Here is a 57,059-nt window from a genome sequence, read left to right on the forward strand (position 1 = left end):
ACCCTGCGCGGCATCGACGAACGCCTCGAGGACGCCGCCGCCAGCATGGGCGCCGGCCGGCTCACCATCGCCCGGAAGATCACCTTCCCCCTCGCGGCACCCGGCATGATCGCGGCGGCGATCTTCTCCTTCATCACCAGCTTCGACGAGTTCTACATCTCCCAGTTCCTGTCCTCCGTCGACACCGTCACCCTCCCGGTGCAGGTCTACAACTCCCTCACCTTCGAGATCGACCCCAGCGTCACCGCCGTCAGCGCCATCCTCATCGCCTTCGCCATCCTCGCCCTCGGCCTCGTCGCCCTGGTCCGCTGGCTCGGCTCCGGACGACAGGACTCCCTCCTCTCCGTCGAGAACACCGTCGGCGTCGCCAACCCCGGAGGCGAAGCCGTATGACCACCCACCGATCGTGCTCCCTCAACCACACCACCCTGCGATCAGCGAAAGGGCCACGCGCATGACTGACACGCTCACCGCGCCCTCATGGCAGTCGGCAGTCCTCGAATCCGTCCCCCGTGGCTTCCTCGCCCACGACTGGCAACCCGCCACCGGAGGTCGCACCTTCGAGGTGCGCAACCCCGCGACCGAGGACGTCATCGCCACCGTCGCCGACTGCGGCCCACAGGACGCGTTGAAAGCACTGGACGCGGCGGCCGCGGCCGCCGACCAGTGGGCCCTCACCAGCCCACGGGACCGCGCGGCCGTCCTGCACCGGCTCACCGACGCCCTGATCGAACACCGTGAGCGGCTGGCCCGGATCATCACCCTGGAGATCGGCAAGACGATCAGAGAAGCCCGGGGCGAGGTCGACTACGCCGCGGCCTACTTTCGCTGGTACGCCGAGGAGGCGGTCCGTCCGCCCGGGCGCAGCACCCCCTCCCCGGACGGGAGGAGTCACATCGTCACCGTCGCCGAACCGGTCGGCCCCTGCCTGCTGATCACCCCGTGGAACGTGCCGCTGGCCATGGCCGCCCGCAAGGCCGCCGCCGCCCTCGCCGCAGGCTGCACCGCCGTACTCAAACCGGCCGCGCTCACCCCACTGTCCTCCCTGCTCCTGGGCGAGCTGGCACGCGAGGCCGGCGCACCCGCGGGTGTCCTGACCGTGATCACCAGCAGCGACGCGGCAGCGGTCACCACGGCGCTGCTGGCCGACCCCCGGCTGCGCAAGCTGTCCTTCACCGGCTCCACCCCGGTCGGCAGGCTGCTGCTCCAGCAGAGCGGTGCGCGGGTACTGCGCACCTCGATGGAGCTGGGCGGCAACGCGCCGTTCCTGGTCTTCGACGACGCCGACCTCGACCTCGCGGTCCGCGAAGCGATGATCGCGAAGATGCGGCTGGGCGGCCAGTCCTGTGTCGGCGCCAACCGGTTCCTGGTCCAGGAGTCGATCGCCGACGCGTTCGCCGCAGCGCTGGGCGAACGGATCGCCGCCATCCGGGTGGGTGCCCCGGACCGGGAGGACACCGAGCTCGGCCCGCTGGCCGACCACCGTGCGGTGGACAAGGTCCGTCACCTCGTCGAGGACGCCCTGGCCCGCGGTGCCGTCGTCGTCGGCCAGGCGGACATCCCCGACGGGCCGGGCCACTACGCGGCCCCCACCGTGCTGGACCACGTTCCCGCCGATGCCGCGATCATGAGTGAGGAGATCTTCGGTCCCGTCGTGGCCATCCACCGCTTCTCCACCGAGGCCGAGGCCATCGCGGTGGCCAACGACACCGAACACGGCCTCGCGTCGTATGTGATGACGTCCCACATCGACCGCGCCCGCCGGGTCGCCGCCCGTCTGCAGGCCGGCATGGTCGGCATCAACCGCGGCCTGGTCTCCGAGGTCGCGGCACCCTTCGGCGGGGTCAAGCAGTCCGGCCTCGGCCGCGAAGGCGGACCCGAGGGCCTCCACGAGTACCAGCAGCTCAAGTACCTGTCCCTGCCCGGCTTCCACAGCTGAGCAGGTCCACGGGCGGCTGAGAGGTCGTGTCGTGGAACTCAGGCAGCGCACAAAGTCGCGGCGGGGCGCCGACCCGCGGTGAACGCGGCCGGTGGGACACCCATGAAGTGGCGGAACTCGGCCGTCATGTGGGACTGGTCGTAGTAGCCGGCCGTCGCAGCGATGTCTGCCCATCGGCCCGCATCGGCCGCGAGCACGGTGCGAACGCGGTCGATACGTGCGAAGTGATTGGGGGACAAGCCGATGGCGTCGGTGAACAGGGCGTGCAGGCGGCGCTCACTGATGTGCAATCGGGCCGCGGTCGCGGTGACAGTGGTGCCGACCAGTAGACGCGCCGCCTCTTCGAGCCGCTCCGACGGCTCCGGGCGGTCGGTCAATGCCTTGTCGAGAGCGGTGACCGGGTCGGCGGCGAGCTGGTCGACGTCCAGACCCGGTAGTCCGCGGAGCGGCAGGGCGCCGTCGGCGAGACCGTTCAGCGAACGTCCGAGCAGGGCTTGGGCACGACCCGGCCGCATACGAACCCGCACGCACGAGTGGCCGGGCGCGGCGCCGTGATAGGCAGCCCGGGTGCGGGGGCCCATGACGACCAACTCGCGCTTGTCAGTGCGCAGGAGAAGCGTGGTGGCGTGATCGGGCACATCGACCGCCGCCGAAGCACCCGCCGTTCGTAGCGTACGCGCCCGCATCTCGCAGGCGAAGGTGCGACGAGTCCAGTGGTCACACCGGTTCGGAATCGTTTTCGAGCGAGCTCGTCCTGGCCCGCAGCCATGCCGTCAGCCGGCGGACGCGTCCGTCCTGCTCGGGTGATTGACGGCCGAGGAGGTAGTAGCTGGTGCCGTCCGGGACGAAACCGAAGGGTGCGACGAGTTGCCCTCGCTCCAGATCGTCGCGGGCGACGGCATACGGGGCGATGGCGACCCCGACGCCGGCCGCGGCGGCCTGGAGGGTCAGGTAGAAGTGCTCCAGGCTCTGCTGGGAGGCGGGCTCTGCCTTCATGCCGGCGATACGTCGCCAGTCGTCCCACGCCTGCGGTCGCGTGGCGGTGTGCAGAAGAGTCACCTGCGATACGCCGTCGGCGCCGGTCAGGAGGGCCGCGAGATCAGGCCGGCAGACGGGGCCGATCCGCTCCGCGAACAGGCGGGTCCGGCTCGCCTCTTCGGGGAACGGGAAGTCGTCTCGGCGGATCGCGAGGTCGATGTCGTCCCGCTCGAAGAAGACGGGGCCGCCGCCTGCGGACAGGTGGACGGCGACGTCCGGCACGTTCAGGGCCAGATCGGGGAGCCGGGGGATGAGCCATCGCATCAGGAGTGTGGGCTCACACGAGAGGGTGAGCGGTCCCGCCGATGTCCGGTGTGAGATCTGCCGGGCTGCTGCATCGATCTGATCGAGCGCGTCCCGCACGACGGCCGCCAGTTGGCGAGCCTGCGGGGTCGGGCGCAGGGCGCGTGTCCCTCGCTCGAACAGTGGTCTTCCGAGGGACCGTTCCAGGTTCTGGATCTGTCGGCTCACCGCGCCGTGCGTGACATGCAGTTCCTGTGCCGCCGCCGTCATGCTCGCGTACCGGACGGTCGCCTCGAAGGGCAGCAGCGTATTCAGGGGAGGAAGGTCCGGCCAGCGCATGTGTGAATTCTACTCACAGGTCCTGTGAGAATGAGTCGTTTGTCCTGCTCGTTTTCCTGAAGGACTATTGATCTGTTCACAGAAAAGGGTGGCTGAACGGAGAGATGGGTCATGAGATTCCGCGACGACGTGCGGCACGCTATCGCCATCCTTGCGGATGACCTCACCAGCGCAGGGGACGGTGCCGCGCCGTTCCGACAGGCAGGTCACGACGCCCGGATCCTGTTCACCACCCCAGCCAGTGGGCCGCCACACGCCGCGTGCGTGAGCGCGGTCGACCTGGGGAGCCGGGTGCTGGACGAGGAGGCCGCCGCTTTGTCTGCCTGGCGGGCGGCCCGCCTGTTCGCCGGCTCCGAGTTGCTCTTCAAGACGGTGGATTCCACCCTGCGCGGTCATGTCGCGGCAGAGGTCCGGTCCGCATGGGCGGGATCGGGGAGGCGGGCGGTCGTCATCGCCTCGGCCTTCCCCGCGGAGGGCAGGGTGACGGTGGATGGGGTCCAGTACGTGCGGGGCGTACCGGTCCACGAGAGCGACTATGCCCGCGATCCGGTACACCCCGTGCGGTGCTCGGACCTCGCCGTGCTGTTCCCGGAGGCCGTGTCTGTGCAGCCGGACCGGGCAGCCGAGCTGCCCGAACTGATCGGGAACGGTGACCTGATCGTCTGCTCCGCCACCGTAGACGGTGACCTCGACCGTCTGGTGGCAGCGGTGCCGCGGCTCGACGAAGTGCTGTGGGTCGGCTCCCCGGGTCTGGCGGCCGCCCTGGCCCGAAGATGTGCACGCGGCACAAGCAGCGCTGTACCACTGTTCGCCCCGGCCCGACGTCCACTGATCGTGGTCGGCAGCACCAACCCGGCGACCCGACGGCAGTTGGTCAAGCTCCATGGAAGTGCGGACGTCCAGGGTGTCACCGTCGACGTCGATCCGGCGCCGGCCGTTCAGGTGCTGCGCGGCCTGACGGCTCCCGTCCTCACCCTGCAGACACCCGATGAACGCCACACGCCACAGACCGCACGAGTACTCGCCCGCTCTCAGGCGGCAGTCGTCCAGGCGCTGACCGAAGACCGCACGGTCGACGCGCTCGTCATCACCGGGGGAGAGACGGCCACCACCGTGCTCCAGCCCCTCGGCGCCACCGGCATCGACCTACTCGACGAACCCGAACGGGGCGTCGTCCGCGGATCTCTGATCGGCCGACTCCCCCTTCCCGTGCTGATCAAGGCAGGCGGCTTCGGCGACGACGCCATGCTCCTGCGCCTGTGCCACCTCATCCGACAGCGCCCCGACTCAGGAGAGAGCGCATGACCCCGATCGCCATCACCATGGGCGACCCCTGCGGAATCGGCCCCGAGATCACCCTCAAGGCGTGCGCCGATTCCCGGCGCACCATCCCCGTCGTCGTCATCGGCGACATCGACGTCCTCGACCGCGCCGACAAGATCGCCGACACCCACCTCGCACTCCGCTCCATCGCATCGGTCGACCAGGCGAAGTTCGCACCCGGCACGGTGGACGTCCTCGCGGAGAACAGCCTTCCGGCCGACCTGCCCTGGGGCACCCTCGACGAGCGAGCCGGCGCGGCGTCCTTCCGGTACGTCCGCCGCGGCATCGAGCTCGCGATGGCCCACGAGGTACGGGCGCTGGTGACCGCGCCGATCAACAAGGAAGCCCTGCGCCTGTCCGGCGTCCCCTATCCCGGGCACACCGAGATCCTCGCCGACCTGTCCGGCACCACCGACTACGCGATGATGATGGCCACCGACGAGCTGCGGATCGTCCTGGTCACCGTGCACGAGTCACTCCGCACCGCGATCGACGCGATCACCACCCCGCGCGTACTCGACATCATCCGCCTCACCCAGCGCACACTTCAGCGCGGCGGCCTGCCCACCCCCCGCATCGCCGTCGCCGGCCTCAACCCCCACGCAGGGGAGAACGGCCTGTTCGGTCGTGAGGACCTGGACATCATCGCCCCCGCCATCCGGTCCGCGCAGAGCGAAGGCATCCGGGCCAGCGGGCCCTGGCCCGCCGACACCGTCTTCATGCGAGCCCGCGCCGGAGCCTTCGACGCCGTGGTCGCCCAGTACCACGACCAGGGCCTCATCCCCGTCAAGTACCTCGGGATCGAACACGGCGTCAACATCACCATCGGCCTGCCCTTCGTCCGCACCAGCGTCGACCACGGCACCGCCTTCGACATCGCCGGTCTTGGCACGGCCGACCACACCAGCCTGCTCGCCGCCCTGACCCACGCCGACCGCCTGTCCTCAGGGGCGCCGGACCGGCCCTGACCCGACGGCCCCGCGTACGCCCCGGAACAGAGAACCGAAGGACACCAATGGACTTCATTTTCATGCTCACCCGCGACGACCGCACCGTCACCGACTGCCTGGAGGTCCTCGACACCATCGAGGACCTCGGCATCACCCACATCGGATTCAAGGACATCGGGGTTGACCCCGACACCCTCGCCAAGCTCCACACCCGCATCAAGAACATGGGCGCCACCACCTACCTCGAGGTCGTCAGCACCCATCGGGACCAAGCACTTGCCTCGGTACGGACGGCCACCGAACTCGGCGTCGACTGGCTGATGGGCGGCACCTGGATCGAGGAGACCCTCCACCTCCTGCACGGCACGTCCATCGGCTACCTGCCCTTCGCCGGAGAACCTCTGGGGCATCCCACCCGCCTGGCCGGAACTCCGGACCGCATCGCCGATGACAGCAGGCGAGCGGAGGCCGCCGGCTGTGCGGGCGTCGACCTCCTCGCGTACCGCGCCACCGATGCCGACCCTCTCGACCTGGTCCGTGCCGCCCGCGCCGCCACCACCGGCCGCCTGGTCGTCGCCGGCTCGCTCACCAGCACCGACCAGATACAGGCGCTGGCATCAGCCGGGGTCGACGCCTTCACCATCGGATCCGCCGCTTTCGCAGGCTCCCTGCAGCCCCACGCCGGCACCCTCCGCTCCCAACTGGCGCCCGTGGTGGGCCTGTAGCCAGAGCCGTCCCCGGGAACGTTGCAGGACGGCGGAGCGGAGTGTCCCGTGCGGGCGGAGCGGTCACCGTTTCGGACCTCTTGACTACCCCGTAGGCCGCTGCCATGCTCTGTGCCAGATAATAGCACATCGTGCCACAATGTGGCACATGGATGGGTTGGGGGGTCCCCAGTGTGCGCCCCCTCCACGTCGCCCCCAGCGTCCTCACGCTCGGGCCCAGTCTGCGGCTCGGCGATACGAAAGGAAACACCTGTGTCAGCCACGAGGAAGCGCGTCGCCGTGGTCGGCGTGGGAACGATGGGCAGCCAGGCCGCCTGGCGGCTGGCGGCACGCGGCGCCGAGGTCGTCGGCTACGACCGCTACGCACCCGGCCACGACCGCAGCGCCGCAGGCGGCGAGACCCGGGTCTTCCGCAGCGTGCAGACCCACGACGGCCGCTATGTGCCGCTCGTCCGGCACGCCGACGCCCTCTGGAAGCAGTTGCAGGCGGAGACCGGGCGGGAACTGCGCCGTCTGACCGGAGCCCTGGTCATGGGGCCGGCCGATGACCCCGAGATGCGCACTGTCATGGACGGCATCGCCGAGCACGGCCTCGACCACGAGATGATCGACACCGAGGCCATGGCGAAGCGTTTCCCGCAGTTCCGCGTCGACGACGGCGACCTGGTGGTCCTCGACTCCCACGCGGGGTTCGTCCGCCCGGAGCTGACGGTCCAGACCGCGGCCCGGCGTGCCGAGGAACTGGGGGCCCGGGTCCGCCGCTACACCCCGGTGCGGGAAGTGACTCCCGTCGCCGGGGGAGGAGTGGAGATCCGCACCGACACCGACACCGAGCGCTTCGACGCCGCGGTCGTCACCCCGGGCCCCTGGGTGGGCGACCTGCTGCCCGACCTGCCGTGGGAAGTGAACGTCTACCGCGCGATCAGCGCCTGGTTCCTGCCCCACGAGGACCATCCCGCAGACGCCGAGCGTCCCGCCTTCGTCCGCTGCGGCGACATCCCCTTCTACGGCATCCCGTCCCCGGACGGCCTGGCTGTCAAGCTGGGCCTGCCCCAGCCGCACCACAGGCCCGTGGACGACCCCAACCACCTGAACCGGACCGTTGCACCGGAGGAACTGGAGACCTTCACCACGGCGGTGCGGCGCCACCTGCCCGGTCTGAACCCCGACCCGGTGCGCCTGTCCGTCTTCATGGAGGGCTACACCGACAGCACCCTCCCTCTGGTCGGCCCCCTGCCGGGCTGCGACGACATCGTCCTGCTGGCCGGCTTCTCCGGCCAGGGCTTCAAGATCTCGCCCGCCATGGGCGACATCGCCGCGGACCTCGCCCTGCGGGGCCACACCGCCCAGCCGATCGACTTCATCACCACGAACGACCGCACCGCGGCCTGAGTCGGAAAGAGGGAACACATGTCCCCGGCCATCGGCACGCTGCGGGCCGAGCCCGGCCGGAAGACCCACGGGAGCCCGCCCGCCGACCTCGGCACCACGACGGTGGAGGTGCCCCTGATCCTCGTCGACGGATCCCGTCCCGGCCCCAGGGTCGTGATCACTCATCTACAACATGAACGGGCTGACCGTGCGCCCCGGCACGCACCTCGCCGCCATCGCCGCCCCACGACTGACGAGCGCCTCATGCCCGCCCACTGAACCGGGCGCAAGAAGCTCCGCGACCAGCCTGGTCCGCTTCGACCGGAGCGGTGGCCTGCTGAAGACCCGCCGCCACGGCCTCGCCTCCGGCACCCGGTCGCGCCGGAGACCCCTGCCGCGGGGGTTTGCGACCTTGACCGATTCGCGAAGGAGACGGTCCGCTGTGGACACCATCGACGAGAAGATCATCGCCGAGCTGACCCGCAACGCGCGCATCCCGCACTCGGAGTTGGCCGGCAAGGTGCTGCTGTCCCGTAACGCGGTGCGCCAGCGCATCGAACGGCTGGAGCGCCAGGGCCACATCGCCGGCTACACCATCGTCCGCGCAGGCGGCGACACCGGCGATGTGGTCTCGGCGCTCGTACTCGTCTACCGCAAGGACCGCATGCGTGGCGGCGACGTCCTGGCCGCGCTCAAGCGCATTCCGGAGGTCGTCATCTGCGAGATCCTCAGCGGCGACTTCGACATCATGGTGCGTCTGGAGGCGGCCTCGCTGGAACGCGTACGGAGCATCTGGGAGGACATCGCCAAGATGCCGGGCGTACAGGACACGGTCACCGCGCTCACCCTGTCCGGGGTGGTCAACCGCCGACGTGGAGAGCAGGGGCCGGCAGCAGCGGGGTGAGCCGCGCGGTGGCGCGTTCCCGGCCGCGCAGTCCGCCCTGGCGGGAGATCGTCTCGGCCTGTCGCCTCACACCCTCTCTGTCCGGTGTCATCGGCGGCAGGACCCGCCGAGCTCCGCATGGCTCCTCGAGGCCGCGTCATGTACCGGCTGGAAGCCCTCGACCCGGCCGATGAAACTTGCCAGATTCTCCCCAGGCCCGATCACGGTCGTATGTGCGGCGATGCGCAGGCCGAGCGGGATGCCGCTCTCGCGACCTGCCCGCGGCTCCGGCGGACCGTGGTGTCGGGGGGCGAAGTGGTTGCCTCGCCCGTGGCGGGTGAGGCGCCGCCACGGCTTCTGAGCTGCGATGGAGAGCGTGGAACGGCCGTCGTCCGGGTGACGGCGGTGGCGTTCCGGGCACACTCCGTTTCGGCGAGGAGGACACGGTGAAGCAGTGGCGGGCTCTGATCGTCCTCGGGACGGCCCAGTTCCTGATGGTGCTGGACACGTCCGTCATGAACGTCTCCATCAGTCAACTCGTCGAGGACTTCGACACCGAGGTCACCGCCATCCAGGGCGTGATCACGCTGTACGCGCTGGTCATGGCCGCCTTCATGATCATCGGGGGGAGGTTCGGCGACATCCTCGGCCGCCGCAGGCTGTTCTTCCTCGGGCTCGTGGTCTACGGCATCGGCTCGGCCCTGACCGCCGTCGCGCCCACCCTGTGGGTCCTCGGGCTCGGCTGGTCGGTCATCGAGGGTCTCGGAGCGGCCATGGTGCTGCCGTCGATGGCCGCCCTGGTCGCCGAGTCCTATCGGGGCCGGGACCGGGCCGTCGCCTACGGAGTCATCGGCGGGCTGGCCGGCGCGGGCATCGCCGTCGGTCCGCTGCTGGGCGGCTGGGTGACGACGTACCTCACCTGGCGGCTGGTCTTCGCCGGGGAGGTCGTCATCGTCATCGCCGTGCTGTGCTTCCGCCGCGTGATCACCGAGGTCCCCCGGACCGGCCGGCGCCCCGCGATGGACGGTGTCGGCGCCGCGCTGTCGGCCACCGGCCTCGCCCTCGGCGTGCTCGGCGTGCTGCAGAGCAGCACCTGGGGCTGGGTGCAGCCCCGCAACCCGCCCTTCACCGTCATGGGCTTCGCCCCGACCCTGTTCGTCATCGGCGCAGGAGCCCTCGTCCTGGCCGCCTTCACGCACTGGGAGCACAGGCGGACCGCCCACGGCACCGACCCCCTCGTCCACCTGCCCCTCCTGCGCAGGCCCGCGCTGGGCTCGGGCCTGTCGGCCCTGCTCTGCCAGAACCTCATCCTCCTCGGGCTGTTCTTCACCATCCCGCTCTATCTGCAGGTCGTGCAGGGCTTCGACGCCTTCGAGACCGGGCTGCGGCTGCTCCCGGTGTCCATCACCATGCTGGCCGCGTCCCTGGTCGCCTCCCGGCTGGGCCGCAGGGCGGGACCGCGCCGCGTGGTACGGCTGGCCCTGGCGACCCTGGCCGTGGCCATCGTGTGGCTGCTGGCCACCATCGACCAGGTGATCGACGACACCCAGTTCGCCCTGGCCATGGCCCTGCTCGGCGTGGGCATGGGGCTGCTCGCCTCGCAGCTGGGCAACGTCGTGCAGTCCAGCGTGGGGGAGGAGGAACGCAGCGAGGTCGGCGGCCTGCAGTTCACGGCCCAGAACCTCGGTTCCGCGCTGGGCACCGCGCTCATCGGCTCGCTGCTCATCGGTGCCCTCGCCCACGCCTTCACCGCCCAGGTGGAGGACGACCCGAGGCTGTCGCAGGAGGCCCGGCAGCAGACGAGTGTCGCGCTGCAGGCCGGGATCAGTTTCGTCCCCACCGAGCAGGTGCGTGAGGCGGCCGAGGACGCCGGGCTGCCACCGTCCGAGGTCGACGCCCTCACGGACTCCTACGCGACGGCCCAGCTGAACGGCCTCAAGGCCGCCATCCTCGCGACCGGCGGCATCACCCTCGCCGCGTTCCTGGTCACCCCCCGACTGCCCGGTGCGCGGACGGACCGTACGCCGGCGCCCGCGACGGGCGGCTCGGAGCCGTCCGGCACCGGGCGCACCCCGGAGGTCGCGCACGGTTCGCGCCACGGCGGCCGGGCCCGCCCGCACGACGGCGACTGACGGCCGGAGCGAGGCCCCGGGGGACCACCCGCCACCGAGAGGAGGCCGACGATGTCCGCGACCGGACCGGCACCCGCACCCGCCACGCCCCGCGACCAGCGCCGCGCCGAGCGCCGGGCCCGTGCCGACTACACCGGCGGGGTCTACGGATCCATGCTGGCCTCCTCCGTGCTCATCGGCGTCGGCGCCCTGGGGTCCTACCCGCGCCTGGAGATCGTCCTCCTGCTGGTGCTCACCGGCCTCGTGTTCTGGATCGCGCACGTGCACGCCCAGCTGTTCGGGGCGCGGCTGGCGCAGCACGGCCTGAACCGCAGGGTCGTGCTGGAGGTGTGCCGCGAGGAGTGGCCGATCGTCAAAGCCGCCGTCCCGCCTGCCGCCGCCGTGGCGCTCAGTCCCGTCCTCGGCCTCGATCTGCCGGGCGCCCTGTGGCTGGCGATCGCGGTGGCCGTGGCCGGACAGGTGGGCTGGTCCGCGGCGGCCGCCCGCCGGGCCGACGCCTCCTGGGGACTGGTCGCCGTCACGGCCTCGGTGAACCTGCTGCTCGGCCTCCTGATCATCGCGTTCAAGCTGTACCTGACCCACTGAATCACCGAGCCCCGGTCCGGCCCGCCGACTCCGACTCTCACCTTCCGGGGGTGAGGCCCGCCCGGGCCACCGGGCCGCACGATCGCAGAGAAGGGGCGCAGCCCGCCCGCCACCGGCCGTGGGGAATCATCGCGCATGCGCTACGAGATCCGCGTCGACGGACATCTGTCGAAGGCGCTGACCGGCGCCTTCCCCGAGCTGGACCATGTGCGGATGTCCGGCCACACCGTGCTGTTCGGGCACGTCGTCGACGAGGCGCATCTGTACGGTCTGCTGGCCCGCTGCCAGTCCCTCGGCCTACGGGTCCTGGAGATGCGCCAGCTGCCGGAGTGAGCCGGCGCGGGCGTCCGTCAGAGGATCTCCGCGCGGACCCGGCCCGTGTGCGCGGCGACCCTCAGCGCGTCGAAGTCCCGCTCGTTGCGGTCGGCGTAGGCCTGCGCGAACTCGGCGAGCGCCCGGTCGAAGCGGTCGCTGCCGCCGAGGTAGGCGGCGATGGCGACGGGGTCGCCGGAACGGGCGTGGGCCCGGGCCAGACTGGCCCCGCACACCCGCGCGAACAGCCGCAGCATGCCGGGGTCCCAGGTCTCCGGCCGCGCGATGCCCTTCCAGTCGCGCAACTGCCGTACGTAGAAGTCGCGTTCGCGCCCGTCGAGACCGACCACATGGGTCCAGCCCAGGAAGATGTCACTGGTCGTCTGGATCAGTCGCTGCCCCGACACCACACGGCGGCCCTGGTTGTCCCAGCGGTCGCCGCCGAGCTGGGCGGAGAGGACGGACGGCTGTGCCTCCTTGGCCTGGAGCAGCAGCGGATCGGTGTCGTCCCGGCCGAGCAGGAGGACGATCCAGCAGCGCGTCCCGACGCTGCCGACGCCCACCACCTTGCGGGCCATGTCGACGACGCGGTAGTGGCGCAGCAGATGCCGGCGCTCCGAGGACAGGGTCCGTACGTACTGGTCCAGGACGTTCTGGAGTTCCTTCTCCTGCCCTTGCCCGGAGGGGTCCGCCAGCAGGTCCCTCAGCGGGGTGATCAGCGGCGGGTCGGGGGTGATCAGCCGTCCCTCGGCGGTGATCCGGGTGAGCTTCTCGAAGGCCTGGAGGTGGGTGCGCGTGCGGGCCTTCGTGGCCGCCTCGGCGGTACGGCGTCTGCTGCGCTTGTCCATCGACGAGGCCAACAGCTCCCGCAGCCGGTCGGCGTCGTCCTGCGCGTACCAGATGTCCAGGGTGGGCATCCCGGCGAAGTCGCGCATCCGCCGCCGGTACGCCTTCACACAGGTCCGCACCGCGCGGTTCTGCTCCTTCTCCGAGAACCCGTTGGCCCGGGCGGCGATCACGAAGCTGGCCGCCAGCCGCTTCACGTCCCATTCGAACGGCCCGGCCAGGGTCTCGTCGAAGTCGTTGATGTCGAAGACGAGATGGCGTTCGGGCGAGGCCAGCAGCCGGAAGTTGAGCAGATGGGCGTCGCCGCAGAGCTGCACCGTGAGGCCGGTGTTCGGCAGGGGGCCGAGGTCCGAGGCCATGATCGCCGCGGCACCCCGGTAGAAGCGGAACGGGGATTCGAGCATGCGGCCGTAGCGGATCGGTACCAGCTCCTGGAGCCGGGTGGCCGACTGGCGCTCGATCACCTCGATCGGGTCGGTCCGGCCGGCGTCCGCGTCCGCCTCGAACCAGCCGTGACAGGAGCGCGAGGCCCGCTCGCGCGCGCTCCGGCCGTACGCGGCCCTCTCGGCCACGGTCAGCGACGCCGTGGGTGCGCTGGATACGCTCATGGCCCCTACCTCCTGAACCGCCGGCCGGGCGTGCTTCCCACCTCATCGTGCATCCGCTGGGCCGGTTTCACCCGCCGAGGGTGATCCGGCCGGGAGCGGGCGCCGGGACGCTGGCCCCCAGAGAGGTCACCGCACACCGCCGCACGCCGGCGGTGCGGAAGCGGCCCGCTCGGCCGCGAGGAGGAGCCATGACGCACTCTCCCGACCCGGCCCCGCTGACCGGGACGGCCCGTGGGCACCGCGGAGCCGCCGACCGGCCGGGCGGAGCGGCCGCCCCGCCCCGTGGGGCGAGTCCCGGCGCCCTCGGCGACCCGGCGGAGGTCCTGGGGAGGGTCGGCCGGTCCTGGACGTGGATCCTCGGCGCGGCACTGGCCACGCTGGTGCCGGGCGTCATCGTCCTGGTCTGGCCGGACGGGACCCTGCACGTCCTCGCGGTCCTCATCGGGCTGTACCTGCTGGTGACGGGTATGTTCCGGTTCGTCGACGTCTTCGCCCGGGAGGAACCGGGAACACGGCTGTCGGGGCTGCTCCTCGCGCTGCTGTGCGTCCTGGCCGGGGTGCTGTGCCTGCGGAACCCGCTGCAGACGATCGCCGCGCTCTCGCTGATCGTCGGGGTGGTCTGGCTGGCGAGCGGCATCCTCACCCTCCACACCGCCCTCGCCGAAAAGGACCTGCCCCACCGCGGGTTCGTCCTCGGCGCCGCGGTGCTCGGCATCGTCGCGGGGATCGTGGTGCTGGCCCTGCCGACCGAATCGGCCACCGCGCTGACCCGGCTGCTCGGCCTGTGGCTGGTCCTGCTCGGTCTGGCGGAGGCGGCGGTCGCCTTCGCCTGGCGGGCCGCGCTCCACCGGGCCGGTCTCACGGGTGAGCACGGAGGGAGCGCCGGGCCCCCCGCGTGAGCGAGGGATGTGCCGGGGAGCCGCTGCGTATCAGCGGCTCCCCGGCATGTGCGGCTACGGCACCGGAGCCGGGGTCACACCCCGGGCCGGTCTCACCCGCCCGGGGTGAGGCGGCCGGCCCGTGGCGTGGGCACGCTGAGAGCGGCACCGGATGGTGCCGAGGGTGTCGCGCCTGGACGGCAGGAAACCTGCCGGGCGAACGCCCGGAACGGAGGAGAGACATGAGTGGTCAGACGTACCTCGCGTACGACTACCCGCTGCTGAGCGTCTTCTGGTCCATGCTCCTGCTGTTCGTGTGGATCATGTGGTTCGTGCTGCTCTTCCGTGTCGTCGTCGACATCTTCCGCGACGACGACATGAGCGGCTGGGCCAAGGCGGGCTGGCTGGTCCTCACGATCCTGCTGCCGTTCCTGGGTGTGTTCGTCTACGTGATCGCCCGCGGGAAGAACATGGGCAGCCGTGAGGTGGCCCAGGCCCGGGCGCAGCAGGCGGCCTTCGACTCCTACATCCGGGAGACGGCCCAGGGCGGTGGCGCACAGCCCAGCAGTGTCGACGAACTCGCCAGGCTGTCCGAGATCCGCTCTCGCGGCGACATCTCGGACGACGAGTTCCGCCGCGCGAAGGAACTGGTCCTGAGCGGCCACGGCGCTTCGGCGGGTGCGGGCACGGGCCGTTCCACCCCCGTGCGCTGAGAACCGCACCGCACACAACCGCACCCCACGCAACCGCATTGCACCGCACGCAACTGCACCACACCGAATGGAGGCAGCGGTATGACCGCCACACACTCCGGGCACATGCACGCGACCAAGCGGTCACATCCCTTCGCGGAGGGACTGACGGTCTTCGCGGCCATCATGCTGATGATCGCGGGTGTCCTCGGCGTCTGCCGGGGCATCATGGCCATCGCCGAGGACGAGGTCTTCGTCACGACGCGCAACTACGTCTTCGAGTTCGACCTCACCGGCTGGGGCTGGGTCCACCTCGCCCTCGGCGCCGTGGCCGTCCTCGTCAGCCTGGGCCTGTTCCAGGCGTCCCTGTGGGCCCGCGTCGCCGGCGTCGCCATCGCCGCGCTCATCATCATCGCCAACTTCCTGTCCCTGCCGTACTACCCCGTCTGGTCCATCGTGATGATCGCCTTCTCGGCGTTCATCATCTGGGCTCTGTGCGTGGTCAAGCGGGACGATGAGGCGGACTCGCTTCGCTGAGGGACGGGTCCTCGCGCAGGCAGCGGCGCAGGTGGGGCAGCATGCCACGGTGCAACAGGGCCTGCTGCCACACCAGCCGCGCCTGCTCCGTCCGGGCGGGCCCCGCCGGATCGCCGGGCCCGCGCCACGCCGTACGGAACAGGGCGGCGAGCGCGAGGAGGGCACTCGCGGCCGCGAACAGCGCGAGGGTCCAGCCGGCGGCCAGGAGCGAGCCGGGCAGCGTGCCCCGCACCCCGATCAGCCGCAGCAGGCAGCCGAGGACGAGGACGACCGCGGCGGAGCAGGCGGCCAGGGAGGGCGTGAGCACCGCGAGCAGCGGCAGCAGCCCGGCGTCGGCGGTCCGCTGTGCGGTACGCCCCGACCGGGCGCCCGGCCCGGGGCCGGCCCCGCTCACGTCGTCCGCGGTCTCCGCTGCGGACGCGAGGGCGGTGAGATACGCGCGGTACTCCTCCCGCGCCGCCGCCGCGATCGCGTCCGCGTCCGCCGACGCCCGGACCCGCAGCCGCCGTTCGGCCACCCCGCTGGGGTCGGCACGCAGGGCGTCCCGGATGTCCGGGGTGTCCAGCGCCCGGCACAGCACGGCCTCGAAGTCCGTCCGGTCCTCGGGGCGGAGGCCGGTCGGGGGATACGGCCCCGTCACCCCGGCCTCCTCAGACGTTGACGCCGAAGTCGGCGGCGATCCCGGCCAGTCCGGAGGCGTAACCCTGTCCGACGGCACGGAACTTCCACTCGGCGCCGTTGCGGTACAGCTCCCCGAAGACCATGGCCGTCTCGGTGGAGGCGTCCTCGGACAGGTCGTAGCGGGCGATCTCGGTGCCGCCCGCCTGGTTGACCACCCGGATGAAGGCGTTGCGGACCTGGCCGAAGCTCTGGCCCCGGTTCTCGGCGTCGTGGATCGACACCGGGAAGACGATCCGGTCGACCTCGGCCGGTACGGTCGCGAGGTTCACCTTGACCGACTCGTCGTCGCCCTCACCCTCGCCGGTGAGGTTGTCGCCGGTGTGCTCGACCGAACCGTCCGGGCTGGTGAGGTTGTTGTAGAAGACGAAGTGCCGGTCGGAGATCACCTTTCCGGAGGTGTCGAGCAGCAGCGCCGACGCGTCGAGGTCGTAGTCGGTGCCGGTGGTCGTGCGCACGTCCCAGCCCAGGCCGACCAGGACGGCGGTGAGGCCCGGTGCCGCCTTGCTGAGCGAGACGTTGCCGCCCTTGGACAGGGAAACTCCCACGGTGGACTCCTTCTTGAGGTGTCGGAGGCCGGCAGGGTCCCGTGGATCCTGCCGCCTGCGCGCTGTTCCGGCGTTCTGCCGTGATCCGAAATCTACAGCACTGTAGAAGAAGAGTGGAGGTGTTTCGGCAATCCGCCTTCTACAATCCTGTAGAGAGCGTGACGCGGATGGATCGGCCGGTGGCGAGGAGGCAGGGCGTGACGGACGAGCAGCGTCCCCGGCGGCGGGGGCAGGGCGAGCTGGAGGCGCTCGTCCTGTCGGCGCTGCGCGAGGCACGGGCCCCCGAGAGCGCGGGATGGGTCCAGGCCCGCCTCGGCGGGGACCTCGCCTACACGACGGTGATCACGATCCTGACCCGGCTGCTGGCCAAGGGCGCGGTGACCCGGGAGCGCTCCGGCCGCTCCTTCGTGTGGACCTCGGCCTCCGACCAGGCCGGCCTGGCCGCGCACCGGATGCGCAGGGTCCTCGACGGCGAGAGCGACCGCGAGGCCGTGCTGGCCAGCTTCGTCACCTCGCTGCAGCCGGACGACGAGCGCCTGCTGCGCGAGCTGCTCGGGCGGGCGAGGGCCGAAGGGGACGACTGAACTCGTATGGGGTTGTTCGTCTTTCTCCCGCTGGTCCTGCCGCTCACCGCGTGGCCGATCGCGCGGCTGGCCGAGCAACGGCTGCATCCCCGCACCGCCACCCGGCTGCTGACCGGCGTGGCCGTGGTGACGGCGGTGTGCAGCACGGTCAGCCTCGGTCTGCTGATGGTGGTCGGCACGGCCCAACTGCCCGGCAATCCGCTGCCCGACGGCTGGTCCGACCCCGAGGTGCGCGCGGCGGTCCCCTACGACGAGGTCGCCGGGCTGCCGGCCATCCCGGCGCTCCTCGCGGTCCTGGTGGCCTGCGGCCGCACCCTGTGGCGGCACGGGCGGGTGCGCCGTCGCGCCCACCGGGCCCTGGCCGGACTGCCGGACACCGAGGTGGCCGTCCTGCCCGACGGTGCGCCCTACGCGTACGCGCTGGCCGGGGGCCGGCGCGACCGGGTGGTGGTCACCACGGCCCTGCTGGCGTGCCTGGAACCGGCCGAGCGGCGGGCGCTGTTCGCCCACAAGCGGGCCCATCTCGCCGCCGGGCACCACCGGTTGCTGCTGGCCGTCCGGCTGGCCGCGCGCGCCAACCCATTCCTGTGGCCCCTGCGGACGGCCGTGTCCTACACGGCGGAACGGTGGGCGGACGAGGACGCGGCGCGTGCCGTCGGCAGCCGCCCGGTGGTGGCGCGCGCGATCGGCAAGGCCGCGCTCGTGTCGGCCGGTTCGCCGGTGACGACACTCGCCGGCTTCGCGGCGTCGGGGCCGGTGCCGCGCCGGGTGGCCGCCCTGCTGGGCCCCGCGCCCGCGGCGCGCAGCTGGCCGCCGGTGTTCACCTCGGTGGGGCTGGCCGCGTGGGGAGCCGCCGTCGGGGCGGTGCTCTCGGCGATGTCCTCGGCGAACTCGGCCGTGACGATGGCCTTCATTCTGTACGCTGCGACGCCTCTGTGACGTTAGGGGCTGCCGGGCGTGATGAGACGTGTGTGCCACCGGTCCGTATATCTACATGCATGTAGAGTCCTGCGGGTTCGGTGATCACACGTCCCGGACGTCCAGGGGGAAGTCGACCGGCCGGGTGCGGCCGAGGCGGGGGAAGCCCGGTGAGCGGTACGGGAAGGCGGCGCGCGGGTGCCGGAGGCGGGGGGACGCGGCTGACGCGGCGGGGCCGTGCGGTGAGCTGGCTCGCGGGCACGACCGCCGTACTCGTCCTCGGCGCCGGAGGCGTCAGCGCCTGGGTCTACAACGACCTGAACAACAACATCAAGGGCGCCGACATCGACGGCAAGCTCGGCGGGGACCGGCCGGCGAACCTCAGTCCCGGGTCGAAGAACATCATGGTCGTCGGCTCGGACAGCCGTGACGGGGCCAACGCCAAGTACGGCAGGAACCTGACCACCATGCAGTCGGACACGCTGATGGTGCTGCACCTCCCCGCGAACCGGGAGTGGGCGACCGTGGTGTCCTTCCCGCGTGACTCGTGGGTCGAGATATCGGCGTGCGAGAAGGGCGACGGCGGCACGTCCGGTCCGCATCTGGCGAAGATCAACGAGGCCTTCGCGATCGGCGGTTCGGGCGGCGAGGTGGCCGGTGCGGCCGCCTGCTCGATCAAGACGGTCGAGGACAACACGGGCCTGCGCATCGACAACTTCATGTCCATCGACTTCCAGGGCTTCAAGGGGATGGTCGACGCCCTGGACGGCATAGAGGTCTGCCCCGAGAAGGCCATCCACGACGAGGACGCCCACCTCGACATGGAGGCCGGCTGCCAGACCGTCGGGGGCGAGAAGGCGCTCGGCTACGTACGGACCCGCTACGCGGTGGGCGACGGCTCCGACATCGGACGCATCGGCCGCCAGCAGGAGTTCATGGAGACCCTGGCCGCGAAGGCGAAGTCCAAGCTGACCAGCCCCACGTCGCTGTACGACTTCCTGCAGTCCGCCACCAAGTCCCTGACCACGGACGAGGAACTGGACGGCATCGACCCGATCTACGACCTCGCCTCCGAGCTGAAGGGCATCCCGAGCGACCGGCTGACCTTCCTGACCGTCCCCAACTACCCGCGCGAGGCGGACGTCCCGACCGACAGGGCCAACGTGGTCTGGCAGTACCCGCAGGCCGCCGACCTGTTCACCTCCCTGGCCAACGACAAGGAGGTCGCCAAGAAGCCGTTCCAGGCACAGGCCAAGAAGGGGCTGATCTACGCGTCCACCGTGCGGGTGCGGGTCCTCAACGGCACCGGGGTCTCCGGGCGCGCGGCCGCCGTGGCCGAGAAGCTGCGCGCAGCCGGCTTCACGGTCGTCGGCACGGGCAACGCGCCCGAGAACACCGACACCACCACGGTCGCCCACCCGGACGGCCTCACCGAGCATGCGAAGGTCCTCGCCTCACGGCTGCCCGACGCCAAGGCCACCCGGTCCGCGGACGCCGCCGCCGGAGAGGTGACCCTGATCGTCGGAGCGGACCTCGATCCGGAGAAGATGCGGTGACCGGTCCTTAGACCTGTCAGCCCTCCTCTTCCTCTTCGTCCTCCTCCTCGCCCTCGAAGAAGTCCCCCACCTCGTCCACGACTTCGGCGGCGACCATCCCCCCGGCGACGCCGACGGCGAGCCCCGCCGCGCCTGCGGCGACGGCCGTGCCGATCCCGGGGCCGGAACGGTGACCCTCGTCGCCGTGGTGCCCGGTGTGGTCACTGCCGTCGGAACTCGCGTGCCCATAGGGGGAGTCGGAGCCGGAGGCCGCCCGGTGCCCGGCGGCCACCTGCTCGATCCAGCGGTCGACCAGGCTGTTGAAGTCGAGGTGGGCGACCTCCTCGTGGGAGACGACGAAGCGGGAGAGGGCGTCGTGCCCCTCGGAGTGCCGTCCGCCGCGCCGGTCGGCCTCCAGGACGACGTCCAGGCCGCCGGGGCCGGCGAGGAAGGTCAGCTCGATCTCGTCGACCAGGTGAGCGTACCGGGGGGAGGGGGTCAGCTCGATCTCCTGGTAGAAGGGGAGCTGCTGTCCGGTGCCGTGGATGCGGCCGAGTTCGAGGTCGGCGGACCGGAAGCCGAAACCGAGCTGCCCGAACGCTTCGAGGACCGCCTCCTGGGCGGGCAGCGGGGTGACGCTCAACTGGTCGAGGTCGCCCTTGTCCTTCGCGCCGGCGACGGCCAGTTCGGTGCGCACCCCGAGCACGACGCCCAGGGCCTGGCCGTACAGCTCGGTGACCGGGGTCTCCCACGGCAGGGTGAGCGCGAAGGGGATCTCGCGCACCTCGCCCTCGGCGAGCCGGAAGCCGCCGCCGACCGTGGTCCGGTCGAAGGCGACGACCCCCTCGCTCTCGCCCTCCTCGTGCTCGGCCTCGACCCGCGCCACCAGCTCCAGGGTGAGGCGCTCGATCTCGAAGTCGGCGTCACCGCCCTTGAGACGGACCCGGCCGGTCAGCGTGGCACCCGGTTGGACCGCCCCGGGGTCGAGAACCGTGTCGACCGTGGGGCCGCCCATGCCGAGCGAACCGAGCAGTCGTTTGAACACCATCGTGGCGTCCACTCCTTAACTTCCGTGCGTGCGTGTGCAGTTGAGGGCGAATGCCCTCTACAGGCGTGTAGAAGCATAGGGGAGTTCGGGACGTGGACTCGCCGCGGTCCGGTGGTGGCCGGGCCGCGGCGAGGGCGCGAGCGGTGCGGGCTCAGGAGCCGGTGAGGCTGATGGCCAGGTCCGTGATGTTCAGCGGGAACTGCTTGATGACGGTCGCCTCGCCGGTGAAGACGTTGACGCTGTAGAGCGAGGGGTTGCTCGCGCCGTACGGGGTGAGGGAGGCGAAGGCGGCGTTGTCGACCGTCCTGCCGCCGCTCAGTGTGCTGTAGATGTCCATGCCGGCCTTGAGCTGGGCGTCGAGGCCGAGGCTGCCCGTCGGGGCCAGCGTGCCGTTGTTGGCCGGGGACTGGATGACGACCTGGTCGCTGTTGGTGTTGATGTCGAACAACGTGGTCGCCGTCGCCCCGCTGAGGTCGTTGTTCGTGTACGCGGCGGCGGTGACACCCTTGGTCGTGCCCTCGGTCGGCGGGGTGGTGAGGTTCACGTCCTGGATGGTCGAGTGGTCGCCCAGGTTGTGGCGGAGGTTCTGGCCGTTGTCGCTGATCACGCGGAGGCGGTCGGCGGCCGGATTGAAGTCCACGCCGAACTGTGAGCCGGTCAGCGCGTACTGGAGCTGGGACACCTTGGTGACCACGACGTCCTGGGTGCCCGTCGGGATCTTGATGGTGTAGATGCCGCCCTTGTTGCCGACCCCGTACAGCAGGCCGTTCTGCACCCGGAAGTCGATGCCGACCAGGGCCGTGTCACCGCTGAGCCCGGTGACGGCACGGACCCAGTTGAGCACGTCCGGCCGGTCCGTGGTGAACGTGGCCATGAGGGTGCCGTCGCCGCTGATCCCGAACGCGCGCAGGCTGGGGACGGCGGTGGGAGCGGCCGAAGCGGTACCCGGCACACCGAGCATGAGCGACGCCGACGTGACCACGACCGCCAGCGCCGCCGTGATTCTCCTTCTCGTGCCTGCTGTCATCGGGGGTTCCCTCCCGTTCGGGCGAGCGCCGTCGCACGGCGCCCGCTGAGGAATTTCGTATCCGCGCCCGTACTGATCGACGGAGCCCTCCGGAATCGCGCCGGAATGCCTGCCCCGCTGTTCCCCCACGGGCCCGTACGCGGTTCTCATTAAGGCCGCTTTACGACCCCTCCACAAGCGGAAGCCGGGAGGGGAACGCCCCGATCCGGGAATTTTGCGCACGGTGACAAAAGCCCTGATGGCGTCCTTGCCGCTGTTTGTGCGAAGTGATGAACGCCGTCCGGAAGTCGTCTGTCGGCCCGTTCACCCGGAATGGCATGCTCGCCCGCATGGGGAGCCTCTTCGCCGAACTGGCCCGCCGGGCGTCGGCCAACGCCCGCCGCGAGGTAGAGACGTACACACGCGAGATCCCGGAACTCGGGTTCCTGGACCGGGACTCCCGAGCGCGGGGCGAGACACTGGAGCATGCGCTGTGGTTACGGCGCCGGACGGTCGAACTCTCGCCCGACACAAGCGAGTTGACCGAAGACGATCTCGGTTGCATCGCGTCGATGGGGGAGGCGCGGGCGAGCGCCGGGATGTCGCTCGACGCGCGGCAGCAGGTGCTGCGGGTGCACACCGCACTCATGCTCCGCGAGATCAACGAGGCGTCCGAGGCCCAGCGCGGCGGCGGCGTCGACGAACTCATGCGGATGATGACCTGGTTCGCCCCGCAGGGGGAACGGGGCATCGGTGCCTACCGTGAGGGATTCGTACGCGTGCTGCGCCACCGAATGCCGTACTCCGAACAGGTCGCCCTGCTGGCCCGGTCTTTGCTGAACGGTGATCCGATAGCGGCGGAACTCGCCGCGGCCGTCGACATGGAACTGCCCGAATACTACGCGGTGACGGTCTTCCGGCTGTCGAACCCTCTCCTTGCCGACCGCTTTATGGAAAACGAGATCGACACCCTGGTGAAGGCGCACCGCACGCCCGTCCTGTGGGGTCACAGAAGTGGCGACGGCAGCGTCGAGCTGATCGCCCTGGTGCCCCTGCCCCAGGGCGCGGCGGCGGAGCACACACCGCCGCACACCGCCCCCGACCTCCTGCCCGACCTCGTCCCCGACCATCTGCCGGATGTCGTACGGGACTTCGCCCTCGCGATCGGACGCCCCTGCGCCGTCGGCACCGCCGTCGCACGGCCGCCCGACTCGGCCGACGCCCTGGACCTGGCCCGGCGGATCAGCCGGGCCGCCCCGCTGCGGCCGCCCTCCGCCCGGTCGCGGCCCCATACCCTGGCGGACGTCTTCGTCGAACTCGCCGTCGCGGACATGCCGTTCGCCGACGCGTGGCTGCGGTCGCTGGCCCGCCGGCTGGACTCCGGGCCGGACCTGCTGATCACCCTCGACGCGTACTACCGCCACGACATGCACCGCGGCACCACCGCGGCCGCCCTCAACGTCCACGCCCGCACCCTGGACTACCGGCTGCGCCGGGCGCGGGAGCTCACCGGTATCGACCCGGGTTCCACCCGGGGCGTGCGCACGCTGAGCGCGGTCGTCGCCCGGCGCCTGTCCGGAGCCTGGAGCTGACCGGGCCCGGCGCGCCGGACCGGGTGGCCGCCGTGCCCGCGCCGCCGCCGATGCGGCAGGCTGGAGCCGTGAGCAACTCCAGTGACCCCCTCTTCATCAAGATCTGCGGCCTGAAGACCGAGCAGGACGTCGACACCGCCGTGGAGGCGGGCGCCGACGCCATCGGCTTCGTCTTCTCCGCCAGCCCCCGCCGGATCGACGCCGCCACCGCCGCCCGGCTGGGCCGCCGCGTGCCGGAGCACGTCCTGACGGTCGGCGTCTTCCGCCAGGAACCCCTCGACGACGTGCGGGCCCTGGCCGAGGAGTCGGGAATCCGGGCGATCCAGCTGCACGGCCCCGACGACCGCGCCTACTACGACGCCCTGGCGGCCGGCGGCCGGACCCTGATCCGCGCCGCCGCGTTCGGCGACTCGGTGCCGCTCTGCGGGGAGTTCGGCGAGGACATGCTCCTCCTCGACGCGCCCGTCCCCGGCTCGGGCATCGCCTGGGACTGGGCGCGCGGGCCACGGGCGGCGGCCGGGGAGAGGTGGCTCCTCGCCGGCGGCCTCACCCCGGAGAACGTGCGCGACGCCGTCGCCGCGACCGACCCTTTCGGTGTCGACGTCTCCAGCGGTGTGGAACAGCGCCGGGGCGTCAAGGACCCCGGTCTGATCAGGGACTTCGTCGAGGCGGCCCGTGCCGGGAGGTGAGGGGGCGGCCGGACCGGGGCCCGTTCGTCACGGACGGGCTTCCGTGTGGGGCGGCGCCCGGCGTTCCCCCGGAAGTGACCCTGGGGTAGGGTCCCCACGTTCCGGCTACCGGCTGAAGGTGGGCCGGTACGGGGAGTGTCGGAGGGGCGGGCGGCATGGTGAGGGAAATCCGGTCGGACGAGGGTGTGTCCGTGGACCCGGGCGGCGCGAGGTTGGAGGAGTTGTCTCCCGAACCGTTGCTGACCCGGGACTACGAGACACGCCCCTCGCTGGTGTACGAGCGGCTGCGGCAACGGCACGGCGCCGTCGCGCCGGTGGACCTGCTGGGCGTACCCGCCTGGCTGGTGCTCGGCTACCGCGAATCGCTCCAGGTGCTCCAGGACGACGCGGGATGGCCCAAGGGGCTGGAGAACTGGCGGGCCAGGACCGAGGGCAGGGTCCCGGCCGACTGGCCGCTCGGCCCCTCCCTGGAGGTCAACCACGTACTGATCCAGGGCGGCCCCGGCTACAAGTCGCTGCGGACGGCGTGGGACCAGGCGCTCAAGCCCTTCCAGGACCCGCGCAACCCCCAGACGAAGCGGCTGAAGGCGGCCGTGACCGCTTACGCGGACGAGCTGATCACCCTGATGGGCGAGGGGGGCGGTACGGGGCTCGCGGACCTGTCCGCGCAGTTCTCGCGGCCCCTGCCGCTGATGGTGGCCAGCCATCTGCTCGGCTTTCCCGGCTCCCAGGGCGACGACGCCCTGATGGACATGTGGAGGGTCCTGGACGCGGGCCCCGACGCCGGTCCCGCCCTGGACCGGCTGCTGGGTGCGCTGGCGGAACTGGCGGAGCTGAAGCTCAAGACGCCGGGCGAGGACTTCCCCTCCTATCTGCTGGCCGCCCACCCCGACCTCTCGCTGGACCAGCTGGCCCGCGAGCTGTTCATGCTGCTGGGCATGACGTCCGACCATGTCGGCATCCTCATCTCCAACACGGTCGTCGAGGTCCTCTCGGGCGAGGACAGCGTGCGGGCCAGCCTGTCCGCGGGCATGGTCCGGGAGGCCATGAACCGGGTCGTCATGCGCAAGCCCCCGCTGGTGAACTTCGTGCCGAGGTTCGCGGCCGCGGACTCCCGGCTCGGCGACTACACGATCCGCGCGGGCGACCCGGTCTGGGTCTCCTCCGCCGCGGCGCACGCCGACCCCCTCTTCGCCGACCACGTCGCACCGACCACCACGGTCAGCACCCGGGCCCACCTGTCCTGGGGCGCGGGCCCGCGCCAGTGCCCGGCCCGCGAACTCGCCTCGACGGTCGCCGCCGTCGGGGTGGGGCGGCTGTTCGAGCGGTTCGCCCACCTGGACCTCGCGCTCCCCGTCGACCAGCTGCCGTGGCGCTCCTCGCCCTTCATGCGGGGCCTGCGCTCGCTGCCCGTGCGCTACGAACTCGCGCCGACGGACCGGCAGCCGCCGGCGGTGGACCCGGCGGAGGCCGGAGCAGGCGCGGAGACCACCGCGGGGACGCCGGCGCGGGACGTGTCCGCCCGGCAGCGCTCCTCGCTGTGGCGCTATCTCACGGGGCTGATCCGCTCCGGCCGCTGAGGGAGGTCACCGGGTCAGCCGGTCCTCCCGGTGAGCAGCCGGTGCGGATTGGCGACGCGCATCGCGTACGCGGCCGCCCCGCCCAGCCCGAAGCCCGGCTGCCGCGGGAGACCGGCGTAGGGGCGGTCGGAGCCCTGGACGACGGCGTCCACGCCGAGGGCGCGGACCACGGCCTCGACGGCGGTCGGACCGTAGGAGGACGTCTCCACGAAGACGTCCGGGTCCGCCGCCGTGTCGCCCCCGCCGCTCCGCGCGGCGAATCGTTCGCCGTGCAGCGGGGCGAGTCCGGCGAGCAGGGCGAAGCACACCCGTAGCCGGGGGTGGCGGGGGCGGCCGAAGGCGCGGAAGGCGAACCAGGCGGAGTGCATCTGCTGGACGTACGGGACCATCGCGGGCCACCACCCGGGCCCCTCGGCGCCGCCGGGCGCGGGCCCCGGGTGGACGAACAGCGGCAGGTCGCGGTCTTCGAGGAGGTCGAGGAGCGGGGCGCAGCGCGCGTAACCGTCCGCGTCCCCCAGGGCGTTCGCCGGCAGCTGGAGGCCGGCGAAGCCCCGGTCGAGGTCCTGGGCCGTGGCCTTCGCGTCGACGTCCCGTACGCAGGCGGCGGCCCAGGCGCCGAACGGTTCGGGGAGTACGGACGAGCCCTCGTGGTAGGCGTCGAGCAGGGGACGTGCCTCGGTCGCGGGCAGCCACTCCACACCGATGGGGGAGGAGAGCGAGACCAGCGTCCGGCCGAGTCCGTCGGCGCGGGCGAGTTCCGTTCGCCGGGCGATGTCATGGTCGGCGGGCGGGACGTCGTAGGGCGGCTCGCCGTCCAGGAACAGGGTCCAGCCGTCCAGGTACGGCGGTTCGCGGCGTGACCGCAGGGCCGTCACCAGCGAGGGGGTCCACAGATGCTGGTGCACGTCGCAGTTGGTCATGCCGCTCCTCCCGCCGTGGTCCGCGCCTCCCCGGCCGGGGCGCGCGGTCCGCTCCGGACGTCGTCCGGGCGGGGAAGGACTTCCCCGATCGCGTCCCCCGGGAACTCCGGGGCCGCGCCCGGCCGCCTCCCCCTCAGGCACCCCATCCGGTGTCCTCCCTTCCTCCGTACCGCCTCGTCATCAAGAGGACCAGAACTCCCATACCGCCGAAACCGGGGCGCCTTGGGTAGGGCTTGGTGTGAACGTAACGTGCCGTTCACGGAATTCCATTGACTGTCATTCAGTCACCGACAACTCTGCATGACCATATGCAGTCGGGTAAGGGGCAGTCTTGATCAGATTCGACGCGGTGAGCAAAAAGTATCCGAACGGCACGACAGCGGTGGACGAGCTGTCCCTGGAGCTGGCCGAGGGTGGCATCACGGTCCTGGTCGGTCCTTCCGGCTGCGGCAAGACCACCACCCTGCGCATGATCAACCGCATGGTGGAGCCGACCTCGGGAACGGTGAGCCTGCGCGGCCGGGACATCCGGGAGGTCAACGCGCCGGAGCTGCGCCGGGGCATCGGGTATGTGATCCAGCACGCGGGACTGTTCCCGCACCGTACCGTCCTGGACAACATAGCCACCGTTCCGCTGCTGCTGGGGTGGGGCCGGAAGAAGGCGCGGGCCCGGGCGGCCGAACTGCTCGAACTCGTCGGTCTGCCCGCCGGGATGGCCAAGCGCTACCCGAACCAGCTCTCCGGCGGGCAGCAGCAGCGTGTCGGGGTGGCCAGGGCGCTGGGCGCCGATCCGCCGGTGCTGCTGATGGACGAACCGTTCAGCGCGGTCGACCCGATCGTGCGGGCCGAGCTGCAGGCCGAGTTCATCCGGCTGCAGAAGGAACTGCACAAGACGATCGTGTTCGTCACCCATGACATCGACGAGGCGATCAGACTCGGCGACAACATCGCCGTGTTCCGCACCGGCGGCAGGCTCGCCCAGTTCGACACCCCCGAGCGGCTGCTGACCCGTCCCGCCGACGACTTCGTGGCCGACTTCGTCGGGCAGGACCGCGGCATCCGCCGGCTCTCCTTCGTCGACGCGGCCGAACTGCCGCTGCGCGACGGCCCGGTGCTGCCGGTCACCTCGTCCGTGAGCGAGGCCCGGGCGAAGGGCGTCCCCTGGGTGCTCGTCGTCGACGACGCCCGACGGCCGCTCGGCTGGGCCGAGACCGACGCGCTGCCGGCCGCCGGCACCCTCGCGGACGCCGCCCTGGCCCCCCTCGGCCACACCTTCAGCCTCGTCGGCGACTCGGCCCGCGCCGCGCTCGACTCGGCCCTCCTGTCGCCCGCCCGCCTCGCGGTGGCCGTCGACGCCCGCGGCGCGGTCGCCGGCGTCGCGGACGCCCACGAACTGTCCGCCGGCGCGGTCACCGCAGGGTGGGCCGCCGGTCCCGCCCCGGGAGAGCCCGCTCCGGCCACACCCCCGGCCAAGGAGCCGGCGCCGGGGCCGGCCGGGGCCGCGTCCACGGCCTCCGTCGGCGGGGCGGCCTCCACGGCGCCCGTCGGCGGGACGACCTCCGCCGGCACCCGCGAGGCGGTGACCGATGAGTGACGGCGAACCCCTGGTCCGGTGGGGGTGGATCGCCGACCACACCGCCGAACTCGCCGAGTACACCGGCGTCCACCTCAGACTCGGCCTGCTGCCGGTGCTGTTCGGGCTGATCGTCTCCGTGCCGCTCGGCATCCTGTGCCACCGCTACCGCCGGCTCTACCCGCCCGTACTGACCGTGTCCAACGTCCTCTACTCGATCCCGTCCCTCGCCCTGTTCATGATCTTCGTCCGGTACACCGGGCTGACCGAGCAGACGGTGATGATCCCGCTGACGCTCTACACCCTGTCCGTGCTGGTCCCCAACGTGGTCGACGGCCTCGCCTCCGTCCCCGAATCCGTACGGCTCGCGGCCACCGCGATGGGCTTCGGCGCCGTACGCCGGGTCGTCCAGGTCGAGCTGCCGATCGCCGTGCCCGTCGTCATCGCCGGCGTACGCGTCGCCGCCGTCTCCTCCATCAGCCTCGTCGCCGTCGGCCAGCTGATCGGCCAGGGCGGCCTCGGCTACTACATCACCCGCGGTCTCCAGCTCGACTTCCCCACCCCGATCGTCACCGCGATCGTCCTGATCATGCTGCTCGCCCTCGCGACCGACGCGCTGCTGGTCCTGGCGCAGCGGCTGCTCACCCCGTGGTCGCGGAACAAGGTGACATCGGCATGAACGACTTCCTGAACCAGATGCGGCTCGTGGGGGACTGGCTGACGTCCTCGGCCCAGTGGCACGGCGACGAGGGCATCCCGGCCCGGCTGCTGGAGCATCTCACCTACAGCGGACTGTCGTTGCTCCTCGCCGCCGCCATCGGCCTGACGTTCGGCCTGCTGGTCGGGCACACCGGCCGCGGCGCCTTCGCCGTGGCCACGGTGGCGAACCTCGCCCGCGCGATACCGACCTTCGGCCTGGTCGTCCTCGTGGTCACGCTCGCCGGGCTCAGCACCGCACCCGTCCTGGTCGCCCTGACCGCGCTCGCGGTACCGCCGATCCTCATCAACACCTTCGAGGGCGTACGAGGCGTGGACCCCGCCACCCGGGACGCCGCGCGCGGGGTCGGCATGACCGCGTGGGAGGTACTCACCCGGGTCGAGGTGCCGATGGCGCTGCCGCTGATCCTGCTCGGACTGCGGGTCGCCGCGATCCAGGTCGTGGCCACCGCGACCGTCGCCGCCTACCCGGGCCTCGGCGGCCTCGGCCGCTTCATCGTCGACGGACTCTCCCGCAACGACTACGAGCTGGTCATCGGCGGCTCCGCGGTCGTCGTCGCCCTCGCGCTCGTCGTGCAGCTCGTGTTCACCGCGCTGCGACGCGTCGTCGTCTCGCCGGGCCTGAGGACCACGATGTCGAAGCCCTGACCGAGCGCGCACACGCGGTACCGGCGGACGTAACCCGCCTTCCACAGCAGGCACTCGACGATCCGCACCCCGACCCCGCACACGGAATCCTGATCCCGACCTTCCCGACCTTCCCGACCTTCTTGATCTTCTTGATCTTCCGAGCCCCCGGGCTCCGAGAGAGGACACGACCCATGCGAGGCATGTACCGAGGCGCCGCGTTCGGCCTCATCACCGCGCTCACGCTGACCGCCTGCGGCGGTGGCGGCGGCAGTGACGACGATCCGCTGGCGGGCGGCGACGGGGGCGGCGGGGGCAACGCCATCGTCGTCGGCTCGGCGAACTTCCCCGAGAACCAGCTGCTCGCCGAGATCTACTCACAGGCCCTGGAGGGCAAGGGCCTGAAGGTGACCCGGAAGTTCGACATCGGCGCCCGCGAGGTCTACTACGACCAGGTGGTCAAGGGCGGCATCGACGTCCTCCCCGAGTACAACGGCGCCCTGCTGACGGTGGCGGTCGACAAGAACAGCACCGCGACCAGCACGGAGGACATCAACGCCGAGCTGAAGGAGAAGCTCCCCTCGTCGGTGGAGATCCTCGACTCCGCCGCGGCCGAGGACAAGGACTCGGTGACCGTCACCGCCGAGACCGCGGCCAAGTACAACCTCAAGACCCTCGCGGACCTCAAGCCGGTCGCCGGGGACATGACGCTCGGGGCGGGGTCGGAGTTCAAGACCCGCGTCCAGGGCGGCGTGGGCCTGAAGAAGGTCTACGGCGTCGACTTCGGCAAGTTCCAGCCGCTCGACGCGGGGGCCCAGACCACCCTGGTGAAGCTGCTCAAGGACGGCAAGGTGCAGGCGGCCAACCTCTACACCACCGATCCCGCCATCGTCGCGGACAAGCTGGTGGTCCTGGAGGACCCGAAGAACCTCTTCGCCTCGCAGAACGTCACGCCCCTGGTCTACAAGGACGCGGTGAACGACAAGGCCAAGGACGCGCTCGACGCCGTCTCCGCCAAGCTCACCACCGAGGACCTGCTGGAGATGATGAAGAAGCTCGTCAACGACAAGGAGGACGCCGACACCGTCGCCAAGGACTGGCTGACCTCCGCCGGCCTCGCCGGCTGACGGTACGCGGCCACGCCCCCATCGTCCGCCCCCGCCCCCGCCCGGCAACACACGCCGACCGCACCGCCGGGCAGGGGCGGGGACCGCACACCACCGGCCGGGAGACCAGATGACGGACGCCGCCGACACCGACGGTCCCGGCACGACCGGCACCGAGGGGCCCGGCGAGATTGGCAGCACCCTTGGACCCGACGGCAGCAGCACCCTCGGACCCGACGGCTCCGGCACCGGCCCACCCGCGGAAGTCGGCGCGGCCGCTCGTCTGCAGCAGCTTTTCGAAGGGCGCCGGCTCACCCCGGCCCAGCGCCGCATCGCACACTTCCTGGTCCTGCAGGCGGCGGACGCGCCCTACCTGTCGAGCGTGGAACTGGCCCGGCTGGCCGGAGTCAGCCAGCCGTCGGTGACCCGTTTCGCGGCCGTCCTCGGCTTCGACGGCTATCCGGCCCTGCGCGCCCGTCTACGGGCGGTCGCGTCCCCCGGCCACGGCGCCACAGGCCGACCCGCCAACCCCTACCAGCGGGCCGTGCAGGCCGAGATCGACAATCTGCGGACTCTCGCGTCCCTGCTCACCGACCCCGGACCCGTGGAGCACGCGGGCGGCCTGCTGGCCGCCTCCCGGCCGCTGCCGGTGCTCGGACTGCGCGCCTCCGCCGCGCAGGCGCGCGGCTTCGCCTACTTCGCGGCGAAGGTCCACCCCGACGTACGGCTGCTCGACGAGGGCGGCTCGCTGCTCGCGGACCGTGTCGACGCGGCCCGGCAGGCCGGGGCGAGCGCGCTGCTGTGCTTCGCGCTGCCCCGCCATCCGCGCGAACTCCTCGACGCCCTCGCCCACGCCCGCGCCACCGGGCTCACGGTCGTGACCGTCGCCGACGGCACCTTCGCGCCGGTCGCCGCCCACAGCGACGTGCTGCTGCCCGCGGCCGTGGGCACCGGCCTGGTGTTCGACACCGTCGGCGCGCCCATGCTGCTCGGCCGGATCCTCCTGGAGGCGATGTGCGACGCCCTTCCGCTCGCCCAGGCCCGGCTGGAGGAGTTCGACGCGCGGGCCGCGGCCCGCGGCCTGTTCGTCGACTGAGCGGCCCGGCTCCAAACGGGCCGCCACCTCGTCCGCCACCCTCAGTCCGTCGAGCGCAGGGCCTTCCAGACGCGCGGGCGCACGGTGCCGTCCTGGACGACCAGGCCCTTGGCGTACTGGAACTTCTGGACCGCGGCCGTCGTCCCGTCGTCGAACTCGCCGTTCACGCCGCCGGGTCCGAGGCTGTAGCCGCGTTTGGACAGCATGCACTGCACCTGCCGGACGCGGTCGCCGCTGTCCCCCGGGCGGGTGCGTCCGTTGCCGTAGTAGTAGTTGCAGTCCGTGAGCCAGGCCGGGGTGCCGGGTTCGGCGGGTTCCCCGGTCGGGGTCGGCGAGGTCTCGGCGGGCGCGCTGGTCCTCGGGTCGGGCGCGGAGGGATCGGTGCGCGCGTCGTCGGTGTTGCTCTCGTCTCCGCTTCCGGTGCCGCTCCCGGAGCCCGAGCCGGAGGCGCCGGGGCCCGGGGTGTCGCCGTCGGCCGAGGCCCGCTCCCCCTTGCCGGACACCTCGGAGGCGCCCGATCCGCCGTCCGGGACGGCGCCCGCCCCGTCGGCGGCCGTGGACGCCGGCAGCGAGACGGAGCCGCCGGGCCGGGCGTCGGCGGAGTCCGTGGTCCCCTTCTGCGGCGAGGCTTCGGTCGTGGCGGGACTCAGCAGGGTGAACACGGCCCCGGCTGCCGCCAGGCACGCGGCCAGACCGGCGGCGCCGATCAGCACCCGCTTGCGGCGGACGGGGCCGCGGGACGCCGTCGGGGTCGACGGCTGGGCAGCGGCGTCGGGAGACGCGTCCGGGGACGCGTCGGCCGCGACGGCCGCCTTCGCCACCGGTCGGGGACCGGGCTGTTCGAGGGGGACGCGGCGCAGGGTCTCGCACGCCCGCTGCCGGGCGAGCACACGGCCGGCCAGCGGTTCGGGCCAGTCGAACGTCCCGGACGGTCCGTCCGCCTCGGTGTCCCTGGCCGCGGTCCCGGCCGCGTCGGCTTCCGGGAAGTCGTACGCGACCGCTTCGGAGCCCCAGGGGCCCCACGAGTCCGAGGTGGCCGCCTCGATCAGTTGCCCGGGCGTGGGCCGCCGGCCCGGATCCTTGGCCAGACAGGCGGAGAGCAGGGCGGCGAGACCGGGGTCGGCGTCCGCGATCTCGGCGAGCACGTCCGGGTTGGGTTCCTCGAACGCCACCCGGTGCATGACGTCGACGCCGGTGCCGTCGCCGAACGGGGCTCTGCCGATCGTCGCGAAGACCAGCGTGCAGGCCAGGGAGAACACGTCCGAGGCCGTGTCGCACTCGCCCGTCCGCAGGTACTCGGGCGACATGTAGGCCGGTGTGCCGACCCGGTTGCCGGTGCCGGTGATCGCGCTGGCGTCGGCGGCCTTCGCGATGCCGAAGTCGATGACGTGCGCGCCCTGCGCGGACAGCAGCACGTTGGACGGCTTGAGGTCCCGGTGCACGATGCCCGCGGCGGAGAGGCCGGCGAGTGCCCGCCCCAGCTCCGCCACCAGCCGCCGCACGGCGGCGGCCGACAGGGGCCCGTCCTCGTCCACGGCGGCCGACAGGTCGAGCCCCGGCAGATACTCCGTGGCCATCCACAGCATCTCGTCCCGGAAGCCCGTGCCGGCCAGCCGCGGCATGCCCGGCGTGCGGATGCGGCTGTGCACCGCCGCCTCCTGCTCGAAGCGGCGCCGGAAGCGGACGTCCTCCGCGTACTCGGGCCTGATCACCTTCACCGCGACGAGGTCCGGCCCACCGTCGGTGGGGCGCGCCAGATAGACGCGCCCCATCCCGCCACTGCCGAGAAGCCCGAGCGGCACATAGGGACCGATCCGGTCCGGGTCGCCTGGGCGCAGCGGCAGAGCACCCGCCTGCCGCAGCGCCGGAGCCCTGTCCGCCGTCGATGACGGCGACACCGGCCGCTGGTCTGACACAACACCCCCGAAATCACTTTTGACGTACGTCAGTTCGCCCCCACGGGTGCTGAGGCTAGCTCAGCGGGGACTCGCGTTCCGGGTAATCGCTCACTTCCACCCCGTGAAAACGCTCACGAGGACAGCTCAGGAGGTCTTCCGCCGCACCTCCGTCGTCCCCGAACCGATCAGGCCGATCCGCAGCACCGTGCCTGTGAGATCGGTGTACGACTCGACCTTCGCGCTGCCTTCCCCACGCGGTGTGGCCGCCTTCACCCGGTACGCCCTGGGGGAGGCATCCCCGATCTCCACCTCCAGCACGGCCTGGGAGTTGGGCGGCAGCGTCACGAGGGTGGTGTGGGTGTCCGCGGAGCGGCGCACCTGGACCGACACCGGCCCGCGCAGCGAAGGCACCGTGCCGTCCACCTCGGTCAGCGACCCGGTCCTGGGCCGGATCCGGAACGCGGCCGCGCCGGGCTCGCTGACCTGGACGCCGAGGATGTGCCGGGCCACGGCGTTGGCGGGCGCGGACGCCCACGCGTGGGAGAGCGTCATGTTGGACTTCAGCGCGGGGTCCCACGCCTCGGTGACGATGGTCGCCTTCAGCGCGTCCAGCATGTGCAGCCACGAGTTGGTCGCTTTTGAGGTCAGCAGAGCGAGGGCGGCGTCGGAGCGGCCGAGCCGGAACAGCGCGTCGAGCAGGAACTGCGAGCCGTACACGCTCACCTTCATGCCGCCGGACGCCAGGGTGTCGCCCAGTCTGGCCAGCACGGCCTTGTCCAACCCGTCCGCGACCCCCAGGGCCACCGGGAAGGCGGTCGCGTGCTGGGCGCTGTGGGTGGTGCCGACGCCGTCGAGGAAGCGCCCGCCCGCGCTGTCGAGGAGGGTGGTGCGCATCGCCTTGGCGAGGGTGTCGGCCCGCTTGCGCAGGGTGGTCGCGTCGGCGTCCTTGCCGAGGGCCGCCGCGCACTCGGCCAGCGCCGCGAAGGCCGCGTACTGGAAGGCGTTGACGACGGTGTTGACGTTGGTGAACACATAGCCGTCCCGGCTCGCGACCGGCCAGTCGACCAGGTCGCCGAGGTCCTGGCTGCTGCTGCCGGGCGCCTTGCGGACCAGCCCCGCGGAGTCCAGGTACGAGGTGAGGTTCTTGGCGGTCAGCAGCTCGTAGTCCTTGGCGAGCTGCCGGTCGTCTCCGGTGGCGAGATAGTCCTCCCAGGCGGAGATGGCGCACATCAGCCGGTACTCGGTGGGCCAGGTGCCCTTGCGGACCAGGTAGTCGTTCGACCAGCGGGCGAGGGCGTAGGAGCGCTGGACGCCGTACTCGGAGAGCTGGTTGATCAGCGCGTCGCCCTCGTACGGGCCGCGTTCGCGGGTGGGCGTGTCCGTGTAGAGGTCGCCGCGGGTGGCCTCGATGGAATAGCGGCACAGCTCCCAGACCCGGTCGAGGTCGGCGTCGGAGCTGCGGAACGAGGCGTGCGAGTCGTCCCAGTCGAGCTTCCAGGCACGACCGGTGACGACCGCCTTCGACAGGTCGAGCGTGGTGCGCAGTTCGGCCCAGCGGAAGCCGCGGTAGCCCCAGTGCTCGAAGTGCTGCTTCCCGTCGCGCAGGGTCCACACCTCGCGGTAGGCGTTGGTGGCACGCAGCTGGTACCTGACCGTGCCGTCGGAGTTCAGCTCCTCGCCGAGCCGCACCTCGACGGTGTCGCCCGCGTCGCCGGTGACCTCCAGGGCCAGTCCGCCGACGATCTCGCGGCCGAGGTCGACCAGCCAGCGGCCGTCGGCGACCTTGGTGACGGAGGCCGGGGTGACGTCGTGCGGGCGGATCGCCTCGACCAGCGCGGGCACGAGATCGCCGATCGCGGTGCGGACCGCCGGCTTGAGCCAGTCACCGTCGTCGAAGCCGGGCCTCGTCCAGCCCACCGGCTCCCGGCGCAGGTCCCAGTACTCCTGCGGAACGGTGAAGTAGCTGCTGCCCGCGCTCCCCTTGGAGGGCAGCAGACCGGCCTGGCGGCGGGCCTTCCAGTGGTCCCCCGAGGCGACGGTGGAGCGGCTGCCGTCCGTGTACGTGATCTCCAGCTGGGCCAGGAACTTCTGCTGCGAGGTGGTCCAGCACAGCGCGGCCAGCGCGTTGGCCTTTCCGTCCGCCCGCAGCGTGGAGGTCACGTCGAAGGCCTGGTAGGCGGTGCCGGTGCCGGAGCGCACGGAGGCGTAGCCGACCGTCGTGCCGTTGCTCCACACCTTCGCGACGTACTGCCGGGCCGGATCGGGGGAGGTGGCCGCGACGTAGAGGATCGCGGCGGCTATCTCCTTGCCGGTCTTCGTGTCGTACTCGTGGCGCAGCAGCGCCCAGGTGTCGTCGGCGCCGTAGGAGGAGAGCGAGGAGGCGCCGGTGGGGAAGGTGAGGACGCCGCCGGAGACCGTGCCGGTGGCGAAGGTGCCCTTGTCGGAGGCGAAGTCGTCGTCGAGGAGGACCGTGCCGTCCGCGGCCGTGAAGGTGATCCGGTCGTAGGTCTGCGACTCGGTGCTGCCGTTGCGCAGGCCGACGTTGCCGGAGGCGTAGCGGCTGTCGGTGGTGGTGTCCACGACGGTGCCGTTCACGGTGGTGGTGAAGGTGGCGCCCGTCATGGTGACGCCGAGGTCCACCCACTCCCCGGCGGTGACCGCGAACGGCAGCCGCACCTCGCCGAGCACGGTGTACGTGCCGTTCACGCAGACGTGCTTGCGCAGCACTCCGGTGGTGCCCGCGCGCAGCTGCCACATGTAGTTGTTGGACGTGTTCGCGGCCCGGAACCACAGCCCGGCCGCCACGGCGGTGATCTTCACGCGGACGCTGAGCGTGCCGTCGGTCATCACCGGGCCTGCGGGCGCCCAGACCGGCTTCGCCTCCCACTCGTCCTCGACCGACGTGGCCAGCAGGACGGGCTCCGACCAGGACGAGCGCTTGTTGCTCCAGCTCCTGACCCGCCACCAGTAGGCCGTACGGGGCTTCAGCGCCGGTCCGCCGTACGGGACGGCCGTGGAGTCGGCGGAGTCCCGCTTGCCGGAGTCCCACAGCAGCAGGTCGTCGTCCTCGAAACCGCCCGGAGTGGTCGCCACCTGCAGCTGGTAGGCGCGCTGCACGGTGCCCTCGCGGAAGTCCGGGACCTGCCAGCTGAAGCGGGGGTTCCGCCCGGCCTCGGTGCCGAGCGCCTTCGGCAGCAGATCCGTGAGCATCCCGGTGGGCACGAATGCCTCCTCCGCGGCCGCGGCCATACCGACCGGGCCGGAGTCGGCGAAGGTCCGGGGCGCGGACAGGACGACCGAGGCCGCCGCGATGCCGCTGAACTGGAGGAGTCTTCGCCGTGAGAAGTCCTGCGCCATGGTGCATACCTTCGGTCGAGGGGCCGGGGGCTGAGGGTCGCATCATGAAAGGTTTCAATGCGATTTCCCGGAGGTTAGAGTTCCGCGCCGAATCCGGTCAATAGTGGGCCGGGAGTGAATTTCTGGGAATTGAAACGTTCAAATTCACTCCTGTGGAGCGCCCAACCCGGCCTGAACGATGGGAGAACAGTGGCAGAACGATGGCAGGAGCGGGACCGGGGTCGGCCGGAGCATGATCCACTGGTGACCGTCACTTCGCCACGTTCGCCGGAAACGCCGGAGGTCACCGATGCCGTCTCCGCTGTACGAATTCGCCACCTGGGAACCCCTGTTGCGGGTCCTGCGGGCCGACAAGGCGCATGACCTGGCCACGCCCGGCGACGTGGCCGGACACGTGGGCCTCTACGGCTGGAGCCTGCCGCTGACCCGGCGGACGCCACCGCCCGGCCGGGCCGCCCAGGTCGAGGACTCCCAGGACGAGTACGACGCCGTGGCCCGCATCCACAGCGCGCTCGCCGAGGCCGGCATCGACGACATCGCGTTCACGGCGACCCTCTCCGCCTCCGGCCCGGCCGTGCTCCGGCTGCTCACCCCCAGCCCCGCCGCCGAACCCGGTGTCGGGGACGCGCACCCCGGCGCGCTGGTGCTGGTCGAGGGCGCCGTCCCCGAGCCCTGGCGCCGCCTGCCCGACCCGGTGCCCGACGCCGTACCCGCCCCGACCGTGGACCTCCTCCTCCTGGAGCGGACGCTCCGCGAACGCATCCCCGGTGCCGTCGCCGCGACGGAGGAGGAGATCGCCGCCGCGGAGGCCGGCCTCGGCGTCGCCCTGCCCGACGAACTCAAGGTGCTGTACCGGGTGACGCGGGCGCGCTGGCAGGACTGGGAGGACGACGAGGAGGGGGCCGAACGCGAGTCCGACGCGGTCGGCTGCGAACTCTTCCCCCTGGAGGGCCTGTACGTCGCCGACGCGGCGTCCCGGCACACCCTGTGGCAGTTCGCGGCGATGGACGCGGTCGTCACCCCGCCCGACGCCGAGGTGCAGGGCCTGGTGGGCTCGCCCGGCTGGATCGTCTTCGGTGACAACGGCGGCGGCGACCGGCTCGCCGTCGACCTGACACCGGGCCCGCGCGGACATACGGGTCAGATCATCCTCATCGGCCACGAGGAGCACACCGGCGCGGCCCTGATCGCCGATTCCCTCACGGACCTGGTGCTGAACGGCCCCCGCGGGGAACCGCGGCGGCGACGCGGCGACGGACCGCCGGTGGTGGCCCATGTCAACATCACCGGCATCACCGGCGTCGAGGCCGCCGCCCACCCCGGCCTTGAGGTGCTGAGCCTCGGCGTCTGGGACGGCGAGCCGTTCAGCCTCGCCCCCGTCGTCGGACTGCCCCGCCTGCGGACCCTGTCGGCCTACCCGGGCACGCTCGCCGACCCACTGGAGATCACCCGGCTGACCGGACTGGAATACCTCGCCCTCGCCCCCGAGGAATGGCGTGTCCTCCTCGACGCCGGAGCGGTTCCGGGCAGCCTCCTCGCCGCGGGCATCGTGGTGCACGGCGACCGGCACCCGCTGCCGATCGTCGACCTCGCCAACGAGATCCTCGCCCTCCGGCACCGCCCACCGATCACCCGAACCGTCCTCGAGGGAGACCTGGGGCCCCTGGCGTGAGCCGGTCCGGCATCCGTGGACGAACCCGGCGTTCGGGTGTCACCGGGCTCGGCTAGAGTCTCGCCTCACCTCGGTCGGACGTCCTGCCCGGGGCTGTGCGCTGGGGGTACGGCACCATGGGGCCCGAACGAACGGACCTGCCCGGTTACGAGATCCAGGAAGTCCTGGGCCGAGGCGGCTTCGCCACGGTCTACCGGGCCCGCCAACTGGCCGTGGGCCGCGAGGTCGCGCTGAAGGTGGACAGCCGGGTGCTGTCCACACCGCGCGACCGGCAGCGCTTCCTGCGCGAGGTCACGGCCGCCGGGCAGCTGTCCGGGCACCCCCACGTGGTCCCGGTGTACGACGCCGGAGTTCTCTCCGACAACCGCCCCTACATGGTGCTGGAACTGTGCCCCGGCGGCTCGCTCGGCGACCGGCTGCACCGGCAGGGCGCGTTTCCGGTCAAGGAGGCACGCGACATCGGCGTGGGCCTGGCCGACGCGGTGGCCGCCGCCCACGCCGCCGGGGTGCTGCACCGCGACATCAAGCCCGGCAACGTCATGGTCAACCGCTACGGAGGCGTCGCCCTCACCGACTTCGGCCTGGCCGCCATGCCCCGGCCCGGGCGCGAACTGTCCGTGACCCGGGAGGCGTTGACCCCCGCCTACGCGCCGCCCGAGGCGTTCCACATGGCGGATCCCAGCCCGGCCGGCGACGTCTACTCCCTGGCCGCGACCGTCCACGCCCTGCTGTGCGGCCGCCCGCCGCACCACCCCGAGGACGGCACCCAGCTCAGTCTCGCCGAACTGATCGTGCGCCACACCTGGCCCTACGCCGACCTCCCCGGGCTCCCGCCCGCCCTCAACGCGGCGCTCCGGCACGCCCTCACGGCCGACCCCGCCGGGCGGCTGTCCGACGCCGGCGCCTTCCGCGACGCCCTCGCCGCGATCGACCTCGACACCGTGGACCTGCGCGACGGAGGGGAAGCGGGCGGCAAAGGCGCGTTCGGCCCGGCGCCCGCCATGACGACGATGCCGCCGTACCGGGATGCCCCCACGACGGTGTTCCCGTACCGGGACGCCCCGCCCGCGACGATGCCGCCGCCCGCGACGATGCCGCCGTACGGGGCCGTGCCGCCGGGCGGGGGCGGCACGACGGTGGTGCCCGGGCCCGAGGGTGGCGACGGTGGCGGGCGGAAGGCACCGCGGCGGCGGCCGGTGGTGATCGCCGGGTTCGCGGCCGTGGCCGCCGTGGCCGTCTCCGTGAGTGTCACGGTGACGGTGGTGCAGTACGGGGACGACGAGAAGGCCGAGACCGGTGCGGGCCGCTCCTCCGCCTCCGCCTCGCCGTCCGCCGGTGCCACCGCCGGGGGCGCGGGGGCCTCCGGGTTCGAGGTGGCGACCACGGAGGAGAACTGTCCCGCCACCGAGGTCGCCGGAGTGGGCGGCCGGTGCGTCGCCACGCCGGAGTGCTGGAGCGGCATCGTCGACATCTCCGGCATCGTCACCGTCAGCCGCGCCGACTGTCGGACCAAGCACGTGTGGGAGACCTTCGCGATCGCCCCGCTGCCCAGGGACGGCACGACGAACAACGCGCGCGACCTGATCAGGCATCCGGACGTCAAGGCGCTGTGCTCGCAGAAGGTCATGGCCGCGACCATGACCGCGGGCGGCCGTGATGTCGCGAACGAGTGGAACGTCGACATCATCCCGCCGTCGGCGACGCAGTGGGACAAGGGACTGCGCGTCTTGCGCTGTGTGGCCGCGGCGGTCACGGACGACGGCGAGAAGACGGGGAGCCAGTTCACGGTGGCAGGCTGACCATGGCCCTGTCACGGGAGTCAGACCTCCGATCACCTGTCAGTGACGGGACTCTCATGGCACGTCGGCCGCATTGCCGCGACCATGGTGTTCCTCACCAGGCAGGCCGAAGGGATCCGGAATGCTCCGCAAGGTACTGGTCGCCAACCGTGGCGAGATCGCGATCCGCGCGTTCCGCGCCGGCTATGAAGTGGGCGCACGGACGGTCGCCGTCTTCCCCCACGAGGATCGCAACTCGCTGCACCGGCTCAAGGCCGACGAGGCCTACGAGATCGGCGAACCGGGCCACCCCGTGCGGGCCTATCTCTCCGTCGAGGAGGTCATGCGCGCCGCCCGCCTGGCCGGCGCCGACGCCGTCTACCCGGGCTACGGCTTCCTGTCCGAGAACCCCGAGCTGGCCCGGGCGTGCGAGGAGGCCGGCATCACGTTCGTCGGCCCCAGCGCGCACATCCTGGAGCTGACCGGCAACAAGGCGCGCGCGGTGGCCGCCGCCCGCGCCGCCGGCGTACCCGTCCTCGGCTCCTCCGAGCCCTCCACCGACGTGGACGCCCTGGTGCGCGCCGCCGACGACATCGGTTTCCCCGTGTTCGTCAAGGCCGTCGCGGGCGGCGGCGGGCGCGGAATGCGCCGCGTCGAGGACCCCGCCGCGCTGCGCGAGTCCATCGAGGCCGCCTCCCGCGAGGCCGCCTCCGCCTTCGGCGACCCCACCGTCTTCCTGGAGAAGGCCGTCGTCGAGCCCCGCCACATCGAGGTGCAGATCCTCGCCGACGGCCACGGCAACGTCATCCACCTCTTCGAACGCGACTGTTCGGTGCAGCGCCGCCACCAGAAGGTCATCGAGCTGGCGCCCGCCCCGAACCTCGACCCGGCCCTGCGCGACCGCATCTGCGCCGACGCCGTCCGCTTCGCCCGCGAGATCGGCTACCGCAACGCGGGCACCGTCGAGTTCCTCCTCGACCGCGACGGCAACCACGTCTTCATCGAGATGAACCCCCGTATCCAGGTCGAGCACACGGTCACCGAGGAGGTCACCGACGTCGACCTCGTCCAGTCCCAGCTGCGGATCGCCGCCGGGGCCACCCTCGCCGAACTCGGCCTGTCCCAGGAGACCGTCACCCTGCGCGGCGCCGCCCTGCAGTGCCGTATCACCACCGAGGACCCCGCCAACGGCTTCCGCCCCGACACCGGCCGGATCAGCGCCTACCGCTCGCCCGGCGGCTCCGGCATCCGTCTCGACGGCGGCACCACCCACGCCGGTACGGAGATCAGCGCCCACTTCGACTCCATGCTGGTCAAACTGACCTGCCGGGGGCGGGACTTCACCACCGCCGTCAACCGGGCCCGCCGCGCGGTCGCCGAGTTCCGCATCCGGGGCGTCTCCACCAACATCCCGTTCCTGCAGGCCGTCCTCGACGACCCCGACTTCCAGTCCGGCAACGTCACCACGTCCTTCATCGAGCAGCGCCCGCACCTGCTCACCTCCCGCCACTCGGCCGACCGGGGCACCAAGCTGCTCACCTATCTGGCCGACGTGACCGTGAACAAGCCGAACGGCCCACGGCCCGACCTCGTCGACCCGACGGCCAAGCTGCCGAGGGCCACCGCGGCCGAGCCCCCGGCCGGCTCCAAGCAGAAGCTCGTCGAACTCGGCCCGGAGGGCTTCGCCCGCTGGCTGCGCGAGTCGCCGACCATCGGCGTCACCGACACCACTTTCCGGGACGCCCACCAGTCGCTGCTCGCCACCCGGGTCCGGACCAAGGACATGCTCGCCGTCGCCCCCGTGGTCGCCCGGACGCTCCCGCAGCTGCTCTCCCTGGAGTGCTGGGGCGGCGCCACCTACGACGTCGCCCTGCGGTTCCTCGCCGAGGACCCCTGGGAGCGCCTGGCCGCCTTCCGCGCCGCCGCCCCCAACATCTGCCTCCAGATGCTGCTGCGCGGCCGCAACACCGTCGGCTACACGCCGTACCCGACCGAGGTCACCGATGCCTTCGTCCAGGAGGCCACCGAGACCGGTATCGACATCTTCCGGATCTTCGACGCGCTCAACGACGTGGGCCAGATGCGGCCCGCCATCGACGCCGTCCGCGCCACCGGAACGGCCGTCGCCGAGGTCGCCCTCTGCTACACCTCCGATCTCTCCAACCCTGCCGAGCGGCTCTACACCCTCGACTACTACCTCCGGCTGGCCGAGCAGATCGTCGAGGCCGGCGCCCACGTCCTGGCCGTCAAGGACATGGCGGGTCTGCTGCGCGCCCCCGCCGCCACCAAGCTGGTGACCGCGCTGCGCCGCGAGTTCGACCTGCCGGTGCACATCCACACCCACGACACGGCCGGCGGCCAGCTCGCCACCTATCTCGCCGCGATCCAGGCCGGCGCCGACGCCGTCGACGGGGCCGTGGCCTCCATGGCGGGCACCACCTCCCAGCCGTCGCTGTCCGCGATCGTGGCCGCGACCGACTACTCGGACCGCCCCACGGGCCTCGACCTGCGCGCCGTCGGCGACCTGGAGCCCTACTGGGAGAGCGTCCGCCGCATCTACGCCCCGTTCGAGGCGGGCCTCGCCTCCCCGACCGGCCGCGTCTACGACCACGAGATCCCCGGCGGCCAGCTCTCCAACCTGCGCACCCAGGCCGTCGCCCTCGGCCTCGGCGACCGCTTCGAGGACATCGAGGCGATGTACACCGCCGCCGACCGCATCCTCGGCCACCTGGTCAAGGTCACGCCGTCCTCCAAGGTGGTCGGCGACCTCGCCCTGCACCTCGTGGGCGCCGGGGTGTCACCCGCCGACTTCGAGGCCACGCCCGACCGGTTCGACATCCCCGACTCCGTCATCGGCTTCCTCCGCGGCGAGCTGGGCACCCCGCCCGGCGGCTGGCCCGAGCCGTTCCGCAGCAAGGCCCTCCAGGGCCGCGCCGACGCCAAGCCCGTCCAGGACCTGGACGCCGAGGACCGCGCCGGACTGGAGAAGGACCGCCGCGCCACCCTCAACCGGCTCCTGTTCCCCGGCCCGACACGCGAGTTCGAGAACCACCGTCAGACGTACGGCGACACCAGCGTCCTCGACAGCAAGGACTTCTTCTACGGCCTCGGCCCCGGCAAGGAGTACGCCGTCGACCTGGAGCCCGGTGTGCGGCTCCTCATCGGCCTGGAGGCCGTGGGCGAGGCCGACGAGCGCGGTATGCGCACGGTGATGTCCACCCTGAACGGCCAGCTGCGGCCGATCCAGATCCGCGACAAGGCCGCCTCCTCGGACATCCCCGTCACGGAGAAGGCCGACCGCTCCAACCCGGGCCACGTCGCCGCCCCCTTCGCCGGCGTGGTCACCCTGGCGGTCGCCGAGGGCGACGAGGTCGCGGCGGGCGCGACCGTCGCCACCATCGAGGCGATGAAGATGGAGGCCACCATCACCGTCCCGAAGGCCGGCCGGGTCTCCCGCCTGGCCATCAACAAGATCCAGCAGGTGGAGGGCGGCGACCTGCTGGTCGAGATCGGCTGACCGCCGGCGGGCGCCGCGCGTCGACGGACCCGTTACGGACGTCAGCGCGCGGCGGCGGCCGACAGCCGTGCGCATTGTCATGTGAGTGTTCCGAGGGGCCGACGGGGCTCATCCGATCTGCACCACGCGGGCCCAGTCCGGGGGTGAGTGGGGTACGTAGTCGGGGTCGTGCTCGCTCCATGTGAGGTGCCGGGAGTGCCGGGGGAACAGGCCGACCACGGTCCGGCACGGCGGCCGGGAGGCGGGCCAGGGTGTCTGTCCGTCGGTGAGGGCCACGATCACGTCGGGCCTGGGGTTGCTGCGCAGCGCCCGGGTGAAGCCGGCGCGCAGGTTCGTCCCGCCGCCGCCCAGCAGGGGAATGCCCTCGGCCTTGCACAGCGGATGGGCGATCCGGGCCGCAGCGTCGCAGGGGACGACGGTGACGAGGTCCCGTCGGCCGCCCACGGCACGGGAGATCGCCGCGACCTCCAGCAGCGCGCTGCCCAGTTCCGCGTCACTCACCGACCCGGAGGTGTCGATGATCACCGAGACGTGGGGCGGCCGGCGCCGCAGACTCGGCAGCACGGTCCCCGGCACACCGGCCGAGCGCCGCGACGGCCGACCGTAGCTGTAGTCCTCGCCCGCGCCGGGCGCGGACGCCGCCGACCGCACCGCCGCGCCCAGCAGATCGCGCCACGGCTGGGGCGGATGGAACGCCTCCTCCGCCCAGCGCTTCCAGCCCGCGGACGCCGACCCCGGACGGCCGGTGATGCCCTGGGCCACCCGGAACCGGACCGCGTCCCGTTCCTGCTCGCTCAGGGCGTGCGCCCCGTCCGCCCCCAGCTCCCACTCCCGTTCCAGACCGTCGGCGCCGCTGCCGCAGTCCAGCCACGCGAACTCACCCGTCTGCGCCCCCAGTTGGAACTGACGCAGATAGTCCTCCATCAGCTGTCCCTCGGGCAGCCGCAGGAACGCCGGATCGACGACGCCCTCGGGCTTGACCAGTCCGTCGCCGAAGGCGTCGTCGTTGATCTCGCAGTCGGCGGCGATGTTCATCCGCAGCCGCTCCCCGGGCCCGGTCAGGCCGCGCTCCCTGGCGACCCGGTCACTGCGCCCGTGGTGGTCGCGCAGGAGATGAGACACCTCGTGCACCCACACCCCGGCCAGCTCCTCCACCGGCGTACGGTCCACGAAGTCCGGGGAGACGTAACACCGCCAGTACCGGTCGACGCCCATCGTGGGCACCCGCGGGGACTCGACCGCGTGCAGCGCGAACAACGCGGTCGCCAGATAGGGGCGGGCCCGCGCCGCCTGCAGCCGGGCGGTGTACAGCTTGTCGAAGTCGAGCACCCGCGCGCTGCTGCCGGTGCTCGCCCCCGCGTGCGTGCCGGCGCTGTGGGCAGCCGTTCCGGTGGCTGTCGCACCCGCGGCCGCGTCCTTCCGGTCAGTCGACCCGGCTGTCATCGGGGCTGTCATCGGCGGGTCCTCGTCGCCTGCTCGGCGCGGGACGCCGCCTCGTCCGCTCGCCGGGACAGGGTCACCACTCCGGCGAGGCTCTCGATCGCCGCCGGCACGTCCCAGTCGTCGCGGCGCAGGGACGCGAGGGTGGTAGCGGGGACGACCACCAGATCCGGGGCACCGGTCTCCAGCGCCCGCACCAGCAGCGCCCACGCCGCGTCCCAGCGGCCCTTCTCCGGCCGTGCCCGGACCGCCGCCACCACACCGTCGAGCACCGCCTGCCGCAGATCCCCCCGCTGGGGCAGGTCCGCCCCCGACGGGTCGGCGAGCAGCGTCTCGGGATCCGGCAGGTCGAGCCGGTCCAGCGAGGCCAGCAGCTCCAGCCCCGGACCGTCGCCCACGGTGCCCCGCACCAACTGGGAGAGTACATCGCGCGAGACGCCGGCGGCGGTCGCGAAGGCGATCAGATGCAGCGTCATCTCCCAGCTCCGGGGGGACGGCCACGGCCCGCCTCGGCGACTCTCGCTGTTCGGCAGCTGATGCACGAGCTTGGGCCGCGCGGCCAGCAGCGCGCACACCGCACGCCGGGCGAACTCCACCGCCTCCGGCAGCCTTTCCGGCGCGAGCCGCGGCAGGGTGGCCCGCGGCCAGGTCCCGCCGAGACCCCGTACGACGACCTCGTGGTCGTGCGTCCACTGCAGATGCACGAACCGGTTGGCCAGCGGGGGGCTCAGCTCCCAGCCGTCCGCCGCCGAGGACCGGGGGTTGGCGGCGGCCACGATCCGTACACCGGGCGGCAGTTGCAGAGCACCGATCCGCCGCTCCAGCACCAGACGCAGCAACGCGGCCTGCACGGCGGGCGGCGCCGTCGACAGCTCGTCCAGGAACAGCAGCCCCCGGCCCGCGCGCACCAGCCGCACCGCCCAGTCCGGCGGCGCCATCGGCACGCCCTGCTCGGCCGGGTCGTCTCCCACGATCGGGAGCCCCGAGAAGTCGGACGGCTCGTGCACGCTGGCGATCACGGTCGTCAGCGGGAGGTCCAGGGCGGTCGCGAGCTGGGTCAGCGCCGCGGTCTTGCCGATCCCGGGCTCACCCCACAGCAGGACGGGCAGGTCGGCGGCGACGGCCAGGGTCAGTGCCTCCAGCTGGGCGTCGGGGCGCGGTTCGGTGGTCGTGGTGCGCAGCAGGCTCAACAGGTCCGCCGCTACGTCGAGTTGGGAGGTGCGGCCGGGCGGGGTGTGCGCGACGGGCAGGGGGAACGGGGTGCATGTGGGCATGTGAGTCACCTTGGGGTGTAGGGGGCCGAAGGCCTGTGATGGGTGCGGGTACCGCGAGAGGCCAGGGGGCAGGAGTCAGGAGGGAAGGGCCAGGAGGGAAGGGCCAGGAGTCAGGAGTCAGGAGGGAGGGGCCAGGAGTCAAGGGCCTGCTCGGCCGGGCCACGAGTCAGGAACGGGTGGACCCGGTCGCCCCGGTCGCCCGGGTCAGTAGAAGGTCGCGTCGCGGGGGCGGCGGTGGCGGGGAGGGCGGCGGCCGGCGTCGGCACGGACCCGTCCGGGGAGCGGTTCGGCGATACCGGCCCGGTACAGGCCGTAGACGATCCGCCGTTGGGCGGCCGACTCCAGTTCGTCCCGCAGAGGTCCGTCGCGCAGGACCGCCTCGGGGCCGAGGAGGCCCTCGACGACGGCCAGCGCACCGGCGACGTCCCCGTGGTCCAGGCGTTCGCGCACACCGGACAGGCAGTCCGGACGGCGGTGTGCCTCGTCGATGGCCCGTAGACAGGGGAGGGGAGTGCCGGTCAGGTGCACCAGCAGTTCCTCGCGCCGCAGCTCGGCCGGGTCATGGTCGAGAGCCGTCAGGGTCCCGTCGACCAGGCCGATCCGGTGCCGCTCACCGCGGCAGTCCACGACGCGTGGCCGCCCCGCCCGGTCCAGGACCTCGTGGGGCCCGGGCCCGGACCGTTCGTGATCCGGTACGAGCGCCGCCGCGACCAGAGGGTGCAGCCGCCCGGCGTCGAGCGCTCCGGCACGGATCAGCTCCAGGTCGGGCAGCGCCCAGGTCGCGGCGTCGGGGAGGACCGGCAAGGAGGTGAAAGCACCGTCGTCGCCCCGTGCGGCCGTGATCCGCAGCGAGGGTGACCCGCTGTCGCCGTCCGCACCCCGGTGAGTCTCCGGGCGCCGGCCCTGACCCGCTCCCGAGTCCAGGCCCAGGTCCAGGAGCAGCCGGCGTCGGGTCCCGCACCGTACGAGAACGGTCCCCGTGGGCCGCCCCTCGGCGCGGAGCACGATCGCCGCCTCGTCCGCCCATCGCTCGACGGCGCAGCCGAGTTCCGCGGCCGGCGTCCCCCACACGTCCGGCCCGGGCGGACGCGGCCCCGGTGGCCGGTCCGCTCCGGAGCGGCCGCGCAGCTCACCCGCCCTGCGCGCGTCCCAGAGGTGGCGGTGCAGATCGAGCCGGTACCGACGGCTGGGGCGTGCGTGCGGATGAGCGGGGGCACGGGGGTCGGAGCGGGATCCGTCCCACAGCGCGAGACTGATCCGCTGCCCGGCGTCCGCCCAGGCGGGCGGTGTCCGGACCACGAGGTGCACGGGACTCGGGCTCTCACGCCCGGCCGTGGGGTACCGGGCCAGTGTGAGGGTCAGGCCCGGCCGCAGCAGTCCGTCGGGGGCGATCCTCGGCATGTGCCAGCGCAGCAGGTCCGGAGCCAGGTTCCGGAGATCGGTCCGGACCCGGGCCTGGAACTCCCGGCCGTACGCGTGCGCCACGGAACGCATGTCGAGGTCGATGTCGACGCCCGCGGCGGCGCACGCACCGGCCCAGTCGCCGACGGAGCGGCGGGCGGTCGCGGTCTCGACCATGGAGGGGGGCACGGCGAACTCGCGCACGCGCAACCAGAAGGAAAGGCGGGGATCCCCGTTCGCGGTGTCGGTGAGCATCAGCACTCACCTTGCGCGGACGGGACCCCCGTTCTGCCGAGGGAGTGTGTAGTCATCGCGGCGACCGTAACGCCGGCCCGCGCGATGGCGCACCTGTTTTTCCGATCCGGGACGTGCGCGTGCGGGGATCGAGCCCGAGTGGTGACGCCCAGGTCACCGGCGTACCGTCGAACAGTGGAACGCGACGGCGGACGGAACCGTTCGCCGGACCCGGCCCCTTGCGACCTATCATGAGCGATCCTCGCCAGACGTCCCCAGGACTCACCACCACCCGGGAAACGGGCGGTGGCGGCAATGGGATGGCGCTGTTCGTCATCGCCTCGTGCCAGTTGATGGTGGTGCTGGACATCACCATCGTGAACATCGCTCTGCCGGACATCCAGCGGTCCCTGGACTTCTCCACGACAAGCCTCGCCTGGGTGGTCAACGCGTACACGCTGACCTTCGGCGGCCTGTTGCTGCTGGGCGGCCGGGCCGGGGACATCCTCGGCCGACGGCGGGTCTTCGTCTTCGGCGTGCTGCTGTTCGTCCTGGCCTCGCTCCTCGGCGGCCTGGCCCAGAACGAGGCCCAACTCCTCGCTGCCCGCGCCCTCCAGGGTGTCGGCGGTGCCATCGCCTCCCCGACGTCCCTCGCCCTGATCAGTACGACGTTCCGCGAAGGACCGGAGCGCAACCGGGCGTTCGGGGTGTTCGCGGCGGTCTCGGCGGGCGGCGGCGCGATCGGGCTGCTCGCCGGCGGCGTCCTCGTGGAGTGGCTGAACTGGCGATGGGTCCTGTTCGTCAACGTGCCGATCGGCCTGCTGATCGCGCTGGCGACACCGCGTTGGATCCGTGAGTCCGCGCGCACACCCGGGCACTTCGACATCACCGGCGCCCTCACCTCCACCCTGGGCATGGTGTTCCTGGTGTACGGCTTCATCCGGGCCGCGCAGGAGGGCTGGCGGGACACGCTCACGCTGGCCTCGTTCGCCGGGGCCGTCGTACTGCTGGCGGCGTTCGTGCTGGTGGAGAAGCGCTCCCGGCAGCCGATCACTCCCCTCCACATGTTCGCCGACCGCAACCGCGCCGGAACCTACGGCATCATGCTGTGCCTGGCGGCCGCGATCTTCGGCATGTTCTTCTTCCTGACGCTGTTCACCCAGAACGTGCTGGACTTCAGCCCGTTGGCCACCGGGCTGGCGTTCCTGCCGGTCAGCGCCGTCATCGCGGTCGGGGCCGGGCTGGCCTCCCGGTTCCTGCCCGTGTACGGGCCCAAACCGTTCATGGTGGGGGGCGCGATCCTCGCGGCCGTCGGCCTGGGCTGGCTGACCCTGACCGACGTCCACTCCACCTACGCCGGCAGTGTCCTCGGCCCGATGCTCGTCTTCAGCCTCGGCATGGGCATGGAGTTCGTCTCGCTGACCCTGATGGCCCTCTCCGACGTCCCCACAGCGGAGACCGGTGCGGCCTCCGGGCTCCTCAACGCCACCCAGCAGGTCGGCGGTTCACTCGGCCTCTCCATCCTCGTCACGATGTACGGCACGGCCAGCACCAACGAGGCGGCCGAGCAGGTCCCGGACTTCCTCTCCCAGGCGACTCCGGCCGAGCGCCTGCGGTTCGAACAGACCGGGCAGCTCCCGCCGCCCTGGTCCGACGAGGTGCTCACCGCGGGCGTCTCGGCCGCCTTCGTCATGGCCGCGATCTTCACCGTCGTCGCCGCCCTGATCGCCGTCCTGGCCATCCAGGTACGGCCCTCGGACCTGGAGCGGCTGAAGGGCGGCGGGGCCGGGCCGGGCCCGGGCTGAGCTGCCACGGGTCCGGCCCGGAGGGTCATGACGTCGTGCAGGAGGCCCCGTTGAGGGTGAACGCGGTCGGCGCCGGGTTGGTGGTGCCACGGCTCGCCGTGAACCCGAGGGAGACCGAACCCGCGGCCGGGATCTTCGCGGTGTACGAGGCGGCGGTGACGGTGACGGCCGCGCCGGACTGGGCCGCCGTACCGCCCCAGAGGCTGGAGACGCGCTGGCTGCCGGGGAACGTCCAGCGCAGGGTCCAGCCGTCGACGGCCGAGGTGCCGGTATTGCGGATGACGATCTCGCCCTGGAATCCGCCGGGCCATTCGCCCGTCACCCGGTAGCCGACGGCGCAGGCCGCCGTGGAACCGCCGGACGCGGTCGTGACGTTCACCGTTCCCGAGCGTGCCGAGCGGTTGCCGGCGGCGTCCCGCGCGTACACGGCGAAGGTGTACGACGTGGCGGGGGTCAGCCCGGTGAGCGTCGCGGAGGTGCCCGTCGTGGTGGTCGCGGCGGTCTCGGTGCTGCCGCTGACACGGACGACGTCGTAGCCGGTGACGCCCGTCGCGTCGGTGGCGGCGGCCCAGGTCAGGGTGGCGGACGAGGAGGTCACCGCGGAGGCGGCCGGGGTGCCGGGGGCCGTCGGGGGAGTGGTGTCGCCGCCCGAGGAGGCGTAGATCGCGGCCTCCTTCGACGTGGCCGCGATGCCGTTCGCGCCGTTGAAGAGGCGCTGCCCCCAGCTGGTCAGCTGGTCCGGGTCGAAGCCGGTCACCAGGTCCAGGTACTCGACACCGCCGCCGTTGCCGCTCCAGGACCAGCCGAGGTAACCGAGGCCGAGCCGCTGCGCGGTGGCGAGGATGGCGTCCTCGTCGGGGTTGCCGTCCGAGTGGTCGTGCCCGAACTCGCCGATCACGATGGGCAGTCTGGCCTGCACGAACCGGTTGAGGTAGTCGTTCACCTCCGCCGCCGTGTCGAAGACGCCGTACATGTGGATGGAGAAGATCGTGTTGGCGTCCGGGTCGGCCGCGAAGACGGAGGCCGCGTTGTCGCGCATCGTGAACGCCCAGTCCTGGCCCCAGTTGGGGGCGTCGACCATGATCGTGTGGTCGAATCCGGCGGCGCGCAGCTTCTGGATCGCCGCCTTGGTGTCCGCCGTCCAGCCCGCGTAGTTGTTGTTGCCGTACGGCTCGTTGCCGATGTTGACGATGACGTGGTCCTCCTGGCCCGTCAGCGCGCTCTGCACATCGATCCAGTAGTCGGCGGCCCGGGAGAGGGTCGCCGCCCCGCTCTGCTCGCCGTACCCCGTGGTGTCGTGCACCTCCAGGACACAGATGAGCCGGTTCCGCTTGCACTGCGTCACGACGTTCGCCACGTCGGCGGTGTCGTTGCGGGTCCACCGGTCACCGCTGGAGAGGACCACGCGCACGGTGTTGGCGCCCTTGGCCTTGATGTGGGCGAGCGAGCCGATCCGGTCCGTGTACCAGGTGTGGGCGTGATTCACACCGCGCATCACGAAGTCGTTGCCGGAGCGCTCCAGCAGCCGGCCGTTCTCGATCCGGAAGCCGGGCGGCGCCGCGTGCGCCGGCGTGCCGAAGACGAACAAGGGGAGCAGCAGGCCGAGGAGGGCGACGGCGAGGGTGCCGGTCCGGGATGGACGGCGCCGACGGGGCGTACCAGGGGTGCGGGCGGGTGCTGTCGTGCGCGTGAGGGCTCTCATGGCGGCTCCAGCGAGGAGGAGTGGGGCGGGGTGGGGAGATGCGAGCCTGGGGATGGGGATGGGGACGGGATGAGGGCAAGGCGGAGCGCTTGTCGCCCGGCCGGCGATCGGCTGGCTGGGTGGAGGGATGGGTGGCCGGCCGGTCGGCCGAGCGACCGGCCGGCCGATTGCCTCGGCACGGTGTCGAGCCGTTGGTTACGAGGAGGCGGCCGTGGTCCGTGCCGTGCAGCCGACCGTCGCCGACGGCGTCCCGGCCGTCGTGGGGGCCGTGGCGACGAACCCGAACGTGGTGCTCGCGCCCGCCGGGAGCGTGCCGTTCCACGAGACGTTGGTGACCGTCACCGTGCCGTCGGCCGCCGTGACCGAGGTCCCGTTCCAGACCTGGGTGAGACGGGCCCCGCCGGCCGGTACAACCGTCACGGTCCAGCCCGTCACGGCGGACGACGACGTGTTCGTCACCGTCACCTCGCCCTGGTAGCCGCCCTGCCAGACGTTGGTGGCCCGGAAGACCGCGCCGCACGTGGCCTGACCGCCACCCGGGTCGCCCGGATCACCCGGCACCCCCGCGTCCAGCACCGCGCGCAGTGCCGGATACCAGCGCGCGGCGATCTTGTCGTCGCCGGCGGCGTTCGGGTGCACCCCGTCGTAGGTGTCGGTCGCCGTGCTGAAACCCGTCCACTGGTCGACCACGGTCACCGGCGAGTCGTCGGTGCTCGTCGCCCGGGCCCAGGCGGGGATCCGCGCGTTGAAGTCCACCACCCGCTGCGCGCAGCCGGTGCAACTGCCGGGGTTCATGGGGATGAGCTGCGCGACGAGAACACGCATGTGCGGGTTGGACGCGCGCATCTGGCCGACCAGCTTGGTGTACGCGGCGAGAATGCGGTCCGGGGCGACACTGCTCCACACGTCGTTCGTGCCGAAATGCATGACAACGATGTCCGGGCGGGTCGCCGACAGCCGGGCGGGCAGCAGGTTCCGGTCGGCCACGTTGGTCACGAGCTCTCCGCCGTGGCCCTCGTTGTCACCGTCGTGCTCCTGCCCGCACCCCTGGGTGGGGAGCGTGCCGACGAAGTCGAGGTCCGTGTAGCCGGCGTTCCGCAGACGGTTCCACAGCACCGCCCGCCAGCAGCCGGGTGAACCCGTGATCGAGTCGCCCAGCGGCATGACGCGTACGGGGGCCGCGGCGGCGCCGGTTGCCGCCGAAGCGGCCGCCGCCGCGGAGGGTGCGGGGGGCGCGAGTGTCAGTGCGAGGGAGACGAGCAGGGCTGCCACCAGGCCGAGAAGCGGCAGGGGCGGTAAGGGGGAGTGATGGGTGTTGCGCATGGGTGGGTCCCTTCCCTGAGTGAGATGGGAGCGCTCCCGGGTGAACCTGCCATCGTTGTCATTTACACGTCAAGATGGCTGCGCGTACATCTTCGGCAGGGGATCGAGTCCCTGTGCCCGCGCTCGCGCGGCCGCCCCGATCCATCCGGCCCCGCTCCCCTCGCCGGTCACCCCTCCCGTCTTGTTGATTCATGAATGAGAACGTCGATCACGTGCATGGTTCTTGACGCGCCCGGGGCAATGACTCTAGCTTCCGGAATGGAAAGCGCTTTCCCCTTCGGTGTCCGGGAGACGAGCCATGCGTCCACAGCGATTCACCGCGTGCGTAAGCCTGTTGAGCGTCCTGGCCGGGGGCCTCCTCGCCCTGTCCGCCCCCGCCGCGCACGCCGCCGGCACCATCTACGTCGCGACCGACGGCAACGACAGCAACGCCGGCACCCTGGCGGCCCCGTTGCGGACCATCCAGCGGGCCGTCGACCTCGCGCAGGCGGGTGACTCGATCCTGGTCCGGGGCGGCACCTACGCGCCGGCCGCGAACATCCAGTTGCTCAAGAGCGGAACGGCGAGTCAGCCCATCCGGCTCGGCAACCACAACGGCGAGCGGGTCGTCATCGACGGCGAGGGGATGCCGTACACGCCCGGCGCGGTCGGCTCCAGCATTCCGCGGGCGCAGCGGGGGGCGATCCACATCGAGGGGGAGTACTGGCGGCTGAGCGGGCTGGAGATCGTCAACGGGCCGTACGGGATCTTCGGCGCGGACACCAGTGGCAACGTCTTCGAGCGGCTGGTCACACGGAACAACTACGAGTCCGGGGTGCACCTCCAGGGCGCGTCCGGCGGCAACCAGATCATCGGCCTGGACAGCTACGGCAACCGGGATCCGCGCAAGAACGGCGAGAGCGCCGACGGCCTGGCGATCAAGGAGGGCTCCGGGACGGGCAACGTCGTTCGCGGGGCCCGACTGTGGAACAACTCCGACGACGGGCTGGACTTCTGGGAGTTCCTCTCGCCGGTGACGATCGAGGGAAGCGTCGCCCACGCGAACGGCTACAACCGCTGGAGCCTGCCCGACTACACCGGTGACGGCAACGGCTACAAGCTCGGCGGCGGTGACGAGGACCGGCCCGCGGCGCACGTCGTGCGCAACAGCATGGCGTGGGACAACTCGGCCGGCGGCTTCATCGACAACGCCAACCCCGGGGCGCTGGTGGCCGAGCGCTGCACGGCCTGGCGCAACAAGGGTGCCGGTTTCGACTTCGCCGACGCCGACGGCACCCTGACGAAGAACCTCTCGGTGGCCAACGGCACGAACGTCTCGCTGGGCTCGCACTCGGCCGGCAGCGGCAACTCCTGGAACCTCGGCGGCACCTGGACCTTCACGAGCACGGACGCGACCACGATCACGGGGGCGAGGACGGCGAACGGCTCGATCCCGACGTCGGCGTTCCTGCGGCCTGTGAGCGGGGCGGACGTGGGGGCACGGTTGTGACCCTCCTCTCTCAGGCATCCCTCCGGTCAGGTCGTGGTGGGGACAGTGGTGCTTCCGTGACGCGCGGCCGGGCCTAGTCTGAAGCGCTCCCGTCGCCGCGTCCCCCGCCCACCCCTACCTCTCCGCCCCCGCATCCCCCGCCCGCAACCCGTCCATGACGAGGTCGAGGAGGCGGGCGGCGCGGGGCTGCCAGTCGGAGTGGGGGGTGTCCTGGGCGGCGAGCTGCCAGAGACCGGCGATCGCGAGGAAGAAGTCGTCCGCGGTGACTCCGGGGTGGACGGTGCCGGCCTTCTCGCCCGCGCGGAGCAGGAGTTCGGCGGCTTCGGTCACCGGGGTGTGCGCCGGCCGGTCGGGGCCGTCGGGGTGGCAGGTGGCCTGGCGGATCGCGTCCGCGAGGCCCGCCTTGGTCATGGCGAACCGGGCGAGGCGGTCCATCCACTCGCGCAGCGCCCGGTCCGGCCCGTGCGTGGCGAGCAACTCGGCCGCGGAGTCGGCGACCTGCCGCATCTCGTGTCGGTAGACCTCCAGGACCAGGGCCTCCCGGGTGGGGAAATGACGGTAGAACGTGCCCTGCCCGACACACGCCTTCCTGGCGATCCCACTCAACGGCGCGTCCGCGCAGCGCGTCAGTTCGGTCAGCGCGACCGCCAGGATGCGCTCGCGGTTGCGCTGGGCGTCGGAGCGCAGTGAGGCGTCCTTCTTCGGCTCCACGGGCCCTCCTCGCGGGTCCCTGGCCGAAACCCGTTCTTGTTAAGCGGACAATTGTCCGTTAGGTTTTTCCGGAGAGGACAGCTGTCCGGTTGTGTCATCGTAGCGCCGGTTCGCCCGGCGAAGGCAACCTCCGCTGTCCACATATCTGACTCGACCGCCTGCCGCAGCGAGTCCCTTCGACATGCTCCGGATACGCGAAAGAAGGCTGACCATGTCTCCAGCCACCTCCTCGACGTACAGCGCCATCACCCTGAACATCAACGGCGAGAAGCACACGCTCTCCGTCGACCACCGCACCACCCTGCTCGACGCCCTGCGCGAGCGGCTCGACATGACCGGCACCAAGAAGGGGTGTGACCAGGGGCAGTGCGGTGCCTGCACCGTCCTCGTCGACGGACGCCGCAACGTCTCCTGCCTGCAGCTGGCGGTCGCGGCCGAGGGGCGCGAGATCACCACCATCGAGGGCGTGGCCGACGGCGACGCACTGCACCCCGTACAACAGGCGTTCCTCGATCTCGACGGCTTCCAGTGCGGCTACTGCACCCCGGGCCAGATCTGTTCGGCCATCGCGGTCATCGAGGAACACGCGGCCGGCTGGCCCAGCGCCGCCACCGACGACGTACGCCCCGAGGCGGGAGCGCCACCGCTCACGCCCGAGGAGATCCGCGAGCGGATGAGCGGCAACCTGTGCCGCTGCGGCGCCTATGTGTCGATCGTCGAGGCCGTGGCCCGCGCCGCCGCCGTCAGCACCGCGAGGACCGAGGAGACCGTGGCGTGAAGGAGTTCGACTACCAGCGGGCGTACGACGTCTCCGGCGCGGTCGCCCTGCTCGGCGCCGACCCCGAGGCCCGTTTCCTCGGCGGCGGCACCAACCTCGTCGACCTGATGAAGACCGGCGTCGAGCGGCCCGCCCGGCTCGTCGACGTCCGTGAACTCCCCCTCGACGCGATCGATTCGACCGAGGACGGCGGACTGCGGATCGGTGCGACCGTCACCAACAGCGACCTCGCGGCCCACCCCGAGATCCGCCGCCGCTACCCCGCACTGGCCCAGGCCGTGCTGGCCGGTGCCTCCGGGCAGCTGCGCAACATGGCCACCGTCGGCGGCAACCTCCTGCAGCGCACCCGTTGCGGCTACTTCGCCGACGTCACCCAGCCCTGCAACAAGCGCCTGCCCGGCAGCGGCTGCCCCGCGATCGAGGGCGAGCACCACAACCACGCGATCCTCGGCGCGTCCGGGCACTGCGTGGCGACCCACCCCTCCGACATGGGGGTGGCGCTGGCCGCCTTCGACGCCGTGGTGACCTATGAGACGGCCGACGGGCGCGGTGAGTCGCCCCTCGCTGATGTCTACCTGCCGGTGGGCGACACCCCGCACGTCGAGACAACCCTGCCGCCGGGCGCCCTGATCACCGGCGTCGTCCTGCCGCCCGCCGCCGTCGCCGCGCGCTCGCGCTACCGCAAGGTCCGCGAACGCGCCTCGTACGCCTTCGCCATCGGTTCGATCGCCGCCGCGCTCGACGTCCGCGACGGCCTCGTGCACGAGGTACGGCTGGCCTTCGGCGCGGTCGCGTCCCGGCCGTGGCGGGCCCACGCGGCGGAGCGCGCGCTGACCGGCGCCCCGGCCGACGCGGAGACGTTCGCGGCCGCCGCCGACGCCGAACTGGCCGCCGCCGCGCCGCTGCCCCACAACGGATACAAGGTGACCCTCATGCGCAACCTCGTCGTGGCCGTCCTGTCCGAACTCGCCGAGGAGGCCACCCGATGACCACCGCCCCCACGGCACACCAGGGCGCCGTCGGCACCGCGCGCACCCGCGTCGAGGGCCGTGACAAGGTGAC

Annotated in this window: 48 protein-coding genes (1 of these 48 running past the window's edge); 32 read left to right on the forward strand and 16 right to left on the reverse strand. The window is 72.0% G+C overall.

Annotation, left to right across the window (positions count from 1 at the left end):
* Both ACFU5F_RS24240 and ACFU5F_RS24245 read left to right on the forward strand, forming a co-directional pair.
* The coding region (locus ACFU5F_RS24240) for an ABC transporter permease (RefSeq protein ID WP_383890858.1) at window positions 1–393 on the forward strand (393 nt) is incomplete at its 5' end.
* Window positions 394–454: 61 nt separating this feature from the next.
* Window positions 455–1,939 (forward strand): NAD-dependent succinate-semialdehyde dehydrogenase, encoded by a 1,485-nt coding sequence (locus tag ACFU5F_RS24245; protein ID WP_383890861.1) that lies wholly within the window; start codon window positions 455–457, stop codon window positions 1,937–1,939.
* A gap of 38 nt (window positions 1,940–1,977) precedes the next feature.
* Here ACFU5F_RS24245 and ACFU5F_RS24250 read toward each other — a convergent pair whose 3' ends face one another.
* Complete coding sequence (locus ACFU5F_RS24250) at window positions 1,978–2,577, reverse strand: helix-turn-helix domain-containing protein (RefSeq protein WP_383890863.1); 600 nt, start codon at window positions 2,575–2,577, stop codon at window positions 1,978–1,980.
* A gap of 79 nt (window positions 2,578–2,656) precedes the next feature.
* The gene (locus ACFU5F_RS24255) at window positions 2,657–3,559 is read right to left on the reverse strand and encodes a LysR substrate-binding domain-containing protein (RefSeq protein WP_383890866.1); all 903 of its coding nucleotides are present in this window, start codon (window positions 3,557–3,559) and stop codon (window positions 2,657–2,659) included.
* Between the two features lie 111 nt (window positions 3,560–3,670).
* Here ACFU5F_RS24255 and ACFU5F_RS24260 point away from each other — a divergent pair, with 111 nt between their 5' ends.
* The 8 genes from ACFU5F_RS24260 to ACFU5F_RS24295 all read left to right on the forward strand — a co-directional run bounded on the left by ACFU5F_RS24260 (window position 3,671) and on the right by ACFU5F_RS24295 (window position 11,861).
* Window positions 3,671–4,864: a four-carbon acid sugar kinase family protein gene (locus ACFU5F_RS24260; protein ID WP_383890868.1), complete on the forward strand. Its 1,194-nt coding sequence runs from the start codon at window positions 3,671–3,673 to the stop codon at window positions 4,862–4,864.
* Window positions 4,861–5,850, forward strand: a complete 990-nt coding sequence (gene pdxA, locus ACFU5F_RS24265; RefSeq protein WP_383890871.1) for a 4-hydroxythreonine-4-phosphate dehydrogenase PdxA — start codon at window positions 4,861–4,863, stop codon at window positions 5,848–5,850. Before ACFU5F_RS24260 ends, pdxA begins: the two co-directional genes overlap by 4 nt.
* Before the next feature lie 47 nt (window positions 5,851–5,897).
* The gene (locus tag ACFU5F_RS24270) at window positions 5,898–6,557 is read left to right on the forward strand and encodes a hypothetical protein (RefSeq protein ID WP_383890874.1); all 660 of its coding nucleotides are present in this window, start codon (window positions 5,898–5,900) and stop codon (window positions 6,555–6,557) included.
* Between the two features lie 252 nt (window positions 6,558–6,809).
* Window positions 6,810–7,949: an N-methyl-L-tryptophan oxidase gene (gene solA, locus ACFU5F_RS24275; protein ID WP_383890877.1), complete on the forward strand. Its 1,140-nt coding sequence runs from the start codon at window positions 6,810–6,812 to the stop codon at window positions 7,947–7,949.
* Between the two features lie 421 nt (window positions 7,950–8,370).
* Complete coding sequence (locus tag ACFU5F_RS24280; protein WP_383890880.1) at window positions 8,371–8,832, forward strand: Lrp/AsnC family transcriptional regulator; 462 nt, start codon at window positions 8,371–8,373, stop codon at window positions 8,830–8,832.
* 425 nt (window positions 8,833–9,257) lie between these two features.
* Complete coding sequence (locus ACFU5F_RS24285) at window positions 9,258–10,943, forward strand: MFS transporter (protein ID WP_383890883.1); 1,686 nt, start codon at window positions 9,258–9,260, stop codon at window positions 10,941–10,943.
* 51 nt (window positions 10,944–10,994) lie between these two features.
* Window positions 10,995–11,528, forward strand: coding sequence for a hypothetical protein (locus ACFU5F_RS24290; RefSeq protein WP_383890886.1), 534 nt, complete (start codon window positions 10,995–10,997; stop codon window positions 11,526–11,528).
* A gap of 135 nt (window positions 11,529–11,663) precedes the next feature.
* A complete protein-coding gene (locus tag ACFU5F_RS24295) occupies window positions 11,664–11,861 on the forward strand; it encodes a hypothetical protein (RefSeq protein ID WP_013005558.1) in 198 nt (65 codons plus the stop codon).
* Window positions 11,862–11,878: 17 nt separating this feature from the next.
* On the opposite strand, the gene ACFU5F_RS24300 is transcribed toward ACFU5F_RS24295, so the two are convergent.
* Window positions 11,879–13,294 carry a DUF2252 domain-containing protein gene (locus tag ACFU5F_RS24300; protein WP_383890890.1) on the reverse strand — a complete coding sequence of 472 codons (1,416 nt, stop codon included), beginning with the start codon at window positions 13,292–13,294 and terminating at the stop codon, window positions 11,879–11,881.
* Window positions 13,295–13,482: 188 nt separating this feature from the next.
* Here ACFU5F_RS24300 and ACFU5F_RS24305 point away from each other — a divergent pair, with 188 nt between their 5' ends.
* The 3 genes from ACFU5F_RS24305 (at window position 13,483) to ACFU5F_RS24315 (ending at window position 15,401) form a co-directional block, all read left to right on the forward strand.
* Window positions 13,483–14,193 (forward strand): HdeD family acid-resistance protein, encoded by a 711-nt coding sequence (locus ACFU5F_RS24305; RefSeq protein WP_383890893.1) that lies wholly within the window; start codon window positions 13,483–13,485, stop codon window positions 14,191–14,193.
* A 221-nt stretch (window positions 14,194–14,414) separates the two neighbouring features.
* A complete protein-coding gene (locus ACFU5F_RS24310; RefSeq protein ID WP_383890896.1) occupies window positions 14,415–14,885 on the forward strand; it encodes an SHOCT domain-containing protein in 471 nt (156 codons plus the stop codon).
* A gap of 81 nt (window positions 14,886–14,966) precedes the next feature.
* Window positions 14,967–15,401, forward strand: a complete 435-nt coding sequence (locus ACFU5F_RS24315; protein ID WP_383890898.1) for a hypothetical protein — start codon at window positions 14,967–14,969, stop codon at window positions 15,399–15,401.
* On the opposite strand, the gene ACFU5F_RS24320 is transcribed toward ACFU5F_RS24315, so the two are convergent.
* A complete protein-coding gene (locus ACFU5F_RS24320; protein ID WP_383890901.1) occupies window positions 15,367–16,041 on the reverse strand; it encodes a hypothetical protein in 675 nt (224 codons plus the stop codon). The genes ACFU5F_RS24315 and ACFU5F_RS24320 overlap by 35 nt on opposite strands.
* A 10-nt stretch (window positions 16,042–16,051) precedes the next feature.
* Entirely contained in the window at window positions 16,052–16,627 is a 576-nt protein-coding gene (locus ACFU5F_RS24325) for a TerD family protein (protein WP_383890903.1), read from the reverse strand.
* Between the two features lie 167 nt (window positions 16,628–16,794).
* Between ACFU5F_RS24325 and ACFU5F_RS24330 the strand changes: the two genes are divergently transcribed.
* The 3 genes from ACFU5F_RS24330 (at window position 16,795) to ACFU5F_RS24340 (ending at window position 19,685) form a co-directional block, all read left to right on the forward strand.
* Window positions 16,795–17,211: a BlaI/MecI/CopY family transcriptional regulator gene (locus tag ACFU5F_RS24330; RefSeq protein WP_383890906.1), complete on the forward strand. Its 417-nt coding sequence runs from the start codon at window positions 16,795–16,797 to the stop codon at window positions 17,209–17,211.
* A 6-nt stretch (window positions 17,212–17,217) separates the two neighbouring features.
* Window positions 17,218–18,150: a M56 family metallopeptidase gene (locus tag ACFU5F_RS24335; RefSeq protein WP_383890909.1), complete on the forward strand. Its 933-nt coding sequence runs from the start codon at window positions 17,218–17,220 to the stop codon at window positions 18,148–18,150.
* Between the two features lie 221 nt (window positions 18,151–18,371).
* Window positions 18,372–19,685, forward strand: a complete 1,314-nt coding sequence (locus ACFU5F_RS24340; protein ID WP_383890911.1) for an LCP family protein — start codon at window positions 18,372–18,374, stop codon at window positions 19,683–19,685.
* Window positions 19,686–19,701: 16 nt separating this feature from the next.
* Here ACFU5F_RS24340 and ACFU5F_RS24345 read toward each other — a convergent pair whose 3' ends face one another.
* Both ACFU5F_RS24345 and ACFU5F_RS24350 read right to left on the reverse strand, forming a co-directional pair.
* Entirely contained in the window at window positions 19,702–20,712 is a 1,011-nt protein-coding gene (locus tag ACFU5F_RS24345) for a sporulation protein (protein ID WP_383890914.1), read from the reverse strand.
* A 151-nt stretch (window positions 20,713–20,863) separates the two neighbouring features.
* On the reverse strand, window positions 20,864–21,739 hold the full coding sequence (locus ACFU5F_RS24350) for a DUF4394 domain-containing protein (RefSeq protein WP_383890917.1): 876 nt from the start codon (window positions 21,737–21,739) through the stop codon (window positions 20,864–20,866).
* A 329-nt stretch (window positions 21,740–22,068) separates the two neighbouring features.
* On the opposite strand from ACFU5F_RS24350, the gene ACFU5F_RS24355 reads away from it, so the two are divergent.
* The 3 genes from ACFU5F_RS24355 (at window position 22,069) to ACFU5F_RS24365 (ending at window position 25,579) form a co-directional block, all read left to right on the forward strand.
* Window positions 22,069–23,310, forward strand: a complete 1,242-nt coding sequence (locus ACFU5F_RS24355; protein WP_383890920.1) for a PucR family transcriptional regulator — start codon at window positions 22,069–22,071, stop codon at window positions 23,308–23,310.
* Between the two features lie 50 nt (window positions 23,311–23,360).
* On the forward strand, window positions 23,361–23,999 hold the full coding sequence (locus ACFU5F_RS24360; RefSeq protein WP_383891003.1) for a phosphoribosylanthranilate isomerase: 639 nt from the start codon (window positions 23,361–23,363) through the stop codon (window positions 23,997–23,999).
* Between the two features lie 155 nt (window positions 24,000–24,154).
* Complete coding sequence (locus tag ACFU5F_RS24365) at window positions 24,155–25,579, forward strand: cytochrome P450 (RefSeq protein ID WP_383890923.1); 1,425 nt, start codon at window positions 24,155–24,157, stop codon at window positions 25,577–25,579.
* A gap of 14 nt (window positions 25,580–25,593) precedes the next feature.
* Here ACFU5F_RS24365 and ACFU5F_RS24370 read toward each other — a convergent pair whose 3' ends face one another.
* Window positions 25,594–26,499 carry an amidohydrolase gene (locus tag ACFU5F_RS24370; RefSeq protein WP_383890926.1) on the reverse strand — a complete coding sequence of 302 codons (906 nt, stop codon included), beginning with the start codon at window positions 26,497–26,499 and terminating at the stop codon, window positions 25,594–25,596.
* A gap of 331 nt (window positions 26,500–26,830) precedes the next feature.
* On the opposite strand from ACFU5F_RS24370, the gene ACFU5F_RS24375 reads away from it, so the two are divergent.
* From ACFU5F_RS24375 to ACFU5F_RS24395, 5 genes are all read left to right on the forward strand, one after another.
* Complete coding sequence (locus ACFU5F_RS24375; protein WP_383890929.1) at window positions 26,831–28,093, forward strand: ATP-binding cassette domain-containing protein; 1,263 nt, start codon at window positions 26,831–26,833, stop codon at window positions 28,091–28,093.
* Window positions 28,086–28,751, forward strand: a complete 666-nt coding sequence (locus tag ACFU5F_RS24380; RefSeq protein WP_383890931.1) for an ABC transporter permease — start codon at window positions 28,086–28,088, stop codon at window positions 28,749–28,751. The genes ACFU5F_RS24375 and ACFU5F_RS24380 overlap by 8 nt, the downstream gene beginning before the upstream one ends.
* Entirely contained in the window at window positions 28,748–29,437 is a 690-nt protein-coding gene (locus tag ACFU5F_RS24385) for an ABC transporter permease (RefSeq protein WP_383890933.1), read from the forward strand. Before ACFU5F_RS24380 ends, ACFU5F_RS24385 begins: the two co-directional genes overlap by 4 nt.
* 182 nt (window positions 29,438–29,619) lie before the next feature.
* A complete protein-coding gene (locus tag ACFU5F_RS24390; RefSeq protein WP_383891006.1) occupies window positions 29,620–30,543 on the forward strand; it encodes an ABC transporter substrate-binding protein in 924 nt (307 codons plus the stop codon).
* 109 nt (window positions 30,544–30,652) lie between these two features.
* Window positions 30,653–31,618, forward strand: coding sequence for a MurR/RpiR family transcriptional regulator (locus tag ACFU5F_RS24395; protein ID WP_383890936.1), 966 nt, complete (start codon window positions 30,653–30,655; stop codon window positions 31,616–31,618).
* Between the two features lie 41 nt (window positions 31,619–31,659).
* Here the strand turns inward: ACFU5F_RS24395 and ACFU5F_RS24400 are convergent, their stop codons facing one another.
* On the reverse strand, window positions 31,660–33,516 hold the full coding sequence (locus tag ACFU5F_RS24400) for a protein kinase (RefSeq protein WP_383890939.1): 1,857 nt from the start codon (window positions 33,514–33,516) through the stop codon (window positions 31,660–31,662).
* Between the two features lie 144 nt (window positions 33,517–33,660).
* Window positions 33,661–36,873: a family 78 glycoside hydrolase catalytic domain gene (locus ACFU5F_RS24405; protein ID WP_383890942.1), complete on the reverse strand. Its 3,213-nt coding sequence runs from the start codon at window positions 36,871–36,873 to the stop codon at window positions 33,661–33,663.
* Window positions 36,874–37,162: 289 nt separating this feature from the next.
* Here ACFU5F_RS24405 and ACFU5F_RS24410 point away from each other — a divergent pair, with 289 nt between their 5' ends.
* From ACFU5F_RS24410 to ACFU5F_RS24420, 3 genes are all read left to right on the forward strand, one after another.
* On the forward strand, window positions 37,163–38,545 hold the full coding sequence (locus tag ACFU5F_RS24410; protein WP_383890945.1) for an SMI1/KNR4 family protein: 1,383 nt from the start codon (window positions 37,163–37,165) through the stop codon (window positions 38,543–38,545).
* Window positions 38,546–38,661: 116 nt separating this feature from the next.
* Window positions 38,662–40,344 (forward strand): serine/threonine-protein kinase, encoded by a 1,683-nt coding sequence (locus ACFU5F_RS24415; protein ID WP_383890948.1) that lies wholly within the window; start codon window positions 38,662–38,664, stop codon window positions 40,342–40,344.
* A 121-nt stretch (window positions 40,345–40,465) separates the two neighbouring features.
* On the forward strand, window positions 40,466–43,840 hold the full coding sequence (locus ACFU5F_RS24420; protein ID WP_383890951.1) for a pyruvate carboxylase: 3,375 nt from the start codon (window positions 40,466–40,468) through the stop codon (window positions 43,838–43,840).
* A 108-nt stretch (window positions 43,841–43,948) separates the two neighbouring features.
* Here the strand turns inward: ACFU5F_RS24420 and ACFU5F_RS24425 are convergent, their stop codons facing one another.
* The 3 genes from ACFU5F_RS24425 to ACFU5F_RS24435 all read right to left on the reverse strand — a co-directional run bounded on the left by ACFU5F_RS24425 (window position 43,949) and on the right by ACFU5F_RS24435 (window position 48,210).
* Window positions 43,949–45,295: a VWA-like domain-containing protein gene (locus ACFU5F_RS24425; RefSeq protein WP_383890954.1), complete on the reverse strand. Its 1,347-nt coding sequence runs from the start codon at window positions 45,293–45,295 to the stop codon at window positions 43,949–43,951.
* Window positions 45,292–46,554 (reverse strand): AAA family ATPase, encoded by a 1,263-nt coding sequence (locus ACFU5F_RS24430; protein WP_383890957.1) that lies wholly within the window; start codon window positions 46,552–46,554, stop codon window positions 45,292–45,294. Before ACFU5F_RS24430 ends, ACFU5F_RS24425 begins: the two co-directional genes overlap by 4 nt.
* Window positions 46,555–46,758: 204 nt before the next feature.
* The gene (locus ACFU5F_RS24435) at window positions 46,759–48,210 is read right to left on the reverse strand and encodes a hypothetical protein (RefSeq protein ID WP_383890960.1); all 1,452 of its coding nucleotides are present in this window, start codon (window positions 48,208–48,210) and stop codon (window positions 46,759–46,761) included.
* Window positions 48,211–48,509: 299 nt separating this feature from the next.
* On the opposite strand from ACFU5F_RS24435, the gene ACFU5F_RS24440 reads away from it, so the two are divergent.
* Window positions 48,510–49,994 (forward strand): MFS transporter, encoded by a 1,485-nt coding sequence (locus ACFU5F_RS24440; protein ID WP_383890963.1) that lies wholly within the window; start codon window positions 48,510–48,512, stop codon window positions 49,992–49,994.
* 25 nt (window positions 49,995–50,019) lie between these two features.
* Here the strand turns inward: ACFU5F_RS24440 and ACFU5F_RS24445 are convergent, their stop codons facing one another.
* Entirely contained in the window at window positions 50,020–51,696 is a 1,677-nt protein-coding gene (locus ACFU5F_RS24445) for a cellulase family glycosylhydrolase (protein ID WP_383890966.1), read from the reverse strand.
* A gap of 195 nt (window positions 51,697–51,891) precedes the next feature.
* The gene (locus ACFU5F_RS24450) at window positions 51,892–53,019 is read right to left on the reverse strand and encodes a GDSL-type esterase/lipase family protein (protein WP_383890969.1); all 1,128 of its coding nucleotides are present in this window, start codon (window positions 53,017–53,019) and stop codon (window positions 51,892–51,894) included.
* Between the two features lie 298 nt (window positions 53,020–53,317).
* Here ACFU5F_RS24450 and ACFU5F_RS24455 point away from each other — a divergent pair, with 298 nt between their 5' ends.
* The gene (locus tag ACFU5F_RS24455) at window positions 53,318–54,508 is read left to right on the forward strand and encodes a right-handed parallel beta-helix repeat-containing protein (protein WP_383890972.1); all 1,191 of its coding nucleotides are present in this window, start codon (window positions 53,318–53,320) and stop codon (window positions 54,506–54,508) included.
* 114 nt (window positions 54,509–54,622) lie between these two features.
* Here the strand turns inward: ACFU5F_RS24455 and ACFU5F_RS24460 are convergent, their stop codons facing one another.
* Window positions 54,623–55,219 (reverse strand): TetR/AcrR family transcriptional regulator, encoded by a 597-nt coding sequence (locus ACFU5F_RS24460; RefSeq protein ID WP_383890975.1) that lies wholly within the window; start codon window positions 55,217–55,219, stop codon window positions 54,623–54,625.
* Window positions 55,220–55,430: 211 nt separating this feature from the next.
* Here ACFU5F_RS24460 and ACFU5F_RS24465 point away from each other — a divergent pair, with 211 nt between their 5' ends.
* The 3 genes in view from ACFU5F_RS24465 to ACFU5F_RS24475 are tightly spaced (each overlapping or abutting the next) and all read left to right on the forward strand, a layout consistent with a single transcriptional unit that may run on beyond the window.
* The gene (locus tag ACFU5F_RS24465) at window positions 55,431–55,997 is read left to right on the forward strand and encodes a (2Fe-2S)-binding protein (RefSeq protein WP_383890978.1); all 567 of its coding nucleotides are present in this window, start codon (window positions 55,431–55,433) and stop codon (window positions 55,995–55,997) included.
* Window positions 55,994–56,986: an FAD binding domain-containing protein gene (locus ACFU5F_RS24470; protein WP_383890981.1), complete on the forward strand. Its 993-nt coding sequence runs from the start codon at window positions 55,994–55,996 to the stop codon at window positions 56,984–56,986. Before ACFU5F_RS24465 ends, ACFU5F_RS24470 begins: the two co-directional genes overlap by 4 nt.
* Window positions 56,983–57,059, forward strand: the beginning of a protein-coding gene (locus tag ACFU5F_RS24475; RefSeq protein WP_383890984.1) for a xanthine dehydrogenase family protein molybdopterin-binding subunit. Its footprint extends 2,044 nt past the window's final position; 77 of the gene's 2,121 nt are visible here — the first part of the coding sequence; it begins with the start codon at window positions 56,983–56,985; its stop codon lies beyond the right edge, outside the window. Before ACFU5F_RS24470 ends, ACFU5F_RS24475 begins: the two co-directional genes overlap by 4 nt.

Source organism: Streptomyces sp. NPDC057438 (genome assembly GCF_042802995.1).
Lineage (GTDB): Bacteria > Actinomycetota > Actinomycetes > Streptomycetales > Streptomycetaceae > Streptomyces.

Bases quoted from the DNA above. Each gene is read 5' to 3' on its own strand.
- ACFU5F_RS24245 (WP_383890861.1), top strand. From the start codon at position 455: ATGACTGACACGCTCACCGCGCCCTCATGGCAGTCGGCAGTCCTCGAA.
- ACFU5F_RS24255 (WP_383890866.1), bottom strand. From the start codon at position 3,559: ATGCGCTGGCCGGACCTTCCTCCCCTGAATACGCTGCTGCCCTTCGAG.
- ACFU5F_RS24260 (WP_383890868.1), top strand. From the start codon at position 3,671: ATGAGATTCCGCGACGACGTGCGGCACGCTATCGCCATCCTTGCGGAT.
- pdxA (WP_383890871.1), top strand. From the start codon at position 4,861: ATGACCCCGATCGCCATCACCATGGGCGACCCCTGCGGAATCGGCCCC.
- ACFU5F_RS24270 (WP_383890874.1), top strand. From the start codon at position 5,898: ATGGACTTCATTTTCATGCTCACCCGCGACGACCGCACCGTCACCGAC.
- ACFU5F_RS24290 (WP_383890886.1), top strand. From the start codon at position 10,995: ATGTCCGCGACCGGACCGGCACCCGCACCCGCCACGCCCCGCGACCAG.
- ACFU5F_RS24295 (WP_013005558.1), top strand. From the start codon at position 11,664: ATGCGCTACGAGATCCGCGTCGACGGACATCTGTCGAAGGCGCTGACC.
- ACFU5F_RS24300 (WP_383890890.1), bottom strand. From the start codon at position 13,294: ATGAGCGTATCCAGCGCACCCACGGCGTCGCTGACCGTGGCCGAGAGG.
- ACFU5F_RS24305 (WP_383890893.1), top strand. From the start codon at position 13,483: ATGACGCACTCTCCCGACCCGGCCCCGCTGACCGGGACGGCCCGTGGG.
- ACFU5F_RS24310 (WP_383890896.1), top strand. From the start codon at position 14,415: ATGAGTGGTCAGACGTACCTCGCGTACGACTACCCGCTGCTGAGCGTC.
- ACFU5F_RS24315 (WP_383890898.1), top strand. From the start codon at position 14,967: ATGACCGCCACACACTCCGGGCACATGCACGCGACCAAGCGGTCACAT.
- ACFU5F_RS24330 (WP_383890906.1), top strand. From the start codon at position 16,795: ATGGATCGGCCGGTGGCGAGGAGGCAGGGCGTGACGGACGAGCAGCGT.
- ACFU5F_RS24335 (WP_383890909.1), top strand. From the start codon at position 17,218: ATGGGGTTGTTCGTCTTTCTCCCGCTGGTCCTGCCGCTCACCGCGTGG.
- ACFU5F_RS24345 (WP_383890914.1), bottom strand. From the start codon at position 20,712: ATGGTGTTCAAACGACTGCTCGGTTCGCTCGGCATGGGCGGCCCCACG.
- ACFU5F_RS24350 (WP_383890917.1), bottom strand. From the start codon at position 21,739: ATGACAGCAGGCACGAGAAGGAGAATCACGGCGGCGCTGGCGGTCGTG.
- ACFU5F_RS24355 (WP_383890920.1), top strand. From the start codon at position 22,069: ATGGGGAGCCTCTTCGCCGAACTGGCCCGCCGGGCGTCGGCCAACGCC.
- ACFU5F_RS24360 (WP_383891003.1), top strand. From the start codon at position 23,361: ATGCGGCAGGCTGGAGCCGTGAGCAACTCCAGTGACCCCCTCTTCATC.
- ACFU5F_RS24365 (WP_383890923.1), top strand. From the start codon at position 24,155: ATGGTGAGGGAAATCCGGTCGGACGAGGGTGTGTCCGTGGACCCGGGC.
- ACFU5F_RS24370 (WP_383890926.1), bottom strand. From the start codon at position 26,499: ATGACCAACTGCGACGTGCACCAGCATCTGTGGACCCCCTCGCTGGTG.
- ACFU5F_RS24380 (WP_383890931.1), top strand. From the start codon at position 28,086: ATGAGTGACGGCGAACCCCTGGTCCGGTGGGGGTGGATCGCCGACCAC.
- ACFU5F_RS24385 (WP_383890933.1), top strand. From the start codon at position 28,748: ATGAACGACTTCCTGAACCAGATGCGGCTCGTGGGGGACTGGCTGACG.
- ACFU5F_RS24390 (WP_383891006.1), top strand. From the start codon at position 29,620: ATGTACCGAGGCGCCGCGTTCGGCCTCATCACCGCGCTCACGCTGACC.
- ACFU5F_RS24395 (WP_383890936.1), top strand. From the start codon at position 30,653: ATGACGGACGCCGCCGACACCGACGGTCCCGGCACGACCGGCACCGAG.
- ACFU5F_RS24405 (WP_383890942.1), bottom strand. From the start codon at position 36,873: ATGGCGCAGGACTTCTCACGGCGAAGACTCCTCCAGTTCAGCGGCATC.
- ACFU5F_RS24410 (WP_383890945.1), top strand. From the start codon at position 37,163: ATGCCGTCTCCGCTGTACGAATTCGCCACCTGGGAACCCCTGTTGCGG.
- ACFU5F_RS24415 (WP_383890948.1), top strand. From the start codon at position 38,662: ATGGGGCCCGAACGAACGGACCTGCCCGGTTACGAGATCCAGGAAGTC.
- ACFU5F_RS24420 (WP_383890951.1), top strand. From the start codon at position 40,466: ATGCTCCGCAAGGTACTGGTCGCCAACCGTGGCGAGATCGCGATCCGC.
- ACFU5F_RS24425 (WP_383890954.1), bottom strand. From the start codon at position 45,295: ATGACAGCCCCGATGACAGCCGGGTCGACTGACCGGAAGGACGCGGCC.
- ACFU5F_RS24430 (WP_383890957.1), bottom strand. From the start codon at position 46,554: ATGCCCACATGCACCCCGTTCCCCCTGCCCGTCGCGCACACCCCGCCC.
- ACFU5F_RS24435 (WP_383890960.1), bottom strand. From the start codon at position 48,210: ATGCTCACCGACACCGCGAACGGGGATCCCCGCCTTTCCTTCTGGTTG.
- ACFU5F_RS24440 (WP_383890963.1), top strand. From the start codon at position 48,510: ATGGCGCTGTTCGTCATCGCCTCGTGCCAGTTGATGGTGGTGCTGGAC.
- ACFU5F_RS24445 (WP_383890966.1), bottom strand. From the start codon at position 51,696: ATGAGAGCCCTCACGCGCACGACAGCACCCGCCCGCACCCCTGGTACG.
- ACFU5F_RS24450 (WP_383890969.1), bottom strand. From the start codon at position 53,019: ATGCGCAACACCCATCACTCCCCCTTACCGCCCCTGCCGCTTCTCGGC.
- ACFU5F_RS24455 (WP_383890972.1), top strand. From the start codon at position 53,318: ATGCGTCCACAGCGATTCACCGCGTGCGTAAGCCTGTTGAGCGTCCTG.
- ACFU5F_RS24465 (WP_383890978.1), top strand. From the start codon at position 55,431: ATGTCTCCAGCCACCTCCTCGACGTACAGCGCCATCACCCTGAACATC.